General features: G+C 70.9%; 45 protein-coding genes, 3 tRNA genes and 1 pseudogene (1 of these 49 running past the window's edge). 19 read left to right on the top strand and 30 right to left on the bottom strand.

Annotation, left to right across the window (positions count from 1 at the left end):
• Positions 1 to 977: the end of an aminopeptidase N gene (gene pepN, locus CLV68_RS22865; RefSeq protein WP_121393365.1), read on the top strand. 1597 nt of this gene lie to the left of the window's left edge; 977 of the gene's 2574 nt are visible here — the last part of the coding sequence; its start codon lies beyond the left edge, outside the window; its stop codon occupies positions 975 to 977.
• 141 nt (positions 978 to 1118) lie between these two features.
• Here pepN and CLV68_RS22860 read toward each other — a convergent pair whose 3' ends face one another.
• Complete coding sequence (locus CLV68_RS22860; RefSeq protein WP_211346740.1) at positions 1119 to 1613, bottom strand: DUF5130 family protein; 495 nt, start codon at positions 1611 to 1613, stop codon at positions 1119 to 1121.
• Entirely contained in the window at positions 1603 to 1851 is a 249-nt protein-coding gene (gene ctaJ / locus CLV68_RS22855) for an aa3-type cytochrome oxidase subunit CtaJ (RefSeq protein ID WP_121392977.1), read from the bottom strand. Before ctaJ ends, CLV68_RS22860 begins: the two co-directional genes overlap by 11 nt.
• A 1129-nt stretch (positions 1852 to 2980) precedes the next feature.
• Here ctaJ and CLV68_RS22845 point away from each other — a divergent pair.
• Complete coding sequence (locus tag CLV68_RS22845; RefSeq protein WP_425454878.1) at positions 2981 to 3328, top strand: hypothetical protein; 348 nt, start codon at positions 2981 to 2983, stop codon at positions 3326 to 3328.
• Positions 3329 to 3382: 54 nt separating this feature from the next.
• Here CLV68_RS22845 and CLV68_RS22840 read toward each other — a convergent pair whose 3' ends face one another.
• A complete protein-coding gene (locus CLV68_RS22840) occupies positions 3383 to 4054 on the bottom strand; it encodes an HNH endonuclease (protein WP_246010061.1) in 672 nt (223 codons plus the stop codon).
• Between the two features lie 161 nt (positions 4055 to 4215).
• Here CLV68_RS22840 and CLV68_RS22835 point away from each other — a divergent pair, with 161 nt between their 5' ends.
• The 3 genes from CLV68_RS22835 to CLV68_RS22825 are packed head-to-tail and all read left to right on the top strand — an operon-like array spanning position 4216 to position 7311.
• On the top strand, positions 4216 to 5229 hold the full coding sequence (locus tag CLV68_RS22835) for a mechanosensitive ion channel family protein (RefSeq protein ID WP_121392976.1): 1014 nt from the start codon (positions 4216 to 4218) through the stop codon (positions 5227 to 5229).
• Positions 5230 to 5245: 16 nt separating this feature from the next.
• Positions 5246 to 5659: a globin gene (locus CLV68_RS22830; protein ID WP_121392975.1), complete on the top strand. Its 414-nt coding sequence runs from the start codon at positions 5246 to 5248 to the stop codon at positions 5657 to 5659.
• 59 nt (positions 5660 to 5718) lie between these two features.
• Complete coding sequence (locus CLV68_RS22825) at positions 5719 to 7311, top strand: glycoside hydrolase family 13 protein (protein ID WP_121392974.1); 1593 nt, start codon at positions 5719 to 5721, stop codon at positions 7309 to 7311.
• 14 nt (positions 7312 to 7325) lie between these two features.
• Here CLV68_RS22825 and CLV68_RS22820 read toward each other — a convergent pair whose 3' ends face one another.
• The 8 genes from CLV68_RS22820 to CLV68_RS22785 all read right to left on the bottom strand — a co-directional run bounded on the left by CLV68_RS22820 (position 7326) and on the right by CLV68_RS22785 (position 22826).
• A complete protein-coding gene (locus tag CLV68_RS22820) occupies positions 7326 to 7958 on the bottom strand; it encodes a DUF8010 domain-containing protein (protein WP_092777400.1) in 633 nt (210 codons plus the stop codon).
• Positions 7951 to 8382, bottom strand: a complete 432-nt coding sequence (locus CLV68_RS22815) for an acyl-CoA thioesterase (protein WP_121392973.1) — start codon at positions 8380 to 8382, stop codon at positions 7951 to 7953. Before CLV68_RS22815 ends, CLV68_RS22820 begins: the two co-directional genes overlap by 8 nt.
• A gap of 97 nt (positions 8383 to 8479) precedes the next feature.
• Positions 8480 to 13453 carry an NAD-glutamate dehydrogenase gene (locus tag CLV68_RS22810; protein WP_121392972.1) on the bottom strand — a complete coding sequence of 1658 codons (4974 nt, stop codon included), beginning with the start codon at positions 13451 to 13453 and terminating at the stop codon, positions 8480 to 8482.
• Positions 13454 to 13852: 399 nt separating this feature from the next.
• On the bottom strand, positions 13853 to 18187 hold the full coding sequence (locus CLV68_RS22805; protein ID WP_121392971.1) for a diguanylate cyclase: 4335 nt from the start codon (positions 18185 to 18187) through the stop codon (positions 13853 to 13855).
• Positions 18188 to 18202: 15 nt separating this feature from the next.
• The gene (gene ettA, locus CLV68_RS22800; protein ID WP_121392970.1) at positions 18203 to 19879 is read right to left on the bottom strand and encodes an energy-dependent translational throttle protein EttA; all 1677 of its coding nucleotides are present in this window, start codon (positions 19877 to 19879) and stop codon (positions 18203 to 18205) included.
• Between the two features lie 82 nt (positions 19880 to 19961).
• Entirely contained in the window at positions 19962 to 20219 is a 258-nt protein-coding gene (locus CLV68_RS22795) for a DUF7218 family protein (RefSeq protein ID WP_121392969.1), read from the bottom strand.
• 60 nt (positions 20220 to 20279) lie between these two features.
• Complete coding sequence (locus tag CLV68_RS22790; RefSeq protein ID WP_121392968.1) at positions 20280 to 20702, bottom strand: single-stranded DNA-binding protein; 423 nt, start codon at positions 20700 to 20702, stop codon at positions 20280 to 20282.
• A gap of 114 nt (positions 20703 to 20816) precedes the next feature.
• Complete coding sequence (locus tag CLV68_RS22785; protein WP_121392967.1) at positions 20817 to 22826, bottom strand: bifunctional copper resistance protein CopD/cytochrome c oxidase assembly protein; 2010 nt, start codon at positions 22824 to 22826, stop codon at positions 20817 to 20819.
• Positions 22827 to 22931: 105 nt separating this feature from the next.
• Between CLV68_RS22785 and CLV68_RS22780 the strand changes: the two genes are divergently transcribed.
• The 4 genes from CLV68_RS22780 to CLV68_RS34175 all read left to right on the top strand — a co-directional run bounded on the left by CLV68_RS22780 (position 22932) and on the right by CLV68_RS34175 (position 27443).
• Positions 22932 to 23480: a DUF3558 family protein gene (locus tag CLV68_RS22780; protein ID WP_170224542.1), complete on the top strand. Its 549-nt coding sequence runs from the start codon at positions 22932 to 22934 to the stop codon at positions 23478 to 23480.
• A gap of 134 nt (positions 23481 to 23614) precedes the next feature.
• Positions 23615 to 23687: transfer RNA gene (locus tag CLV68_RS22775), tRNA-Arg, on the top strand.
• A gap of 628 nt (positions 23688 to 24315) precedes the next feature.
• Positions 24316 to 26316, top strand: a complete 2001-nt coding sequence (locus tag CLV68_RS34180; protein ID WP_170224541.1) for a DUF6541 family protein — start codon at positions 24316 to 24318, stop codon at positions 26314 to 26316.
• Between the two features lie 23 nt (positions 26317 to 26339).
• Positions 26340 to 27443, top strand: a complete 1104-nt coding sequence (locus CLV68_RS34175) for a DUF371 domain-containing protein (protein ID WP_170224540.1) — start codon at positions 26340 to 26342, stop codon at positions 27441 to 27443.
• Here CLV68_RS34175 and kamB read toward each other — a convergent pair.
• The 12 genes from kamB to CLV68_RS22710 form a co-directional block, all read right to left on the bottom strand.
• The gene (kamB, locus tag CLV68_RS22765; protein ID WP_483902894.1) at positions 27424 to 28083 is read right to left on the bottom strand and encodes a 16S rRNA (adenine(1408)-N(1))-methyltransferase KamB; all 660 of its coding nucleotides are present in this window, start codon (positions 28081 to 28083) and stop codon (positions 27424 to 27426) included. The two genes, CLV68_RS34175 and kamB, sit on opposite strands and share 20 nt — an antisense overlap.
• Positions 28084 to 28323: 240 nt before the next feature.
• Positions 28324 to 29160 carry a hypothetical protein gene (locus CLV68_RS22760; protein WP_121392964.1) on the bottom strand — a complete coding sequence of 279 codons (837 nt, stop codon included), beginning with the start codon at positions 29158 to 29160 and terminating at the stop codon, positions 28324 to 28326.
• Positions 29161 to 29430: 270 nt separating this feature from the next.
• Positions 29431 to 29802, bottom strand: a complete 372-nt coding sequence (locus CLV68_RS22755) for an STAS domain-containing protein (protein WP_170224539.1) — start codon at positions 29800 to 29802, stop codon at positions 29431 to 29433.
• A gap of 474 nt (positions 29803 to 30276) precedes the next feature.
• Positions 30277 to 30738 carry a PPOX class F420-dependent oxidoreductase gene (locus tag CLV68_RS22750; protein WP_121392962.1) on the bottom strand — a complete coding sequence of 154 codons (462 nt, stop codon included), beginning with the start codon at positions 30736 to 30738 and terminating at the stop codon, positions 30277 to 30279.
• On the bottom strand, positions 30739 to 31668 hold the full coding sequence (locus tag CLV68_RS22745) for an acyl-CoA desaturase (protein WP_121392961.1): 930 nt from the start codon (positions 31666 to 31668) through the stop codon (positions 30739 to 30741). It abuts the gene before it with no gap.
• Positions 31669 to 31902: 234 nt separating this feature from the next.
• The gene (locus CLV68_RS22740; RefSeq protein ID WP_121392960.1) at positions 31903 to 32676 is read right to left on the bottom strand and encodes a S1 family peptidase; all 774 of its coding nucleotides are present in this window, start codon (positions 32674 to 32676) and stop codon (positions 31903 to 31905) included.
• Between the two features lie 130 nt (positions 32677 to 32806).
• On the bottom strand, positions 32807 to 33781 hold the full coding sequence (locus CLV68_RS22735; RefSeq protein WP_121392959.1) for an SMP-30/gluconolactonase/LRE family protein: 975 nt from the start codon (positions 33779 to 33781) through the stop codon (positions 32807 to 32809).
• 17 nt (positions 33782 to 33798) lie between these two features.
• Positions 33799 to 34824 (bottom strand): phosphotransferase family protein, encoded by a 1026-nt coding sequence (locus tag CLV68_RS22730; RefSeq protein WP_121392958.1) that lies wholly within the window; start codon positions 34822 to 34824, stop codon positions 33799 to 33801.
• Positions 34821 to 35570, bottom strand: a complete 750-nt coding sequence (locus CLV68_RS22725; protein WP_121392957.1) for an SDR family oxidoreductase — start codon at positions 35568 to 35570, stop codon at positions 34821 to 34823. The genes CLV68_RS22730 and CLV68_RS22725 overlap by 4 nt, the downstream gene beginning before the upstream one ends.
• A 388-nt stretch (positions 35571 to 35958) precedes the next feature.
• Positions 35959 to 37152, bottom strand: a complete 1194-nt coding sequence (locus tag CLV68_RS22720) for an acyl-CoA dehydrogenase family protein (protein ID WP_121392956.1) — start codon at positions 37150 to 37152, stop codon at positions 35959 to 35961.
• Between the two features lie 102 nt (positions 37153 to 37254).
• Positions 37255 to 38463, bottom strand: coding sequence for a S8 family peptidase (locus tag CLV68_RS22715; RefSeq protein WP_121392955.1), 1209 nt, complete (start codon positions 38461 to 38463; stop codon positions 37255 to 37257).
• 371 nt (positions 38464 to 38834) lie between these two features.
• Positions 38835 to 40385, bottom strand: a complete 1551-nt coding sequence (locus CLV68_RS22710) for an acyl-CoA synthetase (RefSeq protein WP_211346756.1) — start codon at positions 40383 to 40385, stop codon at positions 38835 to 38837.
• A gap of 167 nt (positions 40386 to 40552) precedes the next feature.
• On the opposite strand from CLV68_RS22710, the gene CLV68_RS22705 reads away from it, so the two are divergent.
• Positions 40553 to 42217, top strand: a complete 1665-nt coding sequence (locus CLV68_RS22705) for a bifunctional 3'-5' exonuclease/DNA polymerase (protein WP_121392954.1) — start codon at positions 40553 to 40555, stop codon at positions 42215 to 42217.
• Positions 42218 to 42587: 370 nt separating this feature from the next.
• On the opposite strand, the gene CLV68_RS22700 is transcribed toward CLV68_RS22705, so the two are convergent.
• From CLV68_RS22700 to CLV68_RS22690, 3 genes are all read right to left on the bottom strand, one after another.
• A complete protein-coding gene (locus CLV68_RS22700) occupies positions 42588 to 43742 on the bottom strand; it encodes an alpha-hydroxy-acid oxidizing protein (protein ID WP_121393361.1) in 1155 nt (384 codons plus the stop codon).
• A gap of 82 nt (positions 43743 to 43824) precedes the next feature.
• Positions 43825 to 44331, bottom strand: a complete 507-nt coding sequence (locus CLV68_RS22695) for a hypothetical protein (RefSeq protein ID WP_147460135.1) — start codon at positions 44329 to 44331, stop codon at positions 43825 to 43827.
• 79 nt (positions 44332 to 44410) lie between these two features.
• On the bottom strand, positions 44411 to 46132 hold the full coding sequence (locus tag CLV68_RS22690) for a tetratricopeptide repeat protein (protein ID WP_121392952.1): 1722 nt from the start codon (positions 46130 to 46132) through the stop codon (positions 44411 to 44413).
• A gap of 258 nt (positions 46133 to 46390) precedes the next feature.
• On the opposite strand from CLV68_RS22690, the pseudogene CLV68_RS22685 reads away from it, so the two are divergent.
• Positions 46391 to 47572 (top strand): annotated as a pseudogene (locus CLV68_RS22685) (multidrug effflux MFS transporter); the annotation flags it as partial.
• Here CLV68_RS22685 and CLV68_RS22680 read toward each other — a convergent pair.
• On the bottom strand, positions 47570 to 49486 hold the full coding sequence (locus CLV68_RS22680; protein ID WP_121393360.1) for an SDR family oxidoreductase: 1917 nt from the start codon (positions 49484 to 49486) through the stop codon (positions 47570 to 47572). The pseudogene CLV68_RS22685 and the gene CLV68_RS22680 overlap by 3 nt on opposite strands.
• A gap of 54 nt (positions 49487 to 49540) precedes the next feature.
• Positions 49541 to 49738: a hypothetical protein gene (locus tag CLV68_RS22675; protein ID WP_092774633.1), complete on the bottom strand. Its 198-nt coding sequence runs from the start codon at positions 49736 to 49738 to the stop codon at positions 49541 to 49543.
• Between the two features lie 228 nt (positions 49739 to 49966).
• Between CLV68_RS22675 and CLV68_RS22670 the strand changes: the two genes are divergently transcribed.
• Together CLV68_RS22670 and CLV68_RS22665 are read left to right on the top strand one after the other, a co-directional pair.
• The gene (locus tag CLV68_RS22670; protein ID WP_246010060.1) at positions 49967 to 50464 is read left to right on the top strand and encodes a PH domain-containing protein; all 498 of its coding nucleotides are present in this window, start codon (positions 49967 to 49969) and stop codon (positions 50462 to 50464) included.
• The gene (locus CLV68_RS22665) at positions 50461 to 51927 is read left to right on the top strand and encodes a PH domain-containing protein (RefSeq protein WP_246010059.1); all 1467 of its coding nucleotides are present in this window, start codon (positions 50461 to 50463) and stop codon (positions 51925 to 51927) included. The genes CLV68_RS22670 and CLV68_RS22665 overlap by 4 nt, the downstream gene beginning before the upstream one ends.
• Here the strand turns inward: CLV68_RS22665 and CLV68_RS22660 are convergent.
• A complete protein-coding gene (locus tag CLV68_RS22660) occupies positions 51917 to 53398 on the bottom strand; it encodes a glutamate-cysteine ligase family protein (RefSeq protein ID WP_121393359.1) in 1482 nt (493 codons plus the stop codon). The genes CLV68_RS22665 and CLV68_RS22660 overlap by 11 nt on opposite strands.
• 143 nt (positions 53399 to 53541) lie before the next feature.
• Here CLV68_RS22660 and orn point away from each other — a divergent pair, with 143 nt between their 5' ends.
• From orn to CLV68_RS22640, 4 genes are all read left to right on the top strand, one after another.
• Positions 53542 to 54147, top strand: coding sequence for an oligoribonuclease (gene orn, locus CLV68_RS22655; protein ID WP_121392949.1), 606 nt, complete (start codon positions 53542 to 53544; stop codon positions 54145 to 54147).
• A 72-nt stretch (positions 54148 to 54219) separates the two neighbouring features.
• Positions 54220 to 54292 (top strand) — tRNA-His (locus tag CLV68_RS22650).
• A gap of 482 nt (positions 54293 to 54774) precedes the next feature.
• Positions 54775 to 55545 carry a S1 family peptidase gene (locus CLV68_RS22645; RefSeq protein WP_092774628.1) on the top strand — a complete coding sequence of 257 codons (771 nt, stop codon included), beginning with the start codon at positions 54775 to 54777 and terminating at the stop codon, positions 55543 to 55545.
• A 76-nt stretch (positions 55546 to 55621) separates the two neighbouring features.
• Positions 55622 to 55834 (top strand): RNA-binding S4 domain-containing protein, encoded by a 213-nt coding sequence (locus CLV68_RS22640; protein WP_121392948.1) that lies wholly within the window; start codon positions 55622 to 55624, stop codon positions 55832 to 55834.
• A 3-nt stretch (positions 55835 to 55837) separates the two neighbouring features.
• On the opposite strand, the gene CLV68_RS22635 is transcribed toward CLV68_RS22640, so the two are convergent.
• Positions 55838 to 56794, bottom strand: a complete 957-nt coding sequence (locus CLV68_RS22635; protein ID WP_425454877.1) for a L,D-transpeptidase — start codon at positions 56792 to 56794, stop codon at positions 55838 to 55840.
• A 4-nt stretch (positions 56795 to 56798) separates the two neighbouring features.
• Here CLV68_RS22635 and CLV68_RS36035 point away from each other — a divergent pair, with 4 nt between their 5' ends.
• Together CLV68_RS36035 and CLV68_RS22630 are read left to right on the top strand one after the other, a co-directional pair.
• A complete protein-coding gene (locus CLV68_RS36035; protein WP_425454881.1) occupies positions 56799 to 56963 on the top strand; it encodes a hypothetical protein in 165 nt (54 codons plus the stop codon).
• Between the two features lie 256 nt (positions 56964 to 57219).
• Positions 57220 to 57292: transfer RNA gene (locus CLV68_RS22630), tRNA-Lys, on the top strand.
• Positions 57293 to 57671: the final 379 nt, after the last annotated feature.

Below are 57671 nucleotides of genomic sequence, written 5' to 3'. Positions count from 1 at the left end.
TCGAGGCGGGCAAGCTCGTCCTGGTCAACGACGACGACCTGACCTACTGCACGATGCGCCTCGACCCCGGCTCGCTGACCACCCTCATCGACCGCATCGGCGACATCACCGAGCCGCTGCCGCGCACCCTGTGCTGGTCGGCGGCCTGGGAGATGACCCGCGAGGCCGAGCTGAAGGCCCGCGACTTCGTCACCCTGGTCTGCCACGGCCTCGACGCCGAGACCGAGGTCGGCGTCGTCCAGCGGCTGCTGCTGCAGGCCCAGACCGCGCTGAACTCCTACGCCGACCCGGCCTTCGCGCCGACCGGCTGGCAGCAGTTCACCGACCGGGTGCTGGAGCTGGCCCTGGCCGCGCAGCCCGGGTCCGACCACCAGCTGGCCCTGGTGAACTCGCTGACCGGCGCGGTGCTCGACGAGGCCAAGCTGGGCGTGCTGCGCGGCTGGCTGGACGGCTCCGCGGAGCTGGAGGGCCTGGTCGTCGACACGGACCTGCGCTGGCGCCTCCTGCACGCCCTCGTGGCGCACGGGGCGGCCGGGGACGAGGAGATCGACGCCGAGCTCAAGCGCGACTCCACAGCGGCCGGACAGCGCCAGGCCGAGCGGTCCCGCTCGCTGCGCCCGACCGAGGCGGGCAAGGCCGAGGCGTGGCGCCGCGCCATCCACGACGACGACCTGCCCAACGCCATCAACGAGGCCATCATCGGCGGCTTCTCACACCCGACCCAGCGCCCCCTGCTGAAGTCCTACGCCCCCCAGTACTTCGCCGACGTGGCGGGCGTCTGGGCCCGGCGCTCCAGCGAACGCGCCCAGTCGGTCGCCCTGGGTCTCTTCCCGGCCTGGGCAGTCCACCCGGACACGGTCACCGCCGCCGACCAGTGGCTCACCGGCGAACACCCCCCGGCCCTGCGCCGCCTCGTCTCGGAAGGCCGAGCGGGCATCGTCCGCGCCCTGGCCGCCCGCGAGTTCGACGGCTCATGACCGGCTGAGCAGTGACAGCGGCCCCGGACCAGTGCGGTCCGGGGCCGTTGTTCGCTGGCGCGCGGGTTCTTCAGAACGCGCTTTCCTCTGTACGAGAACGGCCCCGAACCTTGAGTGGTCCGGGGCCGTCGTGGGTGGGGCTCAGTGCTTGGGGGCGTGGCCTGCCTGGTCGGCGAGCATGCGCAGGGCGCTGACGAGGCCGCCGACGAGGTCGCCTTCCTTGAAGGAGGCGACCATGCTCATGACGGCGAGGTTGCAGCCGCGGTCGGTGATGCGGCGGGCGGACTCGGTGCCGGTGACGATCTCCACGCGGCGCTTGCCGGGGGAGACGGCGATGAGGACCGAGTCGGCGGAGTGGGCGCCGATGGCGGCGTGCAGTTCCTCGGCGCGGGCCCTGGTGTCGGCGCCGAGGTCGCCCAGGTAGACGCTGAAGCCGATGCCGGTGGCCCGCGACGACAGGGTCAGCGCCTCGTCCAGGCGGGTCAGGGCGACCGTGGAGAACGGGAGGCCGGGGGCGGCGGTCCGGTACTGCTTGGCCACCGACACGCGCCCGCTGATCGTGCGGACGGCGCCGTAGCCGTGCTCGGGGTCTTCGACGAGGACGTCCGGATCGTGCCGGACCAGGTCACCAGCCACCGCGGGCTCCTCCCTTGGCTGTGTGCACGGGGGTCGGGTCGGACTCGGCGGCACCGTGGTGCGCGGAGCCAAGACCGGCCGGGTTCGCCGTCCACCACACCGGGTCGTGCTCCCACTCCTGGCCGGGGCGGTACCGGGGTGCCTTGGCGAACTTCTCCCGCAGGGTCAGAAGGGCGATCGCGCCGTAGATGGCCAGCGGGATCGCCGCGAAGACGAGCAGGGTCTCGACGAGCGTCACAGCGGATACGGTAGCCGACATGGCCCTGACCGGCCGAGACGGGGACCGGGTGCGCGCACTGCTCCGGGAGCACCCCGCGCCGGTCGCGCCGAGTGAGCGGTTGGTGCTCTCCTGGTAAGGCTGCTGGGCCGAGCGTCGGCCGGAGTCGTAGCTCGTTGGGCGTATCGGCAAGGGGCGAATGGCCTCAAACGCACAGGTGGCGGCCCTTGGCGGGCACCGACGTCTTGTCGGTTACCGATCCGAGTCATAGCTTTCACCTGTACGGCCCTTGCGAAACCACCCCTCCGCTTCTCTCGACGCGCAACCGCCCTCAGGAGGCCACGCCATGTACACCATCGCTTCCCACGACGCGGCAATGATCATCACCCAAATGGCTGACGACACGCAACTGGGCGGCGGTACCCACCGGGGCACCCGGGTGACGCGGGGAACCCGGGTCACCGCTCGGGGGACCCGGGTGACCCGCGCGACGTGGGTCACCACCTCCCAGGGTGACACGGAGGTGACCCTGCACACCAGGGGGATTTCGGACGGTAGGGGGACCCGGGTCACCCGCGGCACTCGCGTGACCCGCGGCACCAGGGTCACGCTGCAAGAGCGCGGAACTCGGGTGACCAGGGGAACCAGGGTCACGCGCGGCACCCGGGTGACGGCGCTGGAGTGCGGCACGCGGGTCACCCGCGGCACCCGGGTGACGAGGGGTACCCGGGTCACCTCGCTGCTCGACCGCGGCACCCGGGTGACGTCCCTGCTGGAGAACGGCACCCGCGTCACGCGGGGCACCAGGGTCACCCGCGGGACTCGCGTCACCTCGCTCGACTGCGGCACCCGCGTCACCAGGGGGACCCGCGTCACGCGCGGCACCAGGGTGACGGCGCTGGAGTGCGGCACGCGAGTCACCCGCGGCACCCGGGTTACCGCCCAGCTTGAGCGCGGAACCCGAGTCACGGCCGTATTGGAGAACGGCACCCGCGTCACCCGCGGCACCAGGGTGACTCGCGGCACCAGGGTCACCCGCGGTACCAGGGTCACGGCGCTGGAGTGCGGCACCCGCGTCACCAGGGGCACCCGAGTCACGCGCGGTACCCGGGTCACCGCACTGCTGGAGAACGGCACGCGCGGCACCAGGGTGACGGCACTGGACCGCGGCACCAGGGTCACCTCGCTCGACTGCGGCACGCGCGTCACGCGGGGCACCAGGGTCACCCGCGGGACTCGCGTCACCTCGCTCGACTGCGGCACCCGCGTGACCCGTGGCACCCGCGTGACCCGTGGCACCCGCGTGACCCGTGGCACCAGGGTCACCGCGCTGGACTGCGGCACGCGCGTCACCCGTGGCACGAGGGTCACTCGCGGCACCAGGGTCACGGCGCTCGACTGCGGTACCCGCGTCACCAGGGGCACGCGCGTCACCCGCGGCACCCGGGTGACCAGGGGAACCCGGGTCACCTCGGGCACGCGCGTCACCGCCGCCTGAGCAGAGAGCCGCCAGCAAGCCAGTACAAGCAGTACAGCCTCGGTCAGCTCTACCTCACGCGGCGGGTTCGCCCAGGTACGGCAGCCAGAGGGGGTCAGCGTCGACCACCCCGGCCAGTAACCGCCAGTGGGGCCCGCGCGGCGCGGTGGGGACCACGCGCAGGCGCCAGCCCAGTTCGGACAGCATCTTGTCGGCCTTGCGGTGGTTGCACTTGGCGCAGCAGGCCACGCAGTTGTGCCACGTGTGCGTCCCGCCCCGGCTGCGCGGGATGACGTGATCTATGGTCTCGGCGCGGCCGCCGCAGTAGGCGCAGCGGTGCCGGTCGCGGTGCATCAACCCGGCCCTGGTCAGGGGGACGCGGCCGCGGTAGGGGACCCGGACGTGCTTGCTGAGCCGGATCACCGAGGGGATCACCACGCTCGACGTCGCGGAGTGCACGGCCATGCCCGCCGGGTCACCGTGGACGACCTCGGCCTTGCCGCAGACGATGAGCACCACCGCGCGGCGCAGCGACAGCGCTGTCAGCGGCTCGAACGTGGTGTTGAGCAAGAGCACCCGGCGCCTGCCCCACGACGGTGCGGGCGGGTTCGGGACGGGGACACAGGGCGGGGCGGCCCGGGCGCGTGGCGGCAGATCGGGCGCCGAGGCGTCCGGATCCGGGCATAGCGTCGGCCCCGGCGCGTGCCCCGAGGGCGCGCCGGAGCGGGTCGGTTGTCGGTCTGGCACTCGACCACCTCCACCGGTGCTGCCTAAGTCGACCACACACCAGGCCCGGAGTGCACGTGTGTTCTGTGACGTGTCCCGGATCACCGGGCCAAATCACGGTGAACGCCGCTCGTGGACACCCGCTTCGACCGTTTCGCGGCGGCCGGCTATCGTCGGCGCCGATGACTGCCACGACCGCTCTCCTGCCCCCGGGGCCCCTGGCCCCCACCCAGCTCCCGTTCATGACGGAGCCGCCCAAGTGCCTCACCGAGGACGGCTCGTGGTGCGCCGAGGTGTGGCGGCTGACCGGCAACGAGTGGCTCGCCGCCTCGGCCGGGTGGCTGGTCGCCAAGCCGCTGAAGATCCTGCTGATCTTCGTGGTGGCGTTCGTGGTCCGGCTGATGGTGCGCAGGCTGATCGACCGGCTCACCTCGGGTGAGGGCAAGACGCCCGCGTTGCTGCGACCGCTCAAGGAGCGCGCGCCGCAGGCGTTGGGCGCGTTGGTGTCCGAGCGGCGCCAGCAGCGGGCCAAGACCATCGGCTCGGTGCTCAAGTCCCTGGTGACGTTCATCGTCTACGGGCTCGCGTTCATCATGGCGCTCGGCGAGCTCGGGGTGAACCTGGGACCGGTGATCGCCTCGGCAGGCATCGTCGGCGTCGCGCTCGGGTTCGGCGCGCAGAACCTGGTCAAGGACTTCCTGTCCGGCATCTTCATGATGCTGGAGGACCAGTACGGGGTCGGTGACGTGGTGGACGTCGGCCCGGCCAGCGGGACGATCGAGGCGGTCGGGCTGCGGGTGACGACGCTGCGCGACGTCAACGGCACCGTCTGGTACGTGCGCAACGGCGAGATCCTGCGGGTCGGCAACTCCAGCCAGGGGTTCGCGGTCGCGGTGGTCGACCTCCCGGTGGGCTACGGGGCGGACGTGGACTCGGTGATCGCGCTGCTCGGCCAGGTGATGATCGACGTGGCGGCCGAGGAGCCGTTCTCCTCCGACGTGATCGAGCCGCCCGAGGTGCTCGGCGTGGAGAAGGTGACCCCGGAGAGCGTGACCATCCGGATGACGGTGAAGGTGCGCCCCGGCAGGCAGTGGGCGGTGCAGCGGGCCCTGCGCGCGCGGGCCATGGGCGCGGTCGAGGAAGCCGGGATCCAGCCGCCGATGGGCAGGCTCTTCCCCCCGACCGCCCCGGCCTAGCGACCGGTGCGCGAGGATGGGTGTCGTGGGCACACCGTTTGACTCCGACTCCCCCACCGAGAACTTCTACGACGCGGTCGGGGGGGAGGACACCTTCCGCCGGGTCGTGGCCCGGTTCTACGTCGAGGTGGCGGCCGATGAGCTGCTGCGGCCGATGTACCCGGAGCAGGACCTCGGCCCGGCCGAGGACCGGCTCCGGCTGTTCCTGATGCAGTACTGGGGCGGGCCGCACACCTACTCCGACCAGCGCGGGCACCCGCGGCTGCGGATGCGGCACCAGCCGTTCACCATCGGCCCGAACGAGCGCGACGCGTGGCTGCGCTGCATGCGGGTCGCGGTGGACTCGGCAGGGTTGTCGGACGCGCACCGGGCGCGGTTGTGGCAGTACCTGGAGATGGCCGCGAACAGCATGCTCAACAGCTGGGTCTGACAGGGTCAAGATCACAGGTGCTGGGCGAGCCAGCGGCACCGCGGGCAGGATGGACAACCGTGCGACGATCCGCCGAGCCAGACCCCTCGGGTGAGCAAACCCCACACTGGTGGCAGCGGGCGGTGTTCTACCAGGTCTACGTGCGCTCGTTCGCCGATTCCGACGGCGACGGGGTGGGCGACCTGGAGGGCATCCGGTCCCGCTTGGGGTACCTGGAGCTGCTGGGGGTCGACGCGCTGTGGTTGACCCCGTTCTTCCGCTCCCCCATGGCCGACCACGGCTACGACGTGGCCGACCCGCGCGCGGTGGACCCGCTCTTCGGCGACCTGGCCGCGTTCGACCGGTTGGTGACCGACGCGCACGCGCACGGCATCAAGGTGACCATCGACGTGGTCCCGAACCACACGAGCGACCAGCACGCGTGGTTCCAAGAGGCACTGACAGCGCCACCGGGGTCGCGGGAGCGTCAGCGCTACCTGTTCCGGGACGGCCGGGGTGACGGGTCTCAGCCGCCGAACAACTGGGTGAGCGTCTTCGGCGGCCCGGCGTGGACGCGCGTGCCGGACGGGCAGTGGTACCTGCACCTGTTCACGCCTCAGCAGCCGGACCTGAACTGGGACGACTCCGAGGTCCGCGCCGACCTGGTCGCGACGCTGCGGTTCTGGCTCGACCGCGGCGTGGACGGGTTCCGCATCGACGTGGCGCACGGGATGGCCAAGCCTGCCGGGCTGCCGGACATGCCGGAGTACCTGCGGGCGGTGACCGGGGCGCAGGCGCACGGCGTCGACGACCCCCGGTTCGACAACGACGCGGTCCACGAGGTGCACCGGCTGATCCGCAAGGTGGCCGACGAGTACCCGGACAGCATGGCCGTCGGCGAGATCTGGGTGCAGACCGACGCCCAGTTCGCCAAGTACGTGCGGCAGGACGAACTGCACCTGGGCTTCAACTTCGCCTTGGTGGGCGCGGACTTCGACGCCGACGCGGTGCGCCGGGCGATCGACGTGTCCCTGGAGGCCGTGTCGCGCTCGTCCGCGCCGCCGACGTGGACGCTGTCGAACCACGACGTTGCCCGGCACGTGACCCGTTACGGCGGGGGCGAACTCGGGGCTCGGCGCGCGCGGGCGATGGCTCTTGTCGAGTTAGCGCTGCCTGGCGTGGTCTATCTCTACAACGGCGAAGAACTCGGTCTACCCAATGTGGACCTACCGGACTGGGCTTTGCAGGACCCGTTGTGGGAGCGGTCTGGTCATACCGACCGTGGCCGTGACGGTGCGCGGGTGCCAGTGCCGTGGGAGGGGTCAGAGCCGCCGTTCGCTTTCTCCGAGGGGACGAACACGTGGCTGCCGATTCCTGCGGAGTGGGCAGGGTTGACTGTGGAGAGACAGCTTGAGGACCCCGCGTCCATGCTGTCGCTCTACCGGCAGGCGTTAGAGCTACGCAAGACGCACGCGGGCTTCACCGGCACAGACATCGAGTGGTACGGCGCACCCCCCGGCTGTTTCGCTTACCGCCGCAAGGGCGGTGGGCTCATCTGCGCCCTCAACACCTCCGGCGCCCCGGTTCCACTGCCCCCAGGCGAGATCCTCTTGGCCTCAGGTCCCATCGACGGCACAGACCTGCCCCCAGAGACCGCCGTCTGGCTGGTCTGACGGTCCACAGAGGATTAGACGAGCAGCGGCAGGAGAGCGTGGCGGCGTCGGACCACGGCGCCGTAACGGGCATCTAGGCGCATCCAGGCGTCGGTAGCGGTGACGCGGATCTGGTCGTCTTCGTCATCGGTGAGGAAACCCATGCCGGACAGGGCGAAGAGGCAGCGGAGGGGGATCTTCACCTCTAGGCCGTCACCGGAGACCGTCAGCACTGTCTGGTCCAGGAGAGAAGCAGGCGGCGTTCCCTGAGGGCCCACGTTGTCCCGTGCGACGGCGATGCCCTTGTCCGCCAGCTCTGACACCGTCCGCGCGGGCAGCAGGTCCACGACCTGCCAGTGGCGCGTCGGGGGTAGCGCGGAACGCCACAGCATGTCGCGCGACAGGCCCGGGTCGAGGTGGTCGCCGCGGACCACGGCGAGGGCGGCGAGCAGCTCGTTGCCCGACACCGTCATGTCCGAGGGGTTGATGGTGCCGCGCGCGGTCCGGGTGGCGAGCACGTCGAACGGGGTCGCGACCCAGGCGTCGACCAGGTCGCCCTCTCGGGCGCGCAGCCGCACCACGGCCTGCTGGTCGAGGCGGACCGCCCTGGCGACGAACGCGCCGAGGTCGTCGCGGTCGGAACGGTCGGTGAAGCTCAGGTCAGGCACCATTGCCCCCGCTGTGCCAGGCGGCGAGGAAATCCCGCTCGGTGTCGGTGATGCGGCGTGGTTTGCCGCTGGTCAGGTCGTACGGTGCGAGCGTCGTCGACGCCGTTACCGCTACCGGGTCGGCCTCGGTCGGGCCGCTGCGGACGGCGTAGTCGAGGACGAAGTACGCGGCCCGGATCTCGCGAACGGACATCTCAATGCGTAAGACGCCACCGTTGGCGTAGAGCGGGGCCCGGTAGTCCACGACCAGCTTGGCCACGACCACGCCGCGGGCGAGGTCATCGGCCCCGCGCAGCGATGCCTCGTGGAAGAGCAGGTCGACCCTGGCCTCTTCCAGCAACGTCACCGTGTTGGCGTGGTTGACGTGCCCGAACACGTCCATGTCCGACCAGCGCGGCCGCACCTCGGCGACGAAGACACCCAACGACTACCCCTCCAAGCTGCCCGATCCAGCGAGTCCTCAGGCAACCCTATCTGTCCCCGGTCGCGGACCGGTTCGGCCCGCGACCAGGGGACAGGGACTAGCGGACCATGCTGCGCACCTGGCGCGCGGCCACCGACAGGGTGGCCAGGTCGAGCCTGCCGGAGGCGTGGATCTCCTCCAGCGCCGTCCGCGACCGGGACAGGCGGGACGCGTTCGCCCGCTCCCACGTCGCGATCTTGTCCTCGGCGGGCTCGCCGGGATCGCTCTGGCGCAGCACGTCGAGGGTGATCGCCCGCAACGACGAGTACAGGTCGTCGCGCAGGGCGAGCCTGGCCAGGGCGTGCCAGCGGTTCCCGCGCTCCAGCGCGCTGACCGAGGTCAGCATCTGGTCGACGCTGAGGTGGTCCGACAGCGCGTAGTACAGCTGCGCGGTCTCCAGCGGGCTGCGCTCGGACTCCAGCCCGGCGTCGCGCTCGGCCAGCTCCGACACCTCGGTGATGTCGAGCAGGCCGTACTCGTCGAGCAGGCCCGAGACCCGCTTGGCCAGCGGTTCCGGCACCCCGGCGGCGACCATCCGCTCGGCGTCCACATCGGCCTCCTCGCGGGCCCGCCCGCGCAGCAGGTCGTGCACCTTGGGCGCCAACTCGCCGACCACCCGGTGGAAGCGGCTGATCTCCGCGCCCACCGCCAGCGGCTGCGGCCGGTTCGACAGCAGCCACCGCGACGCGCGGTCGAGCAGCCGCCGCGACTCCAGCACCATGGCGTCGGTGACGTCGGTCGGCACCGCGTTGTCCAGCGCGTGGATCTCCGCCCACAGCGACCGCAGGTCGTAGACCCTGGTCGCCACCGCGAACGCGCGCACCGCGTCGGTCGCGCTGGCGCTCATCTCCTCGGCCAGCCGGAACGGGAACGAGATGCCCGCGCCGTCGACGACCTCGTTGACCAGCAGCGTCGTGGTCACCTGCCTGCGCAGCGGGTGCGCGCCGATGGCCGCGCCGAAGCGCTGCCGCAGCTGGCTCGGGAAGTACTCCGAGAGCCTGCGGGCGAACACGTCCTGGTCGGGCAGGTCGCTGGCGAGCACGTCCTCCTTGAGCGCCAGCTTCACGTGCGCCAGCAGCGTCGCCAGCTCCGGGGAGGTCAGGCCGTCGCCCGCCTTCTCCAGGGCCTTGAACTGCTCGCGCGAGGGCAGCGCCTCCAGCCGCCGGTCGAAGCCGTCCTGGTCCTGCTGGAGGTGGTCGACGAGCCTGGCGTGCACCGACAGCATCGGACCCGCGTGCGCCCGGCTGACGCCGAGCACCGCGTTCTGGGCGTAGTTGTCGGCGAGCACCAGGTGGCCGACCTCGTCGGTCATCTCGGCCAGCACCGCGTCGCGGCTCGCCCGGTCCAGCTCGCCGTCGCGGACCAGGTGGTCGAGCAGGATCTTGATGTTGACCTCGTGGTCGGAGCAGTCGACGCCCGCGCTGTTGTCCAGCGCGTCGGTGTTGACCTTGCCGCCGGTGCGGGCGAACTCGATGCGGCCGCGCTGGGTCAGGCCCAGGTTGCCGCCCTCGCCGACGACCTTGACCCGCAGCGCGGCGCCATCGACCCGGAGCGCGTCGTTGGCCTTGTCGCCGACGTCCGCGTGGTTCTCCGTGCTCGCCTTGACGTAGGTGCCGATGCCGCCGTTCCACAGCAGGTCGACCTCGGCGAGCAGGATGGCCTTCATCAGCTCCTGCGGGGACAACTTGCCGGTGTCCTCCGGCAGGCTCAACGACCGCGCCACCTCCGGGGTGACCGGGATGGCCTTGAGCGTGCGCGGGTAGACACCGCCACCCTCGCTGATCAAAGACCGCTCGTAGTCGTCCCAAGAGGAGCGGGGCAGCTCGAACAGCCGCTTGCGCTCGTTGAAGCCAACGGCCGGGTTCGGGTTGGGGTCGAGGAAGATGTGCCGGTGGTCGAAGGCGGCCACGAGGCGGATGTGCTCGGACAGCAGCATCCCGTTGCCGAACACGTCACCGGACATGTCACCGACACCGACCACGGTGAACGCCTCGGACTGGGTGTCGACACCCAACTCGCGGAAGTGCCGCTTCACCGCCTCCCACGCGCCCTTGGCGGTGATGCCCATGGCCTTGTGGTCGTAGCCGACCGAGCCGCCGCTGGCGAACGCGTCCCCGAGCCAGAAACCGCGGCTGACCGCGACCTCGTTGGCGATGTCGGAGAACGTCGCGGTGCCCTTGTCGGCCGCCACCACCAGATAGGTGTCGTCGGCGTCGTAGCGCACCACGTCCCGCGCGGGCACGACCTCGCCCGCGTCGAGGTTGTCGGTCAGGTCGAGCAGGCCCGCGATGAACATCCGGTAGCAGGCGATGCCCTCGGCCAGGTACGCCTCGCGGTCCAGGCTCGGGTCCCCGGTCGGGGTCGGCGGGCGCTTCACCACGAACCCGCCCTTCGCGCCGACCGGCACGATCACCGCGTTCTTCACCGCCTGCGCCTTGACCAGGCCGAGCACCTCGGTCCGGAAGTCCTCCCTGCGGTCCGACCAGCGCAGACCACCGCGGGCGACCGCGCCGAAGCGCAGGTGCACGCCCTCGACCCTGGGCGAGTAGACGAAGATCTCGAACCGCGGCCGCGGCTCGGGCAGGTCCGGCACCGAGCGCGGCTCCAGCTTCACCGCCAGGTACGACCGGGGGGCGCCGTCGGCGTCGCGGACGTAGTAGGTGGTGCGCAGGGTCGCCTTGATCACCGTGAGCAGGCTGCGCAGGATCCGGTCCTCGTCGAGGCTGGTGACCCCGTCGATCATCTCCGAGATCTCCGCGGTCCTGGTGCCCGCCTGCGCGTGGCGGGACTCCTCCGACAGGGCCGGGTCGTAAGCGACCTCGAACAGGCGCACGAGCGCGGTAGCGATACCGGTGTGCGCGAGCACCGCGTCCTCGATGTACTCCTGCGAGTACGGCGTGCCTGCCTGGCGCAGGTAACGCGAGTAGGCGCGTAGCACCACCGCCTGCCGCCAGGTGAGACCGCCGCGCAGCACCAAGGCGTTGAAGCGGTCCGGCTCGGCGTCACCGCGCCAGATCGCCGCGAACGCCTCCTGGAAGTCGACCCTGAGGCGGTCCAACTCGTCGGCGTCGCGGCCGTCGAGCACCGTCGGCTCGATGCGCAGGCCGAAGTCGTAGATCCACCAGCGGCTGCCGTCCTCGCGGCGCAGCTCGTACGGGCGCTCGTCGACCACCTCGACGCCCATGTTCTGCAGCACCGGCAGCACCTGCGACAGAGTGATCCCCTCGCCGGTCAGGTACAGCTTGAAGCGGCGCTCCCCCGGCACGGCGTCCTGCGGGACGTAGAACGACATCCGCAGGTCGGACTCGCCGTCCAGGCTGCGCAGCCGGTGCAGGTCGGCCAACGCCTCCGCGGCGCTGAAGTCCTCCTTGTACGCCTCCGGGAACACGCTGGCGAAGCGCTGCCCCAGCTCGGTGGCCGACTCGGACCCCACCTGCGACCCGGCCCGTGCCTGCTCGCGCTGCTCGGCGAACACGGCCTCGACCAGCCGGTCGTCCCAGCCGCGCACGGCCTCGGTCAACCGCTCCTGGATGCGCTGCACATCCGGGTCGACGTGGCGGCCCGGGTCGGTGTGGACGATGAAGTACACCTGCGCCAACGGCGACTCCCCCAGCCGCGTGCTGAACTCCAGGTTCGTGCCGCCCAACTCGTCGAGCAGCACCTCCTGCATCGCGATGCGCGAGGTCGTGGTGTAGCGGTCGCGGGGGAGGAAGATCAAGCACGAGAAGAACCGGTTGTACGGGTCGCGGCGCAGGAACAGCCGCAGCCTGCGCCGGTCGGCCAGGGCGAGCACCCCGGTCGCGGTCGCGTAGAGGGCGTCCTCGGTCGTGGAGAACAGCTCGGCGCGCGGCCAGTTCTGGATGACCTCGAGCATCCGCTGCCCCGAGTAGGACTCCAGCGGGAACCCGGCCTGGTGGATCACCTCGCGCACCCGGCGGGCCACCACGGGGATGTCCAGGACGTCCTCGTGCAGCGCGTTGCCGGTGAACACGCCGAGGAAGCGGTGCTCGCCGGTGACCTTGCCGTCCTCGCCGAAGGTCTTCACCCCGACGTAGTACGGGTAGGTCGAGCGGTGCACCGTCGACGGCGCGCTGGCCTCGGTGAGGACCAGCAGCCGCGGGGCGAGCGCGTAGGCGACCGAGTCGGGACCCGCGGTGAGGCTGCGGGCAGCGAGGCTGTCCTGGCGCAGGACACCCAGGCCAGAGGCCAGCACGGCGCGCAGAGCGGGCTCACCCTCGTCGGTGACCAACTCGTTGCGGCGGTAGCCGAGGAAGGTGAAGTGCCCGTCGGCGAGCCAGCGCAGCAACGCCGCCCCGTCGCGGACCTCCTCACCGTCGAGCGGCGGCGGGGTGGCCTCCAGCTCGTCGGCGAGCACCTTCGCCGCGCTGGTCATCTTGGCGGTGTCCTCGACCACCTCGCGCACGTCGTTGAGGACGCTGAGCAGGCCGTTCTCGATCTCCCGGGCCCGGTCGACATCGGTGATCAGGTCGACCTCGATGTACATCCACGACTCGGCGAACGCGTCGGTCGGCGGCGCGGCCGCGTCGCAGGTCGGCAGCACCTCCTTGAGGCCACCGGCCAGGTCGCGGCGCACCACCACGATCGGGTGCACCACGCGCTGCACCTGGACGCCGCGGCGCACCAGCTCGGCGCTGACCGACTCGACCAGGTAGGGCATGTCATCGGTGACGATCTGGACAACGGAGCCGTGGGAGGTCCAGCCGTCGGTGGCCGCGGCCGGGTTGAGCATCCGCACCGCGGGCCTGCCCTTGATCCGGGCCTCGCCCAGCCGCAGGTGCGAGCGGACCGCCCCGACGAGGTCGACCGGGTCGTCCCCGATGACCTCCTCCGGCGGGATGTAGCGGAAGTACAGGCGAATCAGGTCCGCGATGTCGGGCGCCTGCGTGGCCGCCCGCTCGATGAGGTCGTCTCTTGTCTGTTCCGGGCTGGTGCTGACCGGCCGCCCCACCGACGTCGAACCGTCGCCGTTGACGGCTCCATCGATGCGGGGCGGTGTACCAGTCGAGGTCATGGTGTTCCTTGGCTCCACGCTTGGCGGCACGCCGCTGTGCCGCATGCATCCCCCACATTAGTGCCGCCCGACCCCGCTTCCGCACGTCGGGACCGACCACCAGTCGCGCGTGACGTGGTGTTTCGCGAGGTGGGAACGCCGCGTTCCCACCACCGTGGCACACCGTCCACCTGCCGGTGACCCGGTGTCGCGGACCCGCCACCACCCCGCTCCGACAGTGCCCGCCGCCGTCCACCCACTGGGACGACAAATCCCGATCACTGCTCCGCGCCGCGGCCCCGGTGGTCACGCCTCGGACCGTGTGGCGGAGGAACGTTCGGGGATCGGTGAAACCTGGGTGGGTGTGGGAGGTGGCTAGGTGCCTTGCGTGCGGTGCTTCCGGGGGCGCGGGGTCCGGGGTCAGCCGCTTTCGAAGTCGGCGGGGGCCCATTCGGAGGAGCGGTGGCGGCCGCGGGGGTCGGTGGGGTTGGGGGTGCGGTCGGCGCGGCGGGATCTGGGGCGGTCGCCGGGTTCGGCGGCTCGGGCGTCGGCGGCCCAGGTGGTGCCGTCGGCGGGGTCGGGCCAGTCGGCCTGGTCGGGCCAGTGCGACTCGGTGGACAGGCGGGACCAGCGGGGGAGCTCGCCGGTGGGGTGGGTCTTGGCCGCGTCCGCGCGGGGTTTGCGCAGTTCTGCGGAGTAGTGGACCTGGGTGCCGATCGTGCGGTCGGACTCGGGCAGGGGACCGGTCGGCTCGTCGTCAGCGGCGGCCGGGGCCTCCGGCTGGGCAGGCGGCCAGGCGGCGGGCTCGGGTGCCTGCTCCGGTTCGCCGATGGTGGGGGCCTTGGGCCAGTCGTCGGTCCAGGCGGAGTCGCGGTCGTCGCCGGGCTGGTCGGGTTGGGTGGCCTTGAAGGCGACCAGCGCCTCGGCCAGCAGGTCGGCCAACCCGCTGGGGTTGGTGCGCTCCCGGCGCCCACTGGGCGTCCGCCGCCGCCGGGACGGCAGGTCGACCAACTCGGGCTGGTCGTCGTCCTCGTCCTTGGCGGTCTCGGTGGCCGCGGAGGTGGTGCGGGGTAAGCCCCGCAGCCGGGCGGCGAAGTCGATGGCCCGCCGCTCATCCGCCGACGCTGCGGGCTCGACCGTCACCTGCCCGGCCGCCCGCACCCCGCTCTCCTGCCCGACCTGCCGTGGCCGACCCGACTCGCCCCCACCTGGCGGCTCGTCCTGGCCGGAACCCGGCACCTCGACCGCGCTCGGCCCCGACGGCCCGGACCCGACCGGGAGTCCGGCTTCCAGCCCGAACGGGCTCGACGCCTCGACCCGGCTCCACGGCTCGGCACGGCTCGACTCGACCCGCGGGCTCACCTCGCCAGGTGCCGTGACCTGGGCGGCGAGGCTGGGCGGCTGCTCGACCTCCGGTGCCGTGGGGTCGGGGTCCGCAGGCGGGACCTCGTCCGGGGTGGCGGGTTCGGGGATGTCCGGGGTCTTCGGCGGTTGCGGGATCTGCTCCGGCTCCCGCGGCTCGGTCCCGGGGACCGAGGCGTGCGCCCAGCGCGGGTCGTCGGGATCGGGCTCCAACGAGGACGGCAGCATCGGCGGGGCGGGCAGATCGGTACCGACGAGGGCGTTGGGGTCGTAGTAGTAGTCGTCCCCCTCCGGCGCCCTGCGCCTGCCGCCGCCCTCGACGGTGACACCGAACCGGCTCAGCACCGAGTTGACCCCGGCGCCAGCGTCCACAGTGGACTTCACGGGGGTGTCGTCCGCCTTGGCCCGACGAGCGGCCCGACGCCCGATCGCGCCTGCCCGGGCGGCGGGTTCGTCCGCCGCGGGCTCCTCGGGATCGGTGGTCCGCACGGTGTCCACGGCCCAGCGCCCCTGCGCCGACTCCGGCTCGGTGGACGCGTCGGCCGCCGTCCGCGGGCTGGTCGGCGCGGGGATCACCGGTGCGGGCGGGAGCACGGGAGCGGGCGGGGTGGCGGGGATGGTCGGGTTGTCGTCGGCCAACGACAGGTCGGGGGTGGCCCGCGCGTCGTCGATCACGCCGGAGTCGTGGCGTGCCGGGCGGATCGCGCGCACGGCCTTGTCGGTCAGCGGGACCGTCTTGGCGGTGGTCGGCGACCTGCGCAGCCGATCGGTCCGCCGCAGCACCGCGGGCGGCGGGCTGGCGGGCTCCGGCACCGTCAACGCGGTCCTGGCGGCGAGCAGCAGCGCCTCGATGCCCTCGTGCGGGCCGTCGACCGTGCCGGGCAGCGCCGCGACACCGGTGCTGATGGTGAGTTCGTGCCCCTGGTCATCGATCAGCCACTGGGCGTCCGGCGCGGTCTCCCGGATGGCGGCGGCCAGCGCGGCCGCCTCGGCGAGGGTGGTCGACGGCAGCAACACCGCGAACTCCCCGCGGTCCGACCGCAGCAACTCGGCGTCGGACGGCGCCAGGTCCCGCACGTGGATCGCCAACGCGTTGAGGGTGACCTCTCCCCCCACCGGCAACGGCGGCTCTTCGGGCTCGACCGGCTCGGCGGTCCCCTTGGGCCACACCCGAACCAGCGTCACCGCGAACATCTCGACCGGCGTCGCCTCATGCCGCGTCGGCGCTACCTCGTGCCGCGTCGCCGACGCGTCCTTGCGCCCCTCAGCCTCTCGCCGCTTCTCCCGCCGCGACCCGGCTCCACGCAAGACGCCGTCTTGCGGCACTTCCGCGCTCGACGAGTCGGGCACGGCCTCCTCGGACGAACCCGCAGCGAGCGGTCGACCCTTCGAGCCCTTGCCATCCGACGCCCTGCGCGAACCACTGCCCTGCCCAGCCTTGCGCCGGTCAGCAGCGGAGCGATCTTGCCGGGCGGCTGGCTCTTGCCGAGGCGCCGCGGGCTCTTGCCCCGCCTGACCAGGCAGGGGTGGTGCGTGGCTCACTCCCGCAGCGGCATCCGAACCGTGCTCACGCGCCGTCGAGTCCGGCTGGGCCACCACGGTCGGCACCGCACCGTGCCCGAGCACGCCGTGCTCGATCACCTCTTGTCTGGCCTGCCCCGGAGCATCCGTCTCGTGAGCCACGGTCTCGTTCGGCACGCCGCCACCCGGTCCACCGCCGCTCAGTCCACCGCCACTCGGAACAGCACTGCTCGGCACGTCATCGGTCTGCCCAGCGCTGCTCGGTACCGCGCGACTCGACACAGCGCGGCTCGACACAGCACTGTGCGATGCGCCGTGGGCCGCGGTGTCGAGTGCTACCGCGGTGTCGACGACCGTGTCATCGGAGACCGCGGTGCCAGAGACCCCAGTGCCGGAGACCCCGGTGCCAGAGACCCCAGTGCCGGAGACAGCGGTGCCGGGAACGGCGGTGTCGAGGACTGCGGTGTCGGGAACCGCGCCATCGTGCGGCGCGGCCTCGTGCTTGGCCCCCGCCGAGGACTCCCCCGGCATCGAACTCCCGAGCGAGGCCAACTCCCGCAGCGACGCCCGACGCCGCGACGTCCCGGTCGGAGTTCCCCCGCCCTGGCCCGTCCCGTGCCGCGCGCCCTCACGGCGAGACTGCTCCTGCCGTGCGCCCTCGTGCCGATTCCCCTCGCGCTGAGCGCGGTCCTCGTGGCTCTTGCGACCGCCCCGCTCGACGGACTTGGTCTCCGCGGCCTCGGTCTTGACCTCGGGCGACGCGGTCGTGCGGACGGTGGCGCGCAGCAGCGAGACCACGCTCTCCGGGTCGACGACCGCACCCACCTCGGCGACCAGCAGGCCCCTGGCGGTGGACGCGGCACGCAGGTACCGGTATTCGGCGGCCCGCGCCGAACGCAGCGCGTGCAGCGCCTCGCCGGGGTGGCCCGCTTCCTCCTCGGCGTGCGCCAGGAAGGTCCACGCGTCGGCGGCCAGGGAGTCGAGACCGTGCCGATCGGCGAGGCGGACCACGTCGACCAGCATGGCGCGACCCAGTTCGGCCCGCCCCGAGGGCAGGTGGACCCGACTCGCCATGGCCAACCGGAGCCTGCCCAGCGCCAACGCGGAGGTGGCGCGGACGGGCTCACCGAGCACCGTCGCGGCCACCACGGTGGCCTCGTCGATGTCGCCGTCGTCGAGCAACGCGCAGACCATCTCCAGGACGAGCCTGGCCTTGGCGAGCCCGCCCTCGACGCCGATGGCGCTGAGCCGGGTGAGCAGCGCAAGGCCCTCACGAGCGACCTCGGTCGCCGCCTCGGTATCGCCGTGGCGACGGTGGTACGAGGCGGCCCGGACGCAGAGCAGGGCCCGTTCGAGCTTGCGCGCGTCCTCGCTGAGCGCGTCGTCGGCGGCCAACAGTCGATCGGCCTCGGCGAGCGCGTCCTCCAGGTCGTCGCGCCGCCCGACGTGCCCGGCGCAGGCGACGAACTGGCCGAGCGCCAGCGCCCTGGTGGCCGGGGCCGCCGTGGTGGCGCGCAGCACCGGCCGCAGCAGCTCGCTGCCCGCGAGGGGCTCGCCGAGCACGCGAGCGCACGCGGCGAGCGCGACCCGCACGGCGGCGGCCCGTTCGACCAGGCCACCGCCGGTGACCGCGCGCAACGCGGCGAGCGCGGGCTCGACCGCCTCCGCGTGCCTGCCCAACCGGACCAGGCCGGTGCCCAGCAGCACCTGCGCCGTGGTCGTGGTCGCGGCGTCGGCGGCGCCGGAGCGCAACGAACGGTCGGCGAACTGGACCGCCAGTTCCGGCGCGCTCCACCGCAGCCGGTCGGCCGCGGCCACGAGTGCCGCGCACTCGGCCGCGTCCGCCGCCGGTAACTCGTTCCAGGCCGCCACGTCGCCGCTCCCCGTCTAGTCCCGGGTGAGCTTGCGGTAGGTCACCCTGTGCGGTCGAGCGGCATCGGCGCCGAGCCGGTCGACCTTGTTGCGCTCGTAGCCCTCGAAGTTGCCCTCGAACCAGAACCACTTCGACGGGTTCTCCGGGGTGCCCTCCCAGGCCAGGATGTGCGTGCAGGTGCGGTCGAGGAACCACCGGTCGTGGGAGATGACCACCGCGCAGCCCGGGAACTGCTCCAGGGCGTTCTCCAGCGACCCGAGGGTCTCGACGTCCAGGTCGTTCGTCGGTTCGTCGAGCAGGATCAGGTTCCCGCCCTGCTTGAGCGTGAGCGCCAGGTTCAGCCGGTTGCGCTCACCGCCGGACAGCACGCCCGCGGGCTTCTGCTGGTCAGGCCCCTTGAACCCGAACGCGCTGACGTAGGCGCGCGACGGCATCTCGACCTGGCCGACCTGGATGTAGTCGAGGCCGCCGGAGACGGTCTGGAACACGGTCTTGGCCGGGTCGATGTTCGCCCTGCCCTGGTCGACGTAGGAGAGGCTGACCGTCTCGCCGATCTTGACCACACCGTCGTCCGCCTTCTCCAGGCCGACGATGGTCTTGAACAGCGTGGTCTTGCCGACGCCGTTGGGGCCGATCACGCCGATGATGCCGTTGCGCGGCAGGTCGAAGCTGAGGCCGTCGATGAGCACCCGGTCGCCGAAGCCCTTGCGCAGCTTGTCGACCGCGACGACCACGTTGCCCAGGCGCGGGCCCGGCGGGATCTGGATCTCCTCGAAGTCGAGCTTGCGGGTCTGCTCGGCCTCGGCGGCCATCTCCTCGTAGCGGTCGAGGCGGGCCCGGGACTTGGTCTGCCTGGCCTTGGCGTTGGAGCGGACCCAGGCCAACTCGTCGCGCAGCCGCTTCTGCAGCTTCTGGTCCTTCTTGCCCTGGACCGCCAGCCGCTCGGCCTTCTTCTCCAGGTAGGTGGAGTAGTTGCCCTCGTAGGGGTAGAGCCTGCCGCGGTCGATCTCCAGGATCCACTCGGCGAGGTTGTCCAGGAAGTACCGGTCGTGGGTGACGGCGAGGACGGCACCGGCGTACTGCGCGAGGTGCTGCTCGAGCCACAGCACGCTCTCGGCGTCGAGGTGGTTGGTGGGTTCGTCGAGCAGCAGCAGGTCGGGCTTGGACAGCAGCAGCTTGCACAGCGCGACCCGGCGGCGCTCACCACCGGACAGGACGGTCACGTCGGCCTCTGGCGGCGGGCACCGCAGCGCGTCCATGGCCTGCTCCAGCTGGGAGTCGAGGTCCCAGGCGTCGGCGTGGTCGAGCTCCTCCTGGAGCCTGCCCATCTCCTCCATCAGCTCGTCGGAGTAGTCGGTCGCCATCAGCTCGGCGATCTCGTTGAACCGGTCGAGCTTGCCCTTGATCTCACCGAATGCCTCCTGGACGTTGCCCAGGACGGTCTTCTCCTCGTTGAGCGGGGGCTCCTGCTGCAGGATGCCGACGGAGTAGCCGGGGGTGATGAAGGCTTCCCCGTTGTTCGGCTGGTCGAGGCCGGCCATGATCTTGAGCACGCTGGACTTGCCCGCGCCGTTGGGACCGACCACCCCGATCTTCGCCCCGGGGAAAAACTGGAGGGTCACGTCATCAAGGATGACCTTGTCCCCGTGCGCCTTGCGCACCTTCTTCATGGTGTAGATGAACTCGGCCATGTTCGCGATCGTAGAGGCGTCGGCCCGGGCGCTTGAGCGCGACCGGGGGGACGGGGCACCCGGCGGGGCGCTCCCGAGGTGGTCAGTGGTCTCGGAGAGCGTGGACGAGCTCGTCCTTGGACATGCTCGACCGGCCGTCGATGTCGAGTTCGGCGGCGCGCTTGCGCAGGTCGTCGACGGTCCAGTCGTCGTAAGACCCGGCGCGGCCGCCCCTGGCACCGACGGTGTCCCTGCCCTCGGCGGCAGCGGCGTTGGCGATGCGCGCGGCCTTCTCCTTCGAGTCGCCCTGCTCGCGCAGCTCCCGGTAGAGCTCTTCGTCCTTGATGCTGGGGTTGGGCATCGGGGGCCTCCGTCCTGGTTCAGCGGCAGAGGTGCCCTGGTCGCCGACGCGGTAAACACCTCAGGCCGCCAACGCGGCAGGCGCGGGCCGGTCGAGCTGGGTGAGCGGCTCGGCTGGCCCGGTCCACTCCTCGTGCTCGATGGCGACCTGCTGGAACACGAGGTCCGCGCCGATGGAGCGCGCGTCGACCTTGGCGTCGAACCGCTGCTTGTCGCCGTTGTCGTACTGGCGCAGCGAGAGCTTGCCGTGCACGACCACGCGGGCGCCGGAGCGCAGCGTCCTGCTGACCGCCGCGCCGAGGGTGTCCCAGCAGTTGACGGTGAAGTACATCGGGTTGGCGTTGACCCAGGTGCGCTGGTCCGGGTCGTACCGGCGTTCCTTGGTGAACAGCCGGAACCGCACGAGGTCCTTGTCGTCGCCGTAGCGGCGGTGGGTGACCTCGCCGGTGACCCGCCCGACCAACGTGATCATGGTCTCGTTCATCTCGCCCTCCTGGTCCGTCGTGGTGACAGGTCCAGCTTCTGGTGGGCGGCGGGTGGCCGTCGAGAGCGGTCGACCGAGCTGTGGATGAGTCGGGGGGTTGTGGACAACTTGGGGTCAGTGCGGGTTCTTGCCGTCGGCGAGCTGGCGCAGCATGGCGTTGTAGGCGTCGAGGTCGTCGGAGGTGCCCTCGTCGACCCGGCGGTCCGAGCGGCGGGCCTCCCGGTCGTCGGCGCGCGACCACTGCACGAGCAGGGCGATGAGCACGAGCAGCAGCGGGATCTCCCCCGATGCCCAGGCGATGCCGCCGCCGAGTCGCTGGTCGGCGAGCAGGTCGGTGTTCCACGGCAGGCCGAGGCCCTGGTAGAAGCGCTCGCCGACGACGGTCTGCATGCTCATCAGGATGACCCCGAAGAACGCGTGGAACGGCATAGAGGCGAAGACCAGTCCCAGCTTGCCGAGGTGGGGCAACCTGCGCGGCGCGGGATCGATTCCGATCACGGGCCAATAGAAGATGTAGCCCACGAGGAGGAAGTGGGCGTTCATGACCAGGTGCGCCCAGTGTTCCTCTAGTGCCGAGTCGAACAAGCCGGTCAGGTAGAGGCCGTAGAACGATCCGACGAACAGCACCAACGCGACGACCGGGTGCGTGAGGAACCTAGACACCGGTGAGTGCACGAACGCCAGCAGCCACTCACGAGATCCTGGCGTTCCATCTTTACCTGCGCGCGGTAGTGCCCTCAGCGCCAGTGTCATCGGTGCGCCTAGGACAAGCAGCACCGGCGCCAGCATGGACAGCATCATGTGCGCTTCCATGTGGATGCTGAACATGGCGGGCGAGTACTTGCCGAAGCCGGACGAGGTCGCGAAGAGGACCACAAGGCACCCGGCGAGCCATGCCACCAGCCTGCCCACCGGCCACGCGACGCCCTTGGCGCGCAGCCGCAGGAACCACCGCACGTAGGCCGCGGCGAGCACGATCGCGAGAGTGCCGAAGACGAGGTCGAATCGCCACGCGAACAGCAGGTTCCCCAGCGAGGGCGCCTCGGTGAGGGGGTAGCCCAGCGCGAGCTCGACCCGGCCCGGTTCGGCGGCGCCGGTCTCCGGGGGTGGGGTCCTGGCGAGCGCGGCCGCGATGCCGATCGTCAGGAGCATGATCAGCACTTCGATCGCCGCGAGCCTCGCGAGTGCGCCACCACTACCGGTCTCTACTACCGCGCGCACTCCGCGTTCCCGTTGCAGATAACCGAAAACGCCCAAGATGAGCAGGGCGGCGGTCTTGGCCAGAACGAGGCCGCCGTACCAAGAGGTGAATAGGGCGTCCAACGGCAACCGCACCAGCGCGTTGACCACACCCGAGACCGCCATGACGATCCAGCACGCCAACGCGACCCGCGAGAACCGGGTAGCCGCCAGACCTAGGTGCTCTGCGCGACGACGACCGTGAGCGAGCAGTGCCACAAGGCCGCCGACCCATAGAGCGGCGGCGACAAGGTGGAACAAGAGGCTGTTGGTGGCCATGTCGTGCTGACCGCCGCTAGAGGAATGCCCGGTGACCGCGACGGGCACAATGCCTACGACAGCAATGACAAACAGTGCCGCGGTCCAGTTCCAGGTGAGCACGAACCGTGTCGCGATCAGCACTACGAGTGCGATCCCCGCCGTGAGCAGCCATGCCTGTGCTTGCGAGAGAGACCCAACGAGGGTGAACAGAACGTCGCCGCGTAGGACAGTCGTGATGGACCTACCGACAGCGTCAGCGGCGGTGAACGGTGCTGACACGAGCGCACCGATGAACCACACCACCGCGCCCCAGGTGGCCATGCGCAAGGCGGCGTAACCGCCGACGTCGAGAACACCGGATCGTTGCGGCGGGACAAGGAAAGCCGCGAACAACAGGCTCCCGACGGTGATGACACAGCCGATCTCGGTCAGGACCCGCACGACCGTCAACGCGTGCTCGGTGAACGCGTCCGGCGTGGGCAGGCCCTGCAAGACATACCGGTCACCACCGGACGCGGCGACGAGCGCGGCACCCACGAGGGCGGCCAGCAGCCCACCGACCACGAGCAGCGGGGCCAGGCCCGATCCCGGTCGACGGGTCTCGGTGGAGCTGTCAGCAGACACGGGTCGAGGGTAGTAGCCCGGTCCGGGCACGCCGAGAAGCGCTGATTCACAACCCGCCGTGCTTGGGTAATCACACACCGGCGGCGAGGTATTACCGTATGCGTCGTGAGGCGGACTCTTGTCGCTGTCGTCGGCATCGGCCTGCTGGCGGCGTGCGGTGCCCCGGTGGCGGGCCGCCCCGTACCCGCCGCAGGCTTCGGCGCGGTGACCCCACCCGCGACGTCAATCAGCGTTCCGTCACCGCTATCCCTCGACGGTGTGAACCTGTGTGGGCTACTGACCGCGGACGACCTCGCCCCGGCGGGCGGCCTCGTCGGCGCACCCCGCACCCGCACGGAGACGTTCCCCGAATCCTGCGGCTTCCCCCTCGGCAACGGCGCCGCCAGCGACCTCGCCCTGGTAGCCCTGCACAAACCCCTCACCCAGGTCCGCCAAGACCAACCGAACGGACACGCCGAGTCCACCCTCGGATACCCCACGTGGCTCCACTGCACAGTCACCGACGGTTACCGCACCTGCACCGCGACGGTAGAGGTCCGCCCCGACCGATCTCTCCTGGTGGCGGTCGACAAACGCGACGTATCCGAGGCCGCCCTCGTGCGTATCCTTCAGCCGCTGACCGAACACGCGGTAACCAGACTCCCGCGCGCTTAGCGCAACGGCCCTACCCCGAACGGACGCATCAGAGCGGCGTTCGTCACCCGATCAGTTCCAAGCGGAAACGGTGAGCCGCCCTCGAACGATCAGACCCGTGAGCGGACTACTGTGCGGCCTCGGCCGCACGCCCAGCCCCCGTAGCTCAGCGGATAGAGCAGGAGCCTTCTAAGCTCTTGGCCGCAGGTTCGAGTCCTGCCGGGGGCACGAGCTCTGGCGACCTGTGTTCGCGGAATGCGCGAACCAGGTCGCTCGTCATTTCATCTGGGGGGCGACCCCCAGACCCCCGAAGCCGGCGCTACGCGCGGGGCGGTGCGGGGCGCGCCGGGGGGCTCATTGTGTTGGCCACGCACGTTCGCGGAATGCGCGAACCAGGTCGCTCGTCATTTCATCTGGGGGGGGCGACCCCCAGACCCCCGAAGCCAGCGCTACGCGCGGGGTGGGGTTGGGGGCGGTGCGGGGCGCGCCGGGCGGCGCGGGGGGCTCGGCGGGGTGGGTTGGACGCGGAGTGCGGGGTGCGCCGGGGGACGGTTGCGCGGTGGGGGCTAGACGGGCCGGGGGAAGGTCGGGACGGGTCGCTCCAAGGGACCTATTTGCCCTTTGCGGGTCTGTCTACTTGGCCTGAGGTTGTCAATGACACTCACGGTGGCGGGGAGGGGAGGGCGAATACTGTTCGGCCGTTGGGTCGCGGGGGCGTGGATGCGGCGTGGCGCGGGGGTGTGCGCGTGCCCGGGAGGGGGTAGCGGAGGGTTGTCCGTGTAGCCTCGGGTCGCTCGTATGTCAAGGCTCGGGGGCACGAGCGGTCACCGAGGACACCCACCTGTGGAGTTCTGAGTTGATCGCGACTGGCGAGATGGCGTTGTTGTTCCTGACCACCGTCCTGGTCGCGGGGGTGCCCGGGGCGTTGGTGGGGTTCGCCTCCGGGTTGCGCGGGTGGGTGCTGGTGGGAACCGCGCCGGTGGTGACGTTCGGGGTCGTGGGTGTTGCCGCTCCGGTGTTGCCGAAGTTGGGGATCGCGTGGAACGCGTTGACGTTGCTCGGGGTCGCGGCGCTGTTGGCGTTGGTGGGCTTCGGGGTCAGCAGGCTCGTGCGGCGGTGGAACGGGCGTTGGGCCGAGGAAGAGCCGGTTAAGCCGACCTGGACGCGTACGCACCACCTGGCCGTGGGTGGCAGTGTGCTGTTGGGCGCGGGTATCGGGCTCTTCGCCTCTTACCGCGCTTCCCGGGGGTTCTCCGCGGTGCCGCAGTGGTTCGACGCGGCCTACCACGCCAACGCGATCCGGTTCATCGCCGACACCGGGGACTCGGCGCCATCGGCGTTGAAGATCCTGACTGACCCGGACGCGGCCTCTTACTTCTACCCGAACGCCTTCCACGCCTTGATCGCCGTCGTCCGGCAGATCGGCGGGTTCGGCGTGGTGCCCGCGCTGGACATGGCCAACGGCGCGGTGATCGCGGTGTTCGTGCTGAGCATGGCGATCCTGGTCAAGGTCTGCACCAACAGCCCGGCGCTGACCGCGGTGACGGCGGTCCTGTCCGCGGCGGTCACCACCTTCCCCTACGACATCCAGGTGTGGGGCCCGCTGTTCCCGCTGGCCGCCGGGATCGCGCTCGTGCCCGCGTTCCTCGCCCTGCTGCACCGCGCGCTGATCGAGCGCACGTTCGGACTCCTGCTCACCACCGCGCTGGCGGGCATCGGATTGCTCGCGATCCACTCCAGCGTCGCCGTGGCCGCGATCCTGTTCGGTGGTGTCCTGCTGCTCCAGCACTGGATCACGAACCGGCGGCGGATCCTGCCCGATCTCGCCGCGGGCGCGGTGATCGCCGTGCTCGCGGTCGTCATCGGATTCGGCCAGATCTCGGCGTTCCTGGGGATCACGGTCTCCAGCGAGGACGTGGCGTGGCCACCGACGGCGCTGCCTTCCGACGGGTTCGGCAGGCTCTTGGGCGCCTCGCGCGCAGTGGGCTACCCGGCGTGGGCGGCGCCCTATAGCGCTACCTATCCGGCTTGGTGGTTCACGGCCGCGCTGATCGTTGGGCTTATCGGCGTGCGGAAGGCGAAGTTCCGGCCGCTGTACTGGTGGCTGCTGGGTGGGTTGGCGTTCACCGTCCTCTACATCGGGGTCGCCGGGTACTCGGCACCGCTGGTGCGCGCGCTGAGCAGGCCGTGGTGGAACGACCCGTGGCGGATCGCGGCCCTGGCCACACCGGGTTTGATCGTGCTGGCGGCCATCGGTGTCATCACCTTCCGGGACAGCCTGGTGACGCTGTACCAGAAGGTCACGGCGAAGAGGGAATCCACGGAACGCCAACGCGTTCTCCTCCCGGTCATCGCGCTAGGCGTGGTCGTTGTCCTCTTCGGTGCGCTGACCCGTGGCTTCTACCTGCCGCGGAACACCGACCGTCTGCGTTGGCTCTACCTCGACGGGCCGGTCGTGTCGCACACCAAGCTGGAAGCGATGGACTGGCTGGAGAAGAACGTGCCGAAGGGCACGGTCGTGGCCAACGACCCGCACGACGGCTCGCCGTGGATGTGGGCGATCGACGGGGTGCAGCCGCTGTTCAAGGTGTCGGTGATCGGGCCGGTCCTGCCGCGCAAGGACGGCAGCAACGACGCCGGGGTCATCCTGAACCGGCTCAACGACCTGGACACCGACAGCACGGTCCGGCGCGCGGTGGACAACCTGAAGGTCAGCTACGTGTTCGTCAGCAAGGGCTCGGTCAAGGCGGACCCGATGGCGCCGGTCGCCGCGGGGCTGCAGGACCTCGACGAGGTCAGCGGGTTGCGCGAGGTCTACCGGAACGCGGACTCGACGATCTACGAGGTCGTCAGGTAGCGGCTGGTCGGGGAGGGGCACCGGTGACCGATCTGGTGCGGCTGCGCTGCCGCGGGCACCACGACATCCGCGCGACCCACGGCAAGACGCTGGAGTTCACCGCGGACACCGCGATCACCGGCCGCGCGACCTGCGTGGTCGGGGTCGCGGGCGAGGTGGTCGGCCAGGCGCCGCCCGCGATCGCCGGGCCGGTGCTGATCACCCTCAGCGCCGGTGGCGAATGCGCGACCGTGCGGGCGGTGGCGAACTCGCGGTGGCGGCCGGGCGGGAGCGCGGTGGTCCGGCGCAGTGGTCAACGGCTGCCGAACACGCTCGCGACCGACGCCGATCTGTCTTCGGCGGATCTCCCCCGCGCCCTGGTGGCGGCACTGTCCGATCCGGACGCCGTAGTGGACGTTGCAGTGGCTAGAGCGGAGACTTCCCGCACTCACCTCGTGCGCTACCGAGCCACAGTCGGGCCTGACGACCGGTTGAGCGCCGAGTGCGCTGCCGCCGACGTGATCCTTGCGGAGGACTCCGGGGCGCGGGCATTGGTTGGTGCTCTGGGCTTCACGGCTTCTCGAGAGGCCGATCCGGTGGGCCGCGTGTTGGCTGTATCCACTGTGGACGGTGTAGGTGCGGCGGTGTCGACGTTGTTGGCGGATAGTCCCACCGTGGAGGTGTTGGGCCTGCCGCCCGAGTTGGCCGTGGCGGGCGCGGCACCACAAGAGGCGCCGGTGCTCGTAGCCACCGGGTTGTCCCGCCGGGACGCGATCAAGTTGGCGGCCGCGACCCGTACGGCGCGGGTGGTGTTCACGTGCCCCGCGAGCGACCTGTCCCGTTGGCTCGCTGATGCCCAACGGCTCGCGGGTAACACCCACGCGAGCGTTATGGCCCTGGATGAACGCCCCACCTGGGGTCCGATCTCGGCCATCGCGGACCTCAGCGGGTCGGCGGACGTGTGGTGCGCCCTGGATCCGACGTCGGGACCCGTCACCGTGGACGTCGACGTGGCCGGGCTGCTCACCGCGCTGCTCGGGCAGGACGTGTCCTCCACGACGCTGGTCCGGGCGTTGGCGGGACAGCCGGGCTGGTCGCGCAAGCAGGCGTACGACTACGTGCTGGGGCTCACCCCGCGCTCGGGTTGATCCGGCCGGTGAGGGCCAGGACGTCGAGCTGGTCGCGGGACGAGTTGAGCCTGCGGGTCCACGAGGTGGCCAGGGCGGCGATCGCCTCGGCGTCGAGGTAGGCGGCCGAGTCGAGGTGCCAGCCCGCGGCCTTGAGCGCGGGTCCCAGGTCCTCGACCGCGGACTCCGGCGTCGGCTCGGCGTGCGTGCCGACCTCGGGCACCGGCGGGCGCCAGGCGTGCAGGTTCAGCGAGATCAGGAACGTGGCGTCCGGCGCGCAGACCCCCGCGAGACCGGCCAGCATCGCCGGGTCCGACCCCAGGACGCCGCGCAGGAGGCTGCCCCACGGCATGAGCACGTGCAGCTCCGTGATCCCGTCCAGCCCCCTGGGCAGCTGCTCGGCGGCGGCCCACAGGTACAGCAGGTTCGGCAGGCCGCCCTTCTTCGGCGCGGCACTGGCCCTGGTCGCGGCCTTGCGCATGTTGTCCTTGGCCGCGTCCAGCCCGATCACCAGCAGCTCGGGGTGCGCCTTGGCCAGGTGCAGCGGGTGCTTGCCGTCGCCGGTGCCCACGTCGAGCACCGCCCCCGAGTAGCGGCCGCGCAGGTCGGCGAACGCCCCCTCGTCGACCTCCACGACCTGCTTGCCGGTGACACGACGCAGGGCGGCGGGCGTGGAACCGGGCAGGGCGGCGGGCGTGGAACTGGGCATGGCGGCGAGCCTAGGACAGGGTCGAGCCCCGGGGCCTTGTGGGCCACCGGGGCTCGGCGATCACGCACACCACCACCCGATCACGGGTGGACGGCCTGCTCGGCGGGGCAGATAGCCCTACCGCACACTTGTCGACTCGTCCGGGAGGACGGGTCGGGCTCTCCCGACAAGCCCGAACCGGTCAGTGCCCGGTCAGGCCGTCTCCGGGCCGCCGGGCAGGGTCGGCAGGGCACCGCCGAGGTCCGGCAGGGACGGCACGCTGCCGGACAGGTCCGGGGTGAGCAGGGCGTCGCCGACGACGGGCAGGTCAGGCAGGTCGGGGATGACCGGGAGGTCGCCGCCGGTGAGATCGGTGAGGTCGGTGAGATCGGGCAGGGTGCCCGGGGTCGGCAGGCCACCGGGGATCGGCAGGGTTCCGGGGTTGGGCAGGCCACCGGGGATCGGCAAGGTGCCCGGGTCGGGCAGGCCACCGGGAATGGGCAGGCTGCCGGGGATCAAGGTGCCGGGGATCGGCAGACCACCGGGAATGGGCAGGCCACCCGGGATGGGCAGCGTGCCGGGGTTCGGCAGGGTCCCCGGGATCGGCACGGTGCCCGGAGTCGGCAGGGTGCCCGGGATCGGGAGGCCGCCGGGGATCGGGAGGCCGCCCGGCAGCGCGGCGGTCAGCTGGTTGATGAGGGTGGTGACCAGGTTGAGCAGGCTGGCGACCAGGGTCGGGTTGATCGGGCCGGGGATCGGCAGGATCCGCTGGACCTCGGCGGCCTTGGTGTCGGCCGGGTCGGCCAGGTCGGTGGCGCCGCAGGCGCGGATGTGGTTGAGGGTGGCCCGCAGGCCGGTGACGGCCGTGCCGAGGGTCACGTCGTCGGTGGCGGCGGCCAGGTCGTTGTAGGCGACGGTCAGCTCTTGCAGCTGGGCGGCCCTGTTGTCGTGGTCGGCCGGTGTCGCGGCGGAGGCAAGACCCGCCCCGGTCGCTGTCAGCACGCTCGCGGCCGCGACTGCGGTCACGAACCGCGCGAGGTGGCGATTCATCGGGATTCCTCTCGGGCTGGGCGTTTCCGTTCCGTCCAACGGCTACCAGCTCGGGGTGGGGGTGACCGGATGATCAGGGGTGGCCCGCTCGGTGGTGGACTCCGCTGCGGGGTCGACACGCTCGGTCGGAGCGCGCTCACCGAGTGCGCATGCCCCGCCCGGGTGGGTGTTCGAATAACGGACGGCGACCGCGACTCGCTCGATCGAGCTAATACCGGACGCGGAGGAGCAAATACCGCCGGGGAATGCGCGCGGCCTATCTCGGTCCGATCACCAGCGGGCGCCGGAGCGCGGTTCCAGCGCCGAGTCGAGGGTCGGGTAGACCGCGACGAGGTCGCGCACGCCGGTCACGTGCATGGTGTGCAGCGCGGGGCCCATCGGGGCGGCGACGCGCAGCAGCTTGCCCCGGTGCAGGCAGTGGTAGTGGGCGCGGACGATGAGAGGGGCGGCGCCGACGCTGAGGTAGGTGACCTCGCACAGGTCGACGATCACGAAGCGCTTGACGGTGTTCTCGGCGCACGCGTCCTCGACCTGTTCGCGCCACGGGCGCTCGGTCACCATGTCGATCCGGCCGACCGCGCTGACCACGACGGCCGAGCGGGTGCCCCTGATGGTCACCGCCAACGGCTCGCGCGGGTTCACCGGGGACCTCCCTCGGGGCGCTGACGGACGGAAACGATCACCGACGCGGAGCACCGCTCGAGTTCGCCGGACTATATCCCGATTGTTGCCGGCCACCCGCGCATGACGCGACCCCGTGCGCAAGACCACAGGAAAATTGCGTCTGATTCAGTGAATTGTGCGTTGATTCCGCTGTCGCTTTCCCGCTATGTCAACGCTCAGTGGTCCTCGGCGCCCGGGCCACCCGCACGGCCCTGACCCGACCCGGCTCCCCCGCCGCGTGCCGCTCCCCCGCCACCCGGGCAGCCTCTCCCGCAGCAGGTCCCTCGGCGGCCTTGGCCCAGACCAGATCCCTCAGTTCCACCGACATACCCGGTCGATCGGCCGAATGGAGCACTTCGTTACCGAACGCAACTGTGCATCACCCGATAGAATGAGTAACTGCGTGATCTGTGGAGTGATCATGCGTGGTGTCGTCATCACTCGAGCAGACCGCTACGGCGCCAGACCCGGCGGGAAGCCGCCCGTCGCGATGGGTCCCCACCCGGTGATGGTGAGGCGGAGGAGGCACTTGCCCTGCCGGACCATCGCGGCGCGGTAGTCGTCCCAGTCGGGGTGTTCACCGGAGATGGAGCGGTAGTAGGCGACCAGGGGGTCCAGGGCCTCAGGTAGGTCAAGGACCTCGGCCTGGGCGTCAACTTGGACGTAGGGGCCGTTCCAGTCGTCGGAGAGGGCGCATAGAGACGCCGTAGGGGTCCGACGAAGGTTGGTCGCCTTCGCGCGAGAGGGGTAGGTGGAAATGACCACGCGCCCGTCGTCGTCCACGCCGTAGGTGACCGGGGACATCTGCGGGGCCCCGGAGGCCCGATAGGTGACTAGGACGCAGCGGTTGCGTTGGCGCAAGAACGCCACGAGCGCGTCACGGTCGGGCGTGTGTGCCGTGGCCGTCCTCGGCAACTACTTCGCCAGCTTCGCGAGGCGCTCGCGGGTGGGCCAGCGGACCTCGGTGGCCCAGCCGAGCTTCTCGAAGATCCAGATGACCCTGGCCGAGATGTCGACCTGGCCGCGCCGCACGCCGTGGCGGGCCGAGGTCGGGTCGGCGTGGTGCAGGTTGTGCCACGCCTCGCCCATGGACAGCACGGCGAGCGGCCAGAAGTTGGTGGCCTTGTCCCGGGAGCGGAACGGGCGGTCGCCGATGATGTGGCAGATCGAGTTGACCGACCAGGTCACGTGGTGCAGGAACGACACCCGCACCAGCCCGGCCCAGAAGAACGCGGTGACCGCGCCCCACCAGGACCAGGTGATCAGGCCGCCGAGCAGCGCGGGCGCCAGCAGGGTGACGGCGGTCCACAGGCCGAACTGGCGGTGCACCCGGCGCATGTCGGGGTCGGCGAGCATGTCCGGGGCGAACCGCTCGGCGTTGGTGAGGTTGCGGTCGAACACCCAGCCCATGTGCGCGTGCCAGAAGCCGCGGGCCAGCGCGGCCGGGGAGGTGCCGAACAGCCACGGGGAGTGCGGGTCGCCCTCGCGGTCGGAGAACGCGTGGTGGCGGCGGTGGTCGGCGACCCAGTGCAGGATCGGGCCCTGCAGCGCCATGCTGCCCACGATGGCCAGGCCGACCCGCACCGGGCGGGTCGCCTTGAAGGAGCCGTGGGTGAAGTAGCGGTGGAAGCCGACGGTGACCCCGAGGCAGGTGAAGGTGTAGAAGAACGCGGCGAGCGCCACGTCGACCCAGCCGAGGCCCCAGCCCCAGGCGAGCGGGACGGCGGCGACCAGCGCGACGAACGGGACCAGGATGAACAGGTAGGTGCCGATCTGCGGCCAGTGCGCCCGCGGTGCCCCGAACATCGGTTTCGGCCCCGCGCTGCCCTCGACGGTCGCGGTCATCTCCGTGCCTCCAGCCTGGACGCCGGTACCCACTCGGGTACTCGCTCGGCGGTAAGCAAACCAGGCACCGGTCGGGACACCAAGGGGTTGCTTGCCGGTGTGCTGTCCGGTATGTCGGCTACCCCGGCCGGTGAGCGATGCGTCACAGCTGGTGGGGCCCGCGAACGCGAGCCTGGTGCGTCCGCGGGCCGTCACAGGGTTTCATCCCGGCGTAGCCGGGTGGACGAACGGTCGTCAGGCGAGCGCCGTGATCGCCGCGGTAATCGCGGGCAGGTAGGCGGAGACCTCGGTGTAGATGCCGGGGAACTGCGGGCGGGCGCATCCGATCCCCCAGCTGACGATGCCAACCTGGCGCAGGACGCCGCTGGAGTCCTTCGCGACCATAGGGCCTCCCGAGTCGCCCTGGCAGGTATCGACTCCACCGGCGCCGACCACTCCCGCGCACAGCATTCCGGCCGCGACGAACGAGTAGCCGTACCGGGTGTAGAGACCGCCGCAGGTGGCGTCATCGACGTAGGGGACGTCAGCGTGCAGCAGGTAGCGCTGTTGCTCGCCACCCTCTAGTGCCGCACCCCAGCCCATCACGCGGAAGGGACCGGTGGTCACCAGCGTCGATTGCAGCTTGATGACCGGGTACGGCGCTTTGCGTGCCAGCTTGATGAGCGCCCAGTCGGAGCCGCGGCCCGCGACCGTGTAGTCCGGGGACCGGTAGATGTAGGCCGAGTCGATGATGTCGGCCTTGGGGCTCTCCAGGTCCACGACCCCGAATGTCGCCTCTACGCGGGTGTCCGGCCCGGTCTCGCTGACGCAGTGGGCGGCGGTCAGCACGATGGTGGGCGTGACGAGGGAACCGCCGCAGCCCATGGAGAGCCGGGTGAGCCAGGGGTAGGCGCCCTGCGGGGCGGGCACACCCCCGACGACCTTGTCGGGGACCTCGCCCCGCGCGGGCGCGGTGAGGGCTGCGACCAGGGCGAAGCCGAGGACCGCGGCTCGCAGGAGCTTGCGCATGGGGTCTCCCCAACTCGGTGGATCACGGAACGCCACCACCAGGTAGCGCTGCGTCGATCGTGCCGCGCGGGTGGGTGCGTCGCCCGGTAGCCACCGGTGTGGGGGACGTCCGGTCCCCGATCGTGCGGCCTCAGGGGAGGTCGAACGACGCGACCGCGCGGCCCTCCAGGCTGCCGAGGTGGACCCGGCCACCGTGTTCGCGGACGCCGGTGACCATGTGGAACCCGGGTGTGGTGCCGAAGAAGTCGTGCGCGACGGCACCGGTGGCGAAGTCGATCGCGCGGACCCAGACGACGCGCTTCTCCCTGGGGTGCAGGCGTTCCGGGACCCGCCAGACCAGCTTGCGCAGCACCGGCGGGGTGCGCAGGAGCAGGTCGACCACGGGGTCGCGGGGGCTGGCCATCGCGATCCACAGCAGACCGTCCGACCCGGTGGAGGTGTTGTCCGGGAACGCGGGCAGGTTGTCGGCGAGCACGTCCGAGTGACCCTGGCGGTCACCGGTGAGCCAGACCCGGCGCAGGCAGTACTCCCCCGTCTCGGCCACGACCACACTGGACCCGTCCGGGGCGAGGGCGACGCCGTTGGCGAAGTGCAGGCCGCGCAGCAGGGTGTGGACGGTGCCGTCCGGGTCGCGGCGGAGCAGTTGGCCGGTACCCGCGTGCTCCAAGAGGTCTGCCTTCCAGAACTCCAGGTCGAACCGGTCGGTGGAGTTCGTGAAGTAGATGGTGCCGTCAGCGGCAACGGCGGCGTTGTTGCAGACCCGCAGGTTGGGCCCGGCGGGGACAAGAACCTCGACGTCGCCCGCGGAGACCAGCAGCAGGCCGCGATCGGCGTCGCACACCAGCAACCGCCCGTCTGGGAACCACTCGATACCCAGCGGCCGACCACCGGTGTCCGCGATCACGTCGACCCGACCGTCCGCGATGCGAAGGATGCGGCCGTCCTCGACACCGGTGATAACGCGGCCCTCAGTGTCGACCAAGACGTCCTCGGTGCCCTTGCCGTCGACAGGACGCACGGTGAGCGGCGGCAGGTTGGGCGTACGCGGGGGCTTACCCGCACGCGGTGCGCGCCAGACGACAGGTTCTATGTTCGGCCGGGCCATGGGGAACTCCTTAGCTGTTAGCGAATGATCTCGCGGCAGCGCCATTCGAGGTAAGAGACGAACGTCCAGAAGTCCTGGAAGGCCGGGTTGTGGGTCTGGCCGTGGTGGTAGCGGTAGTAGATCTGCTGCATGATCACCGCCAGCCGGAACAGGCCGAACACCTCGTGGAACGCGGCCAGTCGCAAGCCGGTCCGCTCGGCGTAGTGCTCGACGAGCTCGGCGCGGGTCGGCATGCCGGGCAGGTGCGTTGGCTGCCTGCGGGCGCGCTGGAAGAACTCGTCGTCGTCGGCCTGGATCCAGTACGCGAGGGCGCCGCCGAGGTCCATCAGCGGGTCACCGAGGGTGGCCATCTCCCAGTCGAGGACCCCCGCGACAGCGAGGTCGGCGTCGAGCACGACGTTGTCGAACCGCCAGTCGTTGTGGATGACCACGGTGGCGACGTCGTCGGGCCGCTCGCGCGCCAGCCAGGCGGTGACCCCGGCGAAGTCCGGCACGTTCGGGGTCCGCGCTGCGGTGAACCGCTCGGTCCAGCCGCGGACCTGCCTGGCCACGTACCCGGCGCCCTTGCCGAGGTCGGCGAGCCCGGCGGCGGAGGGGTCGACGCGGTGCAGGTCGACGAGGCGGTCGACCAGGGTGGTGGCCAGGGCGCGGGCCTGGGGCGGGGTGAGGGTCATGCCCTGGGGGAGGTCGCCGCGCAGGATCGTGCCGGGGACGCGTTCCATGAGGTAGAAGTCGCTGCCGAGCACGCCGTGGTCCTGGCAGAGGGCGATGACCTCGGGGACGTAGGGGTAGACGGGCTTGAGTTGGCGCTGGACCCGGTACTCGCGGCGCATGTCGTGCGCGGAGGCGGCTTTGCGTCCTAGCGGCGGGCGGCGTAGGACCAGTTCACGGTCGGGGTAGCGCAAGAGATAGGTCAGATTCGAGGCACCGCCTGGGAACTGGGTCACCTCGGGCTCGGTCGCCGGTAGGTCTAACGTGCCGCGCAGCCAGGCGTGCACGGCCGTTGCGTCGAACAAGTCCTCGGGTCGCACCGGCACCGTCATGACAGCCTCGCCACCACCCCGAGCGGCAACGCACGCATCGCAACCGCCAAGACCGCCCACGGCCAGGCCGGAACGCACGCCGTTGCGGACTCCCGCTCGATGGCGCGCACCATTGCTCGCACCCCGGTGGCGGTGTCCGAGATCAGGGGTGTGTTGCGGACCTTCTCGTTCATCTCGGAACGGATGTACCCGGGGAACAACGTTGTCACCTTGATCGGCGTCCGCAGGGTGTCGGCCCGAATGCCCTCGGCCAGTGCGGCGACACCGGCTTTGCTTGCGGCGTAGGTGGACAGATTGCGCGGGAGGCCCCGCATCGCGCTCATGGACGAGACGACGACCAGGTGGCCCGCGTTCTGCTCGCGGAACGCGGTCATGGCCGCCTCGCACTGGGCCAGCGCCGCCACGAAGTTCGTCTCGGCGGTCTGCTTGTTGGCGTGGAAGTAGCCGGTACCGAGCGGCTGCCCCTTGCCGAGCCCCGCGTTGACGATCACCCGGTCGAGGGAACCCAACTCAGCCCTCGCCTCGGCGAACACCCGGAAAACAGCATCATGATCGGTGACGTCGAGCGCCTTGACCAGCACGGTGATGCCGGGGTTCGCGGTGAGCAACTGCTGCCGGACCTGCGCCAGCCGATCAGTGCGCCGGGCAGCGAGGACGAGATCGCGCCCCTTGGCGGCGAACTGCTTCGCCATCTCCGCGCCCAAACCGGAACTGGCACCGGTGATGAGGATGTTCTTCCTGGACAAGACATCTCCTCGTTACGCCGGGGATTGAGGTCGAGTAAAGCCGATCTGTCCACAGTGGCGTGTTCGACCAGGATCGCGGACTTGTCCACAACGCGCCGAACCATCCACAGCCCGAGCGCGACCCTATTGACAGAACGCCGCGCGCGATATTCTCAGGAATGGGGCCCCGGGAGGGTGGGCCCCGGAGCGGAGTTGATCTTGATCGGCGGCGGGGGCGGTCTTCGCGGCGGGCGGAGGCGGTCTTCGCGGCGGGCCGGCTGTCGGGGGAGGGGGTGTGGGGCGGGGGTTTGCGGGAGGTTGAGTCCAGACTTCGAGGCCGGGTCGGGGTTTGGGGTGCGCGGTGACGCTGCGTTCGGTGCGAGGCGTGAGGTCGGGGTTGCGGGCGGGGTCATGGGCGGTACTTCTGGAGTTCCAGGCGGGCGATGAGGGACTGGTGGACCTCGGTGGGGCCGTCGGCGAGGTGGAGGGCGCGGGCGGTGGTGTAGGCGGCGGCCAGGGGGTAGTCGTCGGTGAGGCCCGCGGCGCCGTGGAGTTGGATGGACATGTCGATGACGGCGGTGGCCATGGTGGGGACGGCGACCTTGATCTGGGAGATCTCGGAGCGGGCGGCGGCCGGGCCCAGGGTGTCGAGTTTCCAGGCGGCGTGCAGGACCAGGAGGCGGGCCTGGTCGATGGCGATGCGGGCGTTGGCGATGCGTTCGCGGTTGCCGCCCAGGTCCGACAACGGTGTGCCGAAGGCGACGCGGTTGGTCGCGCGGGTGCAGGCCAGTTCCAGGGCGCGTTCGGCCAGGCCGACCAAGCGCATGCAGTGGTGCACGCGGCCTGGCCCCAACCGGCCTTGGGCGATCTCGAAGCCACGGCCCAAACCCGCGATGACCGAGTCCAGCGGCACGCGCACATCGGTGAAGCTGACCTCACCGTGACCGTAAGGCTCATCGTGCCGACCTAGCACGGGCAGCATGCGCTCGATCTTGACGCCAGGGGTGTCGAGCGGGACTAGGACCATGGAGTGCTGTGCGTGCCTAGGGGCACCGGGATCGGTCAGGCCCATGAAGATGACCACCGAGCAGTTGGGGTGACCCAGGCCAGTGGAGAACCACTTCGTGCCGTTGAGCACGACCTCGTCGCCATCCGGCACGGCGGTGGCAGCCATGTTGGTCGCGTCAGAAGAGGCCACGTCAGGCTCGGTCATGCAGAACGCCGAGCGGATACGGCCGTCGAGCAGCGGTACGAGCCAACGGTCCTGTTGAGCCTGACTCCCATAGAGGTGCAGCACCTCCATGTTGCCCGTGTCAGGCGCGTTGCAGTTGAACACCTCTGGCGCCAACGGCGAGCGGCCCATCACCTCGGCAAGCGGCGCGTACTCCACTGTGGACAACCCGGACGCACTAGACAGGAACAGGTTCCACAACCCCTGCTCCCGAGCCCTAGCCTTCAGGTCAGCGACAAGAGGCGGCACGACCCACGGGTCAGCCGCGAGCGCGCGGTGGTACTCGACCTCCACCGGCTCGATCTCGTCGCGGACGAAGGCGGCGACCCGTTCCCGGTAGTCGGCCGCTCTCGCCGAGTGTGCGAAGTCCACGCCGCGCCCCCTTGCCGAGCACAAGTTACCGATGGGTCAACTTAGCCGGAAAGGGCGGTGGCCCGCACCCCCTGCAAGGAGTGCGGGCCACCGGCTCGGAGGTCAGGAACCCACGTGGAGCAGCTTGTTCGGGGTCCCGGAACTCGGGTTGGTGATCTTGCCGGACGAGGCGCCGCCGACCAGGGCCGAGGCGACCTCGGCCGGGCCTGCCGACGGGTTCTCCGCCAGGTACAGCGCGGCGGCGCCGGTCACGTGCGGGGTGGCCATCGAGGTGCCGCTGATCTTGTTGGTCGCGGTCGTGCTGCCGATCCAGGACGAGGTGATGCCCACGCCGGGGGCGTAGATGTCGACGACCGAGCCGTAGCTGGAGAACTGGGCCTGGCTGTCGTCCTCGCCGGATGCGGCGACGGTGATCGCCTCGGCGACCCGCGCGGGCGAGTAGCCGCTGGCGTTGTCGCTGGAGTTGCCCGCCGCGACGGCGAAGGTCACCCCGGCGGACACGGCGCCCTTGACGGCCTGGTCGAGCGCGTCGTCACCGGGACCACCGAGGCTCATGTTGGCGACCGAGGCGCCGCTGTGGTTCTCCGCGACCCACTCGATGCCCGCGACGACGCCCTCCGTGCTGCCGCTGCCGTTGGCGTCGAGCACCCGGACCGGGACGATCTTGACGCCCTTGGCGACCCCGTACTCCTCGCCGCCGATGGTGCCCGCGACGTGCGTGCCGTGACCGTTGCCGTCGTCCGGGTCGTCGTCGTTGTCGATCGCGTCGAAGCCGCCGGACGCGCGGCCGCCGAAGGTCTGGTGGGCGGTGTTGACGCCGGTGTCGATCACGTACGCGGTGACGTCGGCCGCCTCACCCGGGTAGGTGTAGCTGTCGTCGAGCGGCAGGTCGGCCTGGTCGATGCGGTCCAGGCCCCACGACGGCGGGTTCTCCTGGGTGCCGGTCGCGTGGAAGCGCTGGTTGGCCTGCACATAGGCGACCTTGGGGTCCGCGGCGATCTCGGCGGCCTGCTCGGCGGACATGGTCGCGGAGAAGCCGGTGAGCACGGTGTCGTACTCGCGGTGGACGGTCGCGCCGTACTGGCTCGCGAGGGTGCTCGCCTGGGCGCTGACACCGCTTCCCCGCAGAGCGGTGTCCTTGAGAACGACGATGTAGCTGTCGGCCACGGCCTGCGCCGACCCGGCGTACCGGACCTGGCCCTGCGCGGCTTGCGCGGTGGGGGTGATGGCGACAGCAGCGATAGCCGCAGCGCCGACGAGTGCGAAACCAGCAGCGAGCCGGCCCCGACGACCTTCGCGCCTCGTAGTCATGGAAGACCTTTCGATAGCCCCGACAGAGCACTTCCGACACCGACTCGGTGTCGTTGTGTGAGTGATATGCAACGCCCAGTCGCGAATTGCCTCAACAGTTGCCACTTGCCACATGTACGCCGATCGGATGAAGTGGACTAGCCTGTTGGGCGCAGCACTCAACACATCGAATACCCATCGGTAACATGGTGATCGAGCATCAAACAGGCAGCTCAGAGCACATACAAGGTTGTCTGTTAACCAAGTTGGCCATCGTTGCGTGAACGTGAACCAAATCTGGGAAAATCGTCGACAGTTCGACCGTCGAATAAGTGGCGCGGCGGCGATTGTCCCGACCGCGGAGGGTTGCGGCGCCGGAAAGGGCCGTGATATCAGCCGAGTTCTTTGCGGAGGAGTTTGCCGGTCGCGTTGCGCGGCAACTCGTCGAGGAACACGACGTCTCGCGGCACTTTGAACCGGGCGAGGTTGGTCCGGACGTGCTCGCGCAACCGCTCCTCGGTGACCGTCGAGCCTGGCTCCAGGACCACGTACGCCTTGAGCCGCTGCCCGAACTCCGCGTCGGCCACGCCGACGACCGCCGCCTCGACCACGCCGGGATGGGCGACGAGCAGGTTCTCGATCTCGCCGGGGAAGACGTTCTCGCCACCAGAGACGATCATGTCGTCGTCCCGGCCGTCGATGAACAGCCTGCCGGAGGTGTCGAAGTGGCCGACGTCCCCCGTGGACAGCAGGCCGCCGATGACCTCCTTGTGCCTGCCGTCGGTGTAGCCGCCGAAGGCCAGGCCGCTGCCCGCGAAGACGCGCCCGGTGACCTCCGGCTCGGTGATCGCGTTGCCTTCGGCGTCGTAGAGGGCGACCCTGCAGCCGACCGGCGGCTTGCCGACCGTGCCCGGCGCGTCCCGCCAGTCCTGGGGGGTGGCGACCGAGGCGACCGACACCTCCGTCGAGCCGTAGAGGTTGTGCACGACGTCGCCGAACACCCGGGTGGCGCGGTTGCCCAGCTCCGGCGACAGCGCGGACCCGGCGGTGAACACGACGCGCAGACTGGCGGTGTCGTAGCGGCTGATCACGTCGTCGCCGAGGTCGAGGACGCGCTGGAGCATGGTCGGCACCAGCACGAGCGCGGTGGCCCGGTGCTCGGCGATGGCGGCGAGGGTGGCCTCGGGGTCGAACTTGCGGCGCAGCACGACGCGGGACCCGAGCGCGAACGAGATGATGAACTGCGAGAAGCCGGTGGCGTGGAACAGCGGCGCGGCCAGGACGGTCGCCTCACCGGTGCGCAGCGGGATGCGGTCGAGGAACTGGGCGGCGGCCAGCGGGGACCGGACCTGGCGGGGCGCGCCCTTGGGGGTGCCGGTGGTGCCGCTGGTGAGCAGCACCATGCCGCCGGGTTGTCGGGGCATCGGGACGGCGCGGTCGTCGGTCTTGGCGATGAGGTCTTCGAGGGTGGTGCCGTCGGTCGGGCCGTCGACCCAGGCCAGGTAGCTGGGCAGGGTCCGGGGCAGGGCGTCGACGAGCGGGGCGAACTCCTGGTCGTGGACGAACACCGTCACGCCCTCGCGCTCGGCGACGTCGACCAACTGCGGGCGGGCGAAGCCGGTGTTCATCAGCAACAACCGGGCACCGAGCTTGCTGGCCGCCAGCATCGTCTCCACCGCGCCCCGGTGGTCGCGGGCCAGCAGCGCCACGACCGAGTCCGCGGTGACCCCGCGCTCGGCGAACGCCCTGGCCAGCGCGTTGGACCGGCGGTCGAGTTGGGCGAAGGTCAGGCTGCCGCGCTCGTCGACCAGACCGACCGCGGCCTGGTCCCTGGTGGCGGCGATCCGGGCGGCACCGGCGATCGGGCCGAGCCTGCGCATCGCGACCATCGACCCGAGCACGTGGTCCGGGCGGCTCAGCGGCACCAGCCCGGCGCGGCGCATGACGTCGACGCTGCGGACGGCGGTCGGGACCTTCGCGAGCAGGTCGCGGACTCGGGTCAGGTACTCGGTCACCGACGCCTCCCAACAGGTGTTACTAAGGGGTAACACGGTGCCGCACTACCTACTGGCGAGTCAACTGCCTGCGGTTGTCGGTGCCGTGGCCGACAATGCCGGACGTGCGGGTGGTGGTGGTGGTACCGGGAGCCGACGGGGCTGGGCGCGCGCAAGTGCCCGGGCAGGACCCGGTCGACGTGCCCGACCTCGCCGGGTGGATGGCCGACCTGGAGCGGCGGCACGCGCCGCGCTGGGTGCTGCCGTCGTTGGACGAGGCGTACCCGGCGTTGCTGCGCGCCGGTGTCCGGCTGGGGCGCTGCCACGACCTCGCACTCGTCGAGGCGATCTTGCTGGGCTTCGAGGAGCGGCCGGGACGACCGCGCAACCTGGCGGCGGCGTTCGCACGGTTGCGGGGTGCGACCGAGCCCGCAGACCCCCGGCCGGTGGCGCGGGGTGAGCAGCCGACGCTGTTCGAGGCCGATCGCGGGACGACGCCCGCGGGAGCCGATCCGGTGCTCGCGGCGGTCGAGGTGCTGGCCGACCAGGAACGCAGGCTCGCCGCGACGGCGCACCCGGACCGGCTGCGGTTGCTGGCGGCGGCCGAGTCAGCGGGCGGTCTGGCGGCGGGCGAGATGACCCACCACGGGTTGCCGTGGCGGGTGGACGTCCACATGGAACTGCTCGCGGACCTGATCGGCCCCCGGCAGGCGCCCGGGGTGCGACCGGCGAAGCTCGCGGCGCTCGCGGAACGGATCAGCGCGGCGTTCGGGGGTCGGCCGATCAACCCGGACAGCCCACCGAGCATCGTGAAGGCGTTCGCGCGGGAGGGGATCGAGGTGTCCTCGGCGCGGGCCTGGGTACTGCGCGAGGTCGAGCACCCGGCCGTGGCGCCGCTGTTGGAGTACCGCGAACTGGCGCGGCTGTGGGTGGCGCACGGGTGGTCCTGGCTGGACTCGTGGGTGGCGGACGGGCGATTCCGACCGGAGTACGTCGTCGGCGGGGTGGTGTCGGGGCGGTGGGCGACCCGGGGCGGGGCGGCGTTGCAGTTGCCGAAGTCGCTGCGGACGGCGGTGCGGGCGGACCCGGGGTGGTCGCTGGTGGTCGCCGACGCTTCGCAACTGGAGCCGCGGGTGTTGGGCGCGTTGTCGGACGACCAGCGGTTCGCGGAGGTGTCGAGCACCGACGACCTGTACACGAGCCTCGCGGCGGACGCGTTCGACGGGGACCGGGACCGGGCGAAGATCGCGATGCTGTCGGCGATGTACGGGGGGACGAGCGGGGAGGCCGGGCCGCTGCTCGCGGTGCTGCGCAAACGTTTTCCGGTGGCGGTGGAGTACGTGGAACAGGCCGCGCGCGCAGGCGAGAGCGGACGGGTGGTGCGATCGCGACTCGGGCGGACGAGCCCGCCGCCGAGCGAGGCATGGCACGAACGGACCACTGCGTCGGGCGACGAGGAGACCGACCGCGCCGGGCGACAGGCGGCTCGGGACTGGGGGCGGTTCACGCGCAACTTTGTGGTGCAGGCCAGCGCGGCCGATTGGGCACTGACGATGCTCGCAACGTTGCGGCGGCGGTTGGTTGGGTTGGCGCCCGAGGCCGGGATTGTGTTCTTCCAGCACGACGAGGTGATGGTGCATTGCCCGGCTGAGGCGGCTTCGGGGGTGATCGCGGAGGTTGCGGGGGCGGCGGAGGAGGCGAGCGGGTTGGTGTTTCCGGGGAGCGCGGTGCGGTTTCCGTTGCTGACGCGGGCGGTGGAGAGTTACGCGGACGCGAAGTAGGGCGCTTTCGTTGCGGGGCTTGGTTCTTGGCGCTGCTGGGTGGGCGGCGGGCGGCTTGAGGTTCACCCGGTTCAGGGACAGAAGTTATCCACATCTGGATCTTGCGGGGCCCTGTTTCAAGATCGCCTGTCGGGGGGTACCGATAGACTGGCACTGGGACGCCCCCCGGAGAGGGTGGGGGCTGGGGCAGGACTGGCGTGCGCGCGCGAAGCGGTTGCGGTGGGGCCGCGCGGGTGTGTTGGGGCTGGGGCAAGAAGTGTTGTGGAACAAGGGGGTTTAGCGCGATAAGAGGGCGTGGTGGGCAAGAGGACGCGGTGGGGTTGCGGGGGCCGCGCGGACCGGGAGAGTTGTGTCCACTGTGGAGGTGGGGCTAGGTGCGGTGGAGGGTGTTGGGGGTCAGGGTGGCGGGGGTTTGGTGGCCGGACAGGGCGAGGGTGAGGTCTAGGTCGGCTAGGAGGCTGCGGAGGGTGTGGCGGACTCCTTGTTCTCCGGCTAGGGCTAGGGCGTAGATGTAGGGGCGGCCCAGGAGAACTGCTTTGGCTCCTAGGGCTAGGGCCTTGATGACATCGGCGCCGGTGCGGATGCCGGAGTCGAAGAGGATTTCTAGGCGGTCGCCTACGGCGGCGGCTATCGCGGGGAGGGCGTCCAGCGCTGCCAGGGCGCCGTCGACCTGGCGGCCGCCGTGGTTGGAGACGATGATGCCGTCCATGCCCTCGTCGGCGGCGCGGCGGGCGTCGTCGGGGTGTTGGATGCCCTTGAGGACGATGGGGCCGTCCCAGTGCTCGCGCAGGAACGGCAGCTGGTCCCAGCGCTTGTCGGTGCCGGTGAACAGCGACACCCAGCGCAGGATCGCCATCGCCTGGTCTTCCTCGGGCGACTTCTCCAGGCCCGCGCGGAACGCCGGATCGGTGAACGCGTTGGCGACACCGCAAGCGCGCAGGAACGGCAGGTACGCCTGGTCCAAGTCGCGCGGGCGCCAAGCGAGGGTCCACGTGTCGAGAGTGACGACCAGGGCCGTGTAGCCCGCGTCCTTCGCGCGGCGCAGCAGGCTCGCGCACACCTCGGGTTCGTTGGGCCAGTACAGCTGGAACCAGCGCGGCCCACCGACGGCGGCGACGTCCTCCAGCGGGTACGACGACGCGGTCGACAGCACGATCGGCACGTCGAGCGCGGCCGCCGCGCGGGCGACCGCCAGCTCGCCCTCCGGGTGCACGATCCCCTGGACGCCGACGGGGGCGAGCAGGACCGGGGCGGGCATCGCAGTGCCGAGCACGGTCGTCGACAGGTCGCGGGTGGTGGCGCCGGTCAGCATCCTCGGCACGATCCGCCACCGCTCGAACGCGGCGCGGTTCGCGCGGACGGTGTCCCCCGAGCCCGCGCCACCGGCGACGTACCCGAACGGCCCCGGCTCCATCACCGCCTCGGCGACCGCCTCCAGCCGGGTGGCGTCCGTGGTGAACGGCGGCACCTCGTCGGCGAGGCCCCGCAGGTAGATCTCGTTCTGGTACTGCGCGTGCCCTGCCATCGCGAACCTCACCGTCCGGGGTCATCCGAGCGCGGTGAGTCTGACACCGCGTCCACCCGGGACGCCAGGAGAACGGCGGGGACTAGCGCGGAGGGCCGTAGTTCTGCTGCGGCGGGAACCCGGGCTGCTGGGGGTAACCAGGCTGCTGGGTCTGCGGGTAGCCGGGCTGCGCGGGGTAACCGCCCTGGGCGGGGTAACCGGGCTGCGCGGGGGCACCGGGCTGAGGCTGGAACCCGGGCTGCGCGGCATAACCAGGCTGGGCATAACCGGCCTGGGCAGGGTTACCGGGCTGGGCCGGGTAACCGGGCTGCGGGGCGTAGCCGGGCTGGGGAGTCTGGCCGGAGCCCTGCTGCGGGGCGTAGGAGTAGCCGGGCGGCGGGGGAAGGGGCGCGGGGGCGGGCTCGGCGGGCTTCTCCTTGGTGAAGGCGATGACCAGCACCAGGATCAGCAGGCCGAGGGCACCGATGCCGAGACCGGCGCCCGGCTGGTAGGCATCGGCCCAGGAGACGATGCGGAACTGGAAGCTGGTGAAGCTGAGCAGCGCCGAACCGAAGCCGTAGACCATCAGCAAAGCGGCTAAACCACGCACGAGTGTCCCCTAGCGAACTCGGGTGAAATCCGCGGCGACCCCCGCCCGCGGCTCCCATTCGAAAACTGACCCGCGCACCTTATCGGGAGGCGGTCCGTATTCGCCAGAGGCCGAACCAGGCGAGTGCGCCGGGCGCCACGCCGAGCACGATCGCGGTCACCAGCAGTTGCGTCCCGGTGGCGCCGAAGGCAAGGGCGAGGGTCCACACACCCAGCACGACCAGGCCGAACGCGGTCAGGGCCGCGGCGAGGGCGATGAGCGGGGCGTGGTCGGCGAGTTCGCGCGGTGTGGGGCGGTCGACAACCGGAATGGCGCGGTAACCAAAAGCCGCCGCCCCGGTGACAATGAGCAGGAGCGCCAGGGCGAACCAGACCAGCAGCGGGCTCGGCGACGGCATTCCGGCCACTAAAAGGACAAATCCCCCAATCGCCAGCCAGCCGGAGCAGCGGCGCAGGACCAACCACAGCGACACGCGCTTGGCGCGGGTGAACCCGGTGTGCGTCGGCCGCGCGGCGACCGGCCGGGGCGGGGCAGCGGGCTCGTCGGCGACCGGGATCTCCCTGGTGCGCCTGCGGGGCCGGGGCCTGGCACCGATCCGCACCTCGCCGACGTCCTCGGCGGGGTGGTCGTCGGCAGGACCGCGATCGGCGGACGCGCGGCCCCGGTGGACGGCGAACCCGGGGTCGGCGACCACCTGGATCACCGGCTCGATCTCCGCGTCCACCGGCTTGGCGGGCACCGGCCACACGGCCGACATCCGCTGCCGCCACTCCGACTCGACCGTCCACCTGTCCTCGGCCTGCTCCTCGCCATCGGCGACAACACCACCGTCGGCGACACCACTGCCCGCGGCAAGAACACCGTCCGCGGCAACACGACCGTCCGCGGCAACACGACCGTCCGCGGCAGCGCCACCGTCGGCGACGACACGACCGTCTGCGGCAGCGCCACCGCCCACGAGGGGGCCACCATCCACGGGACCGCCCCTGTCCGCGAGACCGCCACCATCCACACGCGCGCCCCTGTCCACGGGAGCACGACCGCGCACGGGAGCGCCACCGACCCCGACTCCCCCAGCACCCGCACCCGCGTCGGCCGACCTGGACTCCACCACCCTGGACTCCACCACTCTGGACTCCACCACCGTCGAGTCGATGACCGTCGGGCGCGGGGCCGAGTAGTCGGCGCCGCCGCTGGTGAGCCTGCGGGCGAACCCGTTCGCCGCGGGCGCGCTCCGGCGCAGCGGCACCTGGGGCAGTGCGTCGAGCCTGGCGCTGACCTCGGCGTTGCCCGGGTCGAGCAGCAGTGCGTCGGTGTAGGCGCGGCGGGCGAGGTCGTCGTCGCCGGCGCGGGCGGCGGCGATGCCGAGCACCTCGTGCACCCGCGGCACCTCGGGGGCGGCGTCGACGGCGCCGAGCGCCACGGCGAGGGACTCCTCCGGCGCGGCCGGGCCGAGTACCTCCGACAGGGTGACCAGCGACCGCCAGTCACCCGGGTCGCGCCGGGCGGCCTCCCTGGCGGACACGATCGCCTCGTCGTGGCGGCCCATCTCGGCCAGCGAGAGGCTGGCCAGCCGGTGCGCCCACGAGCGCTCGCCGAGGGTGATGGCGCGCTTGGCCGCGTCGAGGCAGAGCTGGTAGTCGCCCGCGTCCAGCAGGGCGGCGGCGAGCCTGCACCAGGCTTCGGAGTGGTCGGGGTGGGTCACCAGCAGCGGGCGCAGCACCTCGACGGCCTCGGTGGGGCGACCGGTCGCCGTGAGCCGCGCGGCCTCCACCAACACCGCGTCGATCGACTCGGCCATGGCACCCTCCCGCTCCTCGACCCGACCTCCAGTGTGTCAAGCCGCCGGTCGGATCAGCGGCGACGCGCGCGACCCGGTCACGAATGGCAACCCCAGTGTCCTCCGCCCAGGTGAAGAGTTCACCCGTTTACCGTCAACCACACCCGAGTGGCCGCATCGCCTCACCCGCACGCGTGACTACGCACCGCCACGTGGTGTTCGTCCTACCGGCCCACTTCGGGCTCACGGATCCCGGTTCGGCATTCATAGAATCAGCGGATGTCCGCCCCGCCCGCGCCCAGCAGGGTCCGCCTCGCGCTGATCCTGGGCGGCCTGTCGACCTTCGGCCCGCTGTCCATCGACATGTACCTGCCCGCGTTCCCCGAGCTCGCGGCCAGTCTGGGCACCGGTCCGGCGCCGGTGCAGCTGACGCTGACCACGTTCATGATCGGGCTGGCCGTCGGCCAGGTGGTGGCCGGTCCGTGGTCGGATTCGCGGGGCAGGCGGTGGCCGCTGCTGTTCGGGCTCGGGCTGTACGTGGTCAGCTCGCTGGCGTGCGCGCTCGCCCCCTCGGTGTACCCGCTGGTGGTACTGCGGTTCGCGCAGGGTGTCGCGGCCTCGGCCGGGGTGGTGATCGCCAGGGCCGCGGTGCGCGACCTGTTCTCCGGGGCGGCGATGGCCCGCTTCTTCTCGGCGTTGATGCTGGTCAACGGGCTGGGGCCGATGCTGGCGCCGATCATCGGCGGGCAGGTGCTGCGCTGGACGTCCTGGTCGGGGATCTTCGTGGTGCTCGCCGTGCTCGGCGCGCTGCTGATGGTGGCGACGCTGCTGTGGCTGCCGGAGACGCTGCCGAAGGAGTACCGCGGCAAGGCCGATCTGCGCCGCACGCTGCGCGCCTACGCCAGGATCGGGTCCGATCGCGGATTCGTGGCGTACGCGGTGTCCGCGGGGTGCGTGCTGGCCTCGATGTTCGCCTACATCTCGGGCTCGTCGTTCGTGCTCCAGGACATCCACGGGTTGAGCCCGCAGCAGTACAGCCTGGTGTTCGGCGCGAACGCGCTGGGGATCGTGCTGGTCGCGCAACTGAACTCGCTGCTGCTGCGCTGGTTCGCGCCGCGGGCGCTGCTGGTGGCCGGGTTGGTGGTGGCGGCGGTCGGCGGGCCCGGGGTGCTGGCCGCGGTGGTGTGGGGCATGGGTCTGTGGTGGCTGCTCATCGCGCTGTTCGTGTCCGTGGCCTGCGTCGGCATGATCAGCCCGAACTCGACCGCGTTGGCGCTGGCCGACCACGGGCGGGACGCGGGCGCGGCGTCGGCGTTGATCGGCGTGCTGCAGTTCGTCATCGGCGGGATCGCCTCGCCGCTGGTGGGGCTGGGTGGCGGGAGCACGGCGCTGCCGATGGCGGTGGTGATCGCGGTGCTGTCGGTGGGTGGGATCGCGACGTTCGCGCTGATGCGGCCGTCAGCGCCGCAGGCCGCGCCAGAGCGGTCGGACGAGGGCGGTGGCGAGGACGGGCAGGGGGCGCTCGGGGCCGGTCCTGGCCTCGGGGGCGGACTCGCCGGTGAGCCGGTAGGCGAGGTTGAGGACCTGGCGGGCCAGGCCGGGCGCGAGCACTCGCAGTAGCTCCATCGCCAGGCCCGCGGACCGCTGGACGACCTCGGTCTCGCTGGTCAGCGCGCGCAGGACGAGCTTGGCGGCGGACTCGGGCGAGGTGGCGGGGATGGCCTTGTACGCGTCGGTGGCGCGGATCATCGGCGTTCGGACCAACGGCATGCGGACGGCGCAGATGGTGACTCCGTCGGTGAGCAGTTCGCGACCTGCCGCACGCCCGAATGCCTCTAGAGCTGCCTTCGACGCTAGGTAGGCGGAAAAGCGCGGTGTGTCTGTCTGCAACCCCATGGTCGTGACGTTCACGATCCGCCCGAAGCCTCTAGCGCGCATACCCGGGAGCAGGCCAAGGGTGAGTCGTAGTGGCGCGAAGTAGTTCAGCGCCATGGTGCGTTCGTAGTCATGAAGGCGGTCGACGGAGAGGTGGACGGCGCGGCGGATCGAGCGTCCCGCGTTGTTGACCAGCATGTCGACGACACCGAGGTCCTTGACCAGGGCGTCGACCGCGTCCGAGTCGGTCAGGTCGCAGGGGTGGACCGACGCGGTGCCGCCACCTTGCTCGATCTCGGCACGCACCTCTTCCAGTTCGGCCTGCCTACGCGCGACAAGCAACACCGTTGCCCCGCGCTCCCCCACCGCAAGAGCCGTCGCACGGCCGATACCGCTAGAGGCTCCGGTGATGACGATTCGCTTACCCCGCAAGGAGCGCGAGTCGTGCCAGGCGCGCTCGGGGTCAAGGTGTTCGGCCCAGTAGCGGACGAGGACGTCAGCGTAAGAGGCGAAGTCGGGCGGCTCTATGCCGCCGAGGGCTTCAACAGTCGCCGTCGAGTCGAACACCGTCGGTAGATCCAGATGCGGGAGAACCTCGGCAGGCACGCCCAGCTCGTTGAGTACTGCGGCGGGAACCGGCCTGGTAGCCCGCAACCGAGGCAATCTGACCGGCAGGCTCGCCCGAACCCGGGGCGCCCCAACAGCTGTCGCTAGCGCGTTGAAGACATCCGTGACGCGCTGCTTGCCATTGTGCGTGAGGTGGTAGGTCGTGCCCGAGGGCGCGTCGGCGTGCATGAGTTGGGTCATGGCGTCTACGACGTAGTCGACCGGAACGACGTTGGTGCCGCCCAAGTCCGGTAGTACCAAGGGAAGCGTCTTGGGCAACCGCGCTAGACGAGTCAAGACGGGCAGGAAGTAGTAAGGGCCGTCGACCTTGTCCATCTCACCCGTGCGCGAGTCACCCACGACCGCGGCGGGGCGGTAGACGCGGAACGGCACGCGGTCCTGTTCGCGGACAAGGCGCTCGGCCGCGAACTTCGTCGCGTGGTACGGCGAGTGGTGCCGCTGCCCGAGGTCGAAGTCCCGCTCGGTGAAGCGGCCCCGGTGATCACCGGCGACGGCGATCGACGACACGTGGTGGAACAGGCCCGCGCCGACCGCCTCGGCGAACTCCAGGGCGTGCCGGGTGCCCGCGACGTTCGCCCGCTGGTTGTCGGCCTCCTGGGCGGTGAAGTCGTACACCGCACCCAGGTGGACGACGTGGTCGACCGCGCAGGACACCGTCTCGACCGCCACGCCGAGACCGGGTTCCCCGAGATCGCCGATGACCGGGACGACCAGGTCGGGGCGGCTCCAGTGCTGGGCCGCCGCGGTGAACCGGTCCATCGACCGCTGCCGCACGAGCACGTGCACCGCGCTCGTGCCCGGCCGGGCCACCAGCCGCTCGACCAGCCTGCGGCCGAGGAACCCGGTGCCACCGGTGACGAAGTAGGTTGCCATCTCCACGCCTCCTCGGCCTGGAGTCTGCCATTACCTACTCTAAAGTAGGAAGAGTTACTCCTCGACCGTGGCGTCCACCACGGCGTCGCGCAGCGCGGCCCGCAGCCTGCCCACGTCCAACGGCGAGAACACCGCCGTCTCCCCCGGCGGCGCCACCAGCACCACCCGACCACCCCGCACGAACACGGTCACGTCCCGGCGCCTCCCCGCGATATCGCGACAGCCGACCGACCACTCCCGGTGGTTGTTCACCGCACCAACCTCTCCAACCACGCCGCCGCCGGGTCGACGAACCCGACTAGGTGATGACGCGGACGGTAACGACACGTGACGACAAAAGTGACGAGATCTCGGAATGTCCCCATACACCCACGCGACCGGTTACTCGCCAACATGCGACACGACCCCGGGCTCGGATGAGCGGGCGGTGATACCCGAGTCGGACGTCGACGGACGCGCGGTCCGGGCAGACTGTGCCTCGTGAGCGAGTCGGAGTGGCGGTTGCGGGCGCCCGCGAACCTGGTCAGCAAGCGCGCGGTTCTGCTGTGGACGCTGCGTGCGGCGATCTTCTGGGTGGTGGTCGTGGCGGCGGAAGCGGTGGCGCTGCTGGTGATAGATGGCGCGCCGAGGTGGCTGCGGGTGACGCTCGTCGCGGCCGCCGTGATCGGGGTAGTGCACACGGCTGTGATGCCCAGGTGGCGTTACCGGGTGCACCGCTGGGAGACGACGGCCGACGCGGTTTTCACCAGGAGCGGTTGGGTCTCCCAGGAGTGGCGGCTCGCGCCGATCTCCCGCATCCAGACCGTCGACACCGCGCGCGGACCGTTGCAGCAGTTGCTCAAGCTGTCGACGATCACCGTCACCACCGCGTCCGCCCAGGGACCGGTGAAGATCGAGAACCTGGACGCCGACGTGGCCGCGCGGGTGGTCGAGGAACTGGCCGCGACCACGCAGGCGACGCCGGGGGACGCGACGTGAGCGCACCCGAGTGGGGGCGGCTCGACCCGAGGATGATCGTGGTGCGGCCGCTCAACGAGCTGATCGGCCTGCTGCCGCCGCTGGCCGCGCTGGTGTTCTTCGGCAACTTCGACACCTGGCGGGTGGTCACCAGCGCGAGCGTGGTGGGACTGATCATCGGCTACGGCCTGCTGTCGTGGCTCACGACCAAGTACCGCATCACCGAGACCCAGGTCGAGTTGCACAAGGGCGTCGTGTTCCGGCAACGCCGGTCGATCCCCCGCGACCGGATCCGCACGGTAGACCTGACGGCGAAGCTCGGGCACCGCGCGTTTGGCCTATCCGCGGTGCGCGTCGGTACCGGGCAACAGGAACGCACACCCGGCGAGGGGACCGTCACGCTTGACGCTGTCACCGCCGCTGAGGCTGAGCGGCTGCGGCAGGCCCTACTCCGCAAGGTGGCGCAGACCGAGGACGAGGACGACGAGGGCGTCCCGATCGCACAGCTCGACAAGCGCTGGTACCGCTACGCGCCGCTGACGGTGTCGGGGTTCATCTCGATCGGCATCGTGGTGGGTTTCGTCATGAACCTGGCCAGTGAGCTCGACTTCCGGTTCTCCGAGGTTGGCGCTATCCGCGAGATCTTCGGCTGGGTCAGCCACGCGAACCCGCTGCGGGTCGTGCCCGTGGCGGCGGTGTTCGTGATCGTCCTGTCCGTGCTGGCGTCGCTGGCCGGGTACCTCTTGCAGAACCACGACTACCGGCTGACCCGCCAACCCGACGGGACCGTCCGGGTGCGCCGGGGACTTCTCACGACCCGCTCGGTCTCCATCGAGGAGAAGCGGCTGCGCGGTGCGGTCTTGCACGAACCCCTTCTGCTGCGCGCGGGCAAGGGTGCACGGGTTACCGCCGTGACGACGGGCTTGAACAAGGTCGGCGGTAGCAGTCTCCTGCTTCCCCCGGCCCCGCGCATCGAAGCGGACCGTGTCACCGCCAACGTCCTAGCCACCAGCGAGCCCCCTACCTCCGCGCCACTCACCCGGCACCCCGCACGCGCCAAGGTTCGCAGGGTCGTGCGCGCGGTCGTGCCAACGGTCGCGCTTGCCGCCGTCCTGCTGGTGTTGGCCGAAACGGCGAACTGGCCCGACTGGCCGTGGATCACCGCGGCCGTGCTGATCCCGGTGTCCGTCGCGCTCGGCTTGGACCGGTACCGCAACCTGGGCCACACCCTCACAGAGGACTACCTCGTCGCCCGCTCCGGTTCCCTAGACCGCAGCACAGTGGCGCTACGCCGCAACGGCATCATCGGCTGGAAGATCACGCGCACGCTGTTCCAACGCCGCGCGCGCGTGTTCACCCTCACCGCGATCACCGCGGCAGGCTCTAGCGGCTACGCGGTGCTCGACATCGGCGACGACCAAGGTCTCGACCTCGCCGACGCGGCACTCCCGGACCTGATCGGGCAGTTCCTGGTCAGGGACTGATCGGCCAGGTGTGCACCGGCTCGTTGGTGTGCATGTGCTCGCGGTACCGGCCCACCATCTCGCGCAGGGCATGGAGCCGGTCGACCGAGGTCGACTCCTCGAGCGCGCGCACGGTCTCGACCTGCCAGGTGGCGCCGTTGCGGCCGGTGATGCACCGCTGCTCGATCACGCCGAGCAGCCGGTCCCGCTCGGCCGGGTCGACGCCCCACGAGTCGAGGCCCTCGTACGCGAGCGGCAGCAGGCGGCGCAGCACCAGCTCGGTCACCGGGACCTCGCCGACCCCCGGCCAGTACACCCGCGCCTCGATGCCGTTGCGGGCAGCGGCGTGGAAGTTGTCCTCGGCGGCGGAGAAGCTCATCTGCGTCCAGAGTGGACGGTCCTGGTCGGCCAGCGCGCGGGCCAGGCCGAAGTACAGCGCGCCGTTGGCCATCGTGTCGACCACCGACGGCCCCGCGGGCAGCACCCGGTTCTCCACCCGCAGGTGCGGGCGGCCGTTGACCACGTCGTAGATCGGCCGGTTCCAGCGGTAGACGGTGCCGTTGTGCAGCCGCAGCTCGTGCAGCTCGGGGATGTCGCCCCTGGCCAGCACCTCGACCGGGTCCTCGGGGTCGGTCAGCGGCAGCAGCGCGGAGAAGTACTGGGCGTTCTCCTCGAACAGGTCGAAGATGGAGGTGATCCACCGGTCGCCGAACCACACCCTCGGCCGCACGCCCTGGGCCTTGAGCTCGTCCGGGCGGGTGTCGGTCGCCTGCTCGAACAGCGCGATCCTGGTCTCGGCCCACAGGTGCTTGCCGAACAGGTACGGGGCGTTGGCCCCCAGCGCCACCTGCACGCCCGCGATCACCTGGCTGGCGTTCCAGAACCGGGCGAAGTCGTCCGGGGCGACCTGCAGGTGGTACTGCACGCTGGTGCACGCGCTCTCCGGGGCGATCGAGTCGGCGGAGGCCACCAGCCGCTCCACCCCGCCGATGTTGATCTCCAGGTCCTCGCCGCGGGCAGCGAGCACCTGCTCGTTGAGCAGCTTGTAGCGCGGGTTCGCCGACAGCGCCGCCGCGCTGGTGTGCTGCGCGCGCAGGGTGGGCAGGATGCCGACCATCACGATGTGCGCGTCCAGCCGCGCCGCCTTCGCCTCGGCCTCGTTGAGGTCCGCGCGCACCAGCCGCTCGAACGCGCCGAGCCCACCGGGGCCCAGCCGCTGCGGCGCCAGGTTGATCTCGATGTTGAACTGGCCCAGCTCGGTCTGGAACGCCGGGTCCGAGATCGCGGCCAGCACCTGCGCGTTGCGCATCGCCGGGTCGCCGGTGCCGTCGACCAGGTTCAGCTCGATCTCCAGGCCCGCCATCGGCCGGTCGGCGTCGAAGCGGGACTCCGAGAGCATCTGCGCGAACACGTCGAGGCAGCGCCGCACCTTCTGCCGGAACCGCGCCCGGTCGGCCCTGGTGAACTCGGTGGACTCGACGTCCTTGCCCATGCCGTCAAGGGTGATCCATGCCAGGGCAACCCGCCACAGGGCGTACTCCACCCGGCCCAACGCCGCGGGCACCCGGCGCGCGGGCGGAGTCCACCGGGGTGAGCGCGCGGGTGGCGATTCCCCATCGGACTAAGCTCCCGCAGGTGACCGACCGGCTGGTATGGATCGACTGCGAGATGACCGGGCTCGACCTGGGGCGCGACGCCCTGATCGAGATCGCCGCCCTGGTGACCGACTCCGAGCTCACCATCCTCGGCGAGGGGATCGACCTGGTCATCCACGCCGACGACGACCACCTGGCCGCGATGCCCGAGGTGGTGCGGGACATGCACGCCCGCTCGGGGCTCACCGAGGAGGTCCGCGCGTCGGCGCTCTCGCTCGCGGACGCCGAGCAGCAGGTCCTCGACTACGTGCGCGAGTGGGTGCCGGACGCGCGGGTCGCGCCGCTGTGCGGGAACTCGATCGCCACCGACCGCGGCTTCATCGCCCGCGACATGCCCGCCCTCGACGCGCACCTGCACTACCGGATGGTCGACGTGTCGTCGATCAAGGAGCTGTGCCGCCGCTGGTACCCGCGGGTCTACTACGCCCAGCCGGACAAGGGCCTCGCGCACCGCGCGCTCGCCGACATCCGCGAGTCCATCCGGGAGCTGCGCTACTACCGCGGCACCGCGTTCGTTCCCCAGCCCGGACCGTCGACCGAAGAGGCCAAGGCGGTCGCGGAGGCCGTCAGCGAGCCCAAGGCGTAACCCGTTTCAGAGGGCGCTACCGGGCACGCTACGATGTTCGAGCACCACGGGGCCTGCCCCAGCGGTGCGATGGTGGGTGTAGCTCAGTTGGTAGAGCACCTGGTTGTGGTCCAGGAAGTCGCGGGTTCAAGTCCCGTCACTCACCCGCGACAGGCGACCCATGTCCGCGAACTGCGCGGACATGGGTCGCTTTGTCATTCCCGGGGGGCCGAGCCCCCCGGACCCCCACGGGGCGGTGGGCGCCTGAACCAGCGGGGGCTCGCTCGGCCCTTCGGCCCTCACGTCGAGTGTGTAAGCAATTGGTTTGTCGCCCACGGGGCGGTGGGCGGCGGACCCAGCGTGGGCTCGCCGTCCGGTAATCGGACAACGGGCACCTTTTTTTCGCGCCCCTCCTGGCCCCGCGACTCGCCGAGTGAGCTGGGTTACCAGACCAATACGCAGGTGTTTCGGGTGGTTGGGGCGATGTATTCGGACAGGCGAATGTGTTTCGGGCGGGTTTCCCGGTGACCGGTACAGCACCTTTGGTAACTGTGGACGCTGCTTGGCCCCTGGCGACGGGCACTGAGTGCTACCTACTTTTCTCCTCGTCACCGGGACGAGGGCCCCGGTGCGGAAGGAGAGTGCCGAATGAAGGTCCGTTCCCTGCTGCTCGGCCTGCTGGCCGCCGCGGCGACCGCGATCGCCGCCCCCGCGGCGGCCACCGCGGCACCCGACGGTGACCCGGTCATGACCCCGGCCATCGTGGGCGGCGGCAACGCCACCCAGACCTACAGCTTCATGGCGTCCCTGCAGAGCACCTCGGGCAGCCACTTCTGCGGCGGCTCGCTGATCAAGGCCAACTGGATCGTCACCGCGGCGCACTGCGTCCAGGGCCGCTCGGCCAGCAGCGTGCAGGTGCGCGTCGGCACCACGAACCGGACCAGCGGCGGCACCGTCGCCAGGGCGTCGCGGATCATCGTGCACCCGAGCTACCGGACCAGCTACGACATCGCGCTGATCCAGCTCAGCACCAGCGTCACCCAGGCCCCGGTCGCCATCGCCGCCAGCTCGGGCGCCACCGGCCAGGCCAGCCGCATCATCGGCTGGGGCCAGACCTGCCCCGCCCCCGGCGGCTGCGGCGCGCCGGTCACCCTGCAGCAGCTCGACACCTCGGTCGTCGCCGACTCCCGGTGCTCCGGCATCTCCGGCTCGATCGAGATCTGCACCAACAACCCCGGCGGCCGCGCCGGTGCCTGCTACGGCGACTCCGGCGGCCCGCAGATCATCTCCGCCGGTGGCGGGTGGCAGCTGACCGGCGCCACCAGCCGCTCCGGCGGTGGCTCCCAGTGCGCCCAGGCGCCGTCGATCTACACCGACGTCGTCGCGCACCGCAGCTGGATCACCGGCTACACCGGCTGATCCACTGATCGACCCCAGGTGCCCCCACCCTGTCCCGGGTGGGGGCACCTGCTCGTCCGGCCCTAGGGTGCACCGCATGCGTGACGTGGAAATCCGGGACGACATGATCCGGCTCGGCCAGCTGCTGAAGCTGGCGGGCATCGCCGAGGACGGCAGTCACGCCAAGGACCTGCTCGACGCCGGGGACGTCGCGGTCAACGGCGAACGCGAGTTCCGCCGCGGCAGGCAGGTGCACCCCGGCGACCACGTGACGGTGGGACCCGAGGAAATCCGGGTCACCTCGCCGTAAGAGCTACTTCTTGCCGCCTGCCTTCCAGGTCTCCCACGGCACCTGCCAGACACTGAGCCCGTCCCACGCCTCTAGCACCGGTCCACCGGAGTTCTGCACCACGATCACATCGCCCTTGTTCGAGATGCTCTGCAACCAGGCAGCGTTCTCTGTGGACATGTTGATGCAGCCGTGGCTGACGTTGCGCACCCCTTGGTCGCGCACCGACCACGGCGCCGAGTGGTAGAAGATGCCGCTGTTGGACATCCGCGTCGCGACGGCCACCTTGGTGCGGTAACCGGCGGCCGAGTCGGCGGGGACGCCGTAGGTGGAGGAGTCCATCACGTAGTTCGTGTGCTCGCTCATCACCGTGTAGGTGCCGACCGGGGTCTCGTGCGCCTTCTTGCCGAGCGACACCGGGATCGTGCGGGCGACGGCACCGTTGACGGTGACCGTCATCTGGTGGGTCGTACCGTCGGCGACAGCGACAACGGAGTCTCCGATGGTGACGGTCGCCTTTCGGTCCTCTCGGCCGAAGACACCGTTCCCGAGGCTCTTGCCGTAGATCGCGGCGTTGACGGTGACGGTCGTACCGGGCTTCCAGTACTCCTTCGGCCGCCAGTGCACCTCTTTGTCGTCGAACCAGTAAAAGGCGCCCTCGGTCACGGGCGACGCGGTGACCTGGATGGCCTTCTCGGCGGCGGCCTTGTCGGTGATCACGGAGTCGAAGTAGAAGGCGAAGGTCTGACCGACACCCACCTTCTGGCCGTCGAGCGGGTTCATCGACAGCGCGGTCTGGCGCCTCGGCTTCGCCGTGGTGAACGTCGACGTCACCGTGCTCGCGGTGCCCTTCGCGTCCTGCCCGGTCGCGGTCGTCGTGTAGGTCTTGCCGTAGCCGAGCGGCTCGCTGTTCTGCCAACTCGCACCATTGGCCGCGAGCGCGCCAGCGACCACACGACCATCCTGACCAGCGACCACCACCGCCGTGAGCTTCCCGCCCGTCGCCGCCACCGTCACCGGCTCCCCAGGCGCGATATCCGCCGCCCTGTCCACCGGGGTCAACGCCAACGCGAGCGGAACCGGAGCCGGAGTCGACGTCGTCCTGGTCGCGCTCGCTGTGGAACCCGCCACACTCGGATCACCCACCTGAGCGGACTCAGCCGCCGTGCACCCCGCGACCGCCACCACCGCGACGCCCACCAACCCGACCAACGCCCGCCCACCCCTGGACATACCTGACCTGCCGTTCCTGCTCCACGCCCGAGCCTCGACCTCTACCACCAGTGTGCCCGACCACCCAGACACGATGGAGTGACACCTGCGAACTGACTAGCCACCCCCCTGATTTCTGTCCCCCCGACACCCTGTGCTAACTTTTCACCCGTCAGCAGGAGAGATCCTGACGAGCGCCGCTAGCTCAACTGGCAGAGCAGCTGGCTCTTAACCAGCGGGTTCGGGGTTCGAGTCCCTGGCGGCGCACAGCCTCAGCCGACCTATGTCCACACAGTACGTGGACCGGGTCGGCTGTTGTTATTTCTGGGGGGCGACCCCCCAGGCCCCCACGGGGCGGTGGGCGCCCGATCTAGCGGGGGCTCGCTCGGGCCTTCGGCCCTCACGTCGAGTGTGTAAGCAATTGGTTTGTCGCCCACGGGGCGGTGGGCGCCTGAACCAGCGGGGTTCGCTTGGCCTTCGGCCGTCGCATCAAGGTGTGTAACCAACGGGGTTGTCGCCCACGGGGCGACATGCGCCGGATCCGGCGGGGCTCGCTTGGCCTTCGGCCGTCGCATCAAGGTGTGTAACCAACGGGGTTGTCGCCCACGGGGCGGTGGGCGCCGGATCCGGCGGGGCTCGCTTGGCC

Source organism: Actinokineospora cianjurensis, assembly GCF_003663795.1.
In the GTDB taxonomy this organism is placed as follows: Bacteria; Actinomycetota; Actinomycetes; order Mycobacteriales; family Pseudonocardiaceae; genus Actinokineospora; species Actinokineospora terrae.
This window is presented reverse-complemented; position numbering and strand designations above follow the sequence as displayed.

Bases quoted from the DNA above. Each gene is read 5' to 3' on its own strand.
- CLV68_RS22835 (WP_121392976.1), top strand. From the start codon at position 4,216: ATGACTGCCACGACCGCTCTCCTGCCCCCGGGGCCCCTGGCCCCCACC.
- CLV68_RS22830 (WP_121392975.1), top strand. From the start codon at position 5,246: ATGGGTGTCGTGGGCACACCGTTTGACTCCGACTCCCCCACCGAGAAC.
- CLV68_RS22810 (WP_121392972.1), bottom strand. From the start codon at position 13,453: ATGACCTCGACTGGTACACCGCCCCGCATCGATGGAGCCGTCAACGGC.
- ettA (WP_121392970.1), bottom strand. From the start codon at position 19,879: ATGGCCGAGTTCATCTACACCATGAAGAAGGTGCGCAAGGCGCACGGG.
- CLV68_RS22795 (WP_121392969.1), bottom strand. From the start codon at position 20,219: ATGCCCAACCCCAGCATCAAGGACGAAGAGCTCTACCGGGAGCTGCGC.
- CLV68_RS22790 (WP_121392968.1), bottom strand. From the start codon at position 20,702: ATGAACGAGACCATGATCACGTTGGTCGGGCGGGTCACCGGCGAGGTC.
- CLV68_RS22760 (WP_121392964.1), bottom strand. From the start codon at position 29,160: ATGAATCGCCACCTCGCGCGGTTCGTGACCGCAGTCGCGGCCGCGAGC.
- CLV68_RS22745 (WP_121392961.1), bottom strand. From the start codon at position 31,668: ATGACCGCGACCGTCGAGGGCAGCGCGGGGCCGAAACCGATGTTCGGG.
- CLV68_RS22740 (WP_121392960.1), bottom strand. From the start codon at position 32,676: ATGCGCAAGCTCCTGCGAGCCGCGGTCCTCGGCTTCGCCCTGGTCGCA.
- CLV68_RS22735 (WP_121392959.1), bottom strand. From the start codon at position 33,781: ATGGCCCGGCCGAACATAGAACCTGTCGTCTGGCGCGCACCGCGTGCG.
- CLV68_RS22730 (WP_121392958.1), bottom strand. From the start codon at position 34,824: ATGACGGTGCCGGTGCGACCCGAGGACTTGTTCGACGCAACGGCCGTG.
- CLV68_RS22715 (WP_121392955.1), bottom strand. From the start codon at position 38,463: ATGACTACGAGGCGCGAAGGTCGTCGGGGCCGGCTCGCTGCTGGTTTC.
- CLV68_RS22710 (WP_211346756.1), bottom strand. From the start codon at position 40,385: ATGCGCCGCGCCGGGCTGGTGCCGCTGAGCCGCCCGGACCACGTGCTC.
- CLV68_RS22705 (WP_121392954.1), top strand. From the start codon at position 40,553: ATGCCGGACGTGCGGGTGGTGGTGGTGGTACCGGGAGCCGACGGGGCT.
- CLV68_RS22700 (WP_121393361.1), bottom strand. From the start codon at position 43,742: ATGGCAGGGCACGCGCAGTACCAGAACGAGATCTACCTGCGGGGCCTC.
- CLV68_RS22690 (WP_121392952.1), bottom strand. From the start codon at position 46,132: ATGGCCGAGTCGATCGACGCGGTGTTGGTGGAGGCCGCGCGGCTCACG.
- CLV68_RS22680 (WP_121393360.1), bottom strand. From the start codon at position 49,486: ATGGCAACCTACTTCGTCACCGGTGGCACCGGGTTCCTCGGCCGCAGG.
- CLV68_RS22660 (WP_121393359.1), bottom strand. From the start codon at position 53,398: ATGGGCAAGGACGTCGAGTCCACCGAGTTCACCAGGGCCGACCGGGCG.
- CLV68_RS22645 (WP_092774628.1), top strand. From the start codon at position 54,775: ATGAAGGTCCGTTCCCTGCTGCTCGGCCTGCTGGCCGCCGCGGCGACC.
- CLV68_RS22640 (WP_121392948.1), top strand. From the start codon at position 55,622: ATGCGTGACGTGGAAATCCGGGACGACATGATCCGGCTCGGCCAGCTG.